Source organism: Nocardia neocaledoniensis (genome assembly GCF_003182135.1).
Taxonomy (GTDB): Bacteria; Actinomycetota; Actinomycetes; order Mycobacteriales; family Mycobacteriaceae; genus Nocardia; species Nocardia neocaledoniensis.
The window spans coordinates 173,015-230,685 of record NZ_QGTL01000005.1; the positions used below are offsets into that span (position 1 = coordinate 173,015).

General features: G+C 71.2%; 37 protein-coding genes (2 of these 37 running past the window's edge). 23 read left to right on the forward strand and 14 right to left on the reverse strand.

The features are described 5' to 3' along the window. Positions 1-7,346, forward strand: the 3' portion of a protein-coding gene (locus DFR69_RS35260) for a type I polyketide synthase (RefSeq protein WP_244198291.1). It extends 18,637 nt beyond the left edge of the window; only the last 7,346 of its 25,983 coding nucleotides appear in the window; its start codon lies beyond the left edge, outside the window; the stop codon is at positions 7,344-7,346. Positions 7,347-7,357: 11 nt separating this feature from the next. After that, entirely contained in the window at positions 7,358-23,560 is a 16,203-nt protein-coding gene (locus DFR69_RS16365; protein ID WP_110038429.1) for a type I polyketide synthase, read from the forward strand. A gap of 43 nt (positions 23,561-23,603) precedes the next feature. Here DFR69_RS16365 and DFR69_RS16370 read toward each other — a convergent pair whose 3' ends face one another. Next, positions 23,604-24,362: a thioesterase II family protein gene (locus DFR69_RS16370; protein ID WP_110038430.1), complete on the reverse strand. Its 759-nt coding sequence runs from the start codon at positions 24,360-24,362 to the stop codon at positions 23,604-23,606. A gap of 42 nt (positions 24,363-24,404) precedes the next feature. Further along, on the reverse strand, positions 24,405-25,274 hold the full coding sequence (locus DFR69_RS16375; RefSeq protein WP_110038431.1) for a class I SAM-dependent methyltransferase: 870 nt from the start codon (positions 25,272-25,274) through the stop codon (positions 24,405-24,407). A gap of 463 nt (positions 25,275-25,737) precedes the next feature. Between DFR69_RS16375 and DFR69_RS16380 the strand changes: the two genes are divergently transcribed. After that, a complete protein-coding gene (locus tag DFR69_RS16380) occupies positions 25,738-26,034 on the forward strand; it encodes a hypothetical protein (protein WP_110038432.1) in 297 nt (98 codons plus the stop codon). Between the two features lie 29 nt (positions 26,035-26,063). Here the strand turns inward: DFR69_RS16380 and DFR69_RS16385 are convergent, their stop codons facing one another. Next, a complete protein-coding gene (locus DFR69_RS16385) occupies positions 26,064-26,603 on the reverse strand; it encodes an OsmC family protein (protein WP_244198292.1) in 540 nt (179 codons plus the stop codon). Between the two features lie 160 nt (positions 26,604-26,763). On the opposite strand from DFR69_RS16385, the gene DFR69_RS16390 reads away from it, so the two are divergent. Then, positions 26,764-27,060: a DUF4242 domain-containing protein gene (locus DFR69_RS16390; RefSeq protein WP_110038434.1), complete on the forward strand. Its 297-nt coding sequence runs from the start codon at positions 26,764-26,766 to the stop codon at positions 27,058-27,060. On the opposite strand, the gene DFR69_RS35565 is transcribed toward DFR69_RS16390, so the two are convergent. Next, a complete protein-coding gene (locus DFR69_RS35565; RefSeq protein WP_167456291.1) occupies positions 27,057-29,939 on the reverse strand; it encodes an ATP-binding protein in 2,883 nt (960 codons plus the stop codon). The two genes, DFR69_RS16390 and DFR69_RS35565, sit on opposite strands and share 4 nt — an antisense overlap. A 154-nt stretch (positions 29,940-30,093) precedes the next feature. Here DFR69_RS35565 and DFR69_RS16400 point away from each other — a divergent pair, with 154 nt between their 5' ends. Together DFR69_RS16400 and DFR69_RS16405 are read left to right on the forward strand one after the other, a co-directional pair. Then, positions 30,094-31,470 carry an FAD-binding oxidoreductase gene (locus tag DFR69_RS16400; protein ID WP_110038639.1) on the forward strand — a complete coding sequence of 459 codons (1,377 nt, stop codon included), beginning with the start codon at positions 30,094-30,096 and terminating at the stop codon, positions 31,468-31,470. 216 nt (positions 31,471-31,686) lie between these two features. Continuing rightward, a complete protein-coding gene (locus DFR69_RS16405) occupies positions 31,687-32,064 on the forward strand; it encodes a hypothetical protein (RefSeq protein WP_167456292.1) in 378 nt (125 codons plus the stop codon). A 590-nt stretch (positions 32,065-32,654) separates the two neighbouring features. Here DFR69_RS16405 and DFR69_RS16410 read toward each other — a convergent pair. Together DFR69_RS16410 and DFR69_RS16415 are read right to left on the reverse strand one after the other, a co-directional pair. Continuing rightward, positions 32,655-33,038, reverse strand: a complete 384-nt coding sequence (locus tag DFR69_RS16410; protein WP_244198293.1) for a MarR family winged helix-turn-helix transcriptional regulator — start codon at positions 33,036-33,038, stop codon at positions 32,655-32,657. Between the two features lie 329 nt (positions 33,039-33,367). Continuing rightward, positions 33,368-33,598, reverse strand: coding sequence for a hypothetical protein (locus DFR69_RS16415; protein WP_244198294.1), 231 nt, complete (start codon positions 33,596-33,598; stop codon positions 33,368-33,370). Positions 33,599-33,614: 16 nt separating this feature from the next. Here DFR69_RS16415 and DFR69_RS34490 point away from each other — a divergent pair, with 16 nt between their 5' ends. Next, positions 33,615-34,019 (forward strand): hypothetical protein, encoded by a 405-nt coding sequence (locus tag DFR69_RS34490; RefSeq protein WP_167456282.1) that lies wholly within the window; start codon positions 33,615-33,617, stop codon positions 34,017-34,019. Between the two features lie 209 nt (positions 34,020-34,228). Here the strand turns inward: DFR69_RS34490 and DFR69_RS16420 are convergent, their stop codons facing one another. The 4 genes from DFR69_RS16420 to DFR69_RS16435 form a co-directional block, all read right to left on the reverse strand. After that, on the reverse strand, positions 34,229-34,885 hold the full coding sequence (locus tag DFR69_RS16420) for a cyclase family protein (protein ID WP_110038438.1): 657 nt from the start codon (positions 34,883-34,885) through the stop codon (positions 34,229-34,231). 45 nt (positions 34,886-34,930) lie between these two features. After that, entirely contained in the window at positions 34,931-35,872 is a 942-nt protein-coding gene (locus tag DFR69_RS16425) for a hypothetical protein (protein ID WP_146229299.1), read from the reverse strand. Positions 35,873-35,953: 81 nt separating this feature from the next. Then, the gene (locus DFR69_RS16430) at positions 35,954-36,694 is read right to left on the reverse strand and encodes a Crp/Fnr family transcriptional regulator (RefSeq protein WP_110038440.1); all 741 of its coding nucleotides are present in this window, start codon (positions 36,692-36,694) and stop codon (positions 35,954-35,956) included. A 218-nt stretch (positions 36,695-36,912) separates the two neighbouring features. Continuing rightward, on the reverse strand, positions 36,913-37,758 hold the full coding sequence (locus DFR69_RS16435) for an SGNH/GDSL hydrolase family protein (RefSeq protein WP_110038441.1): 846 nt from the start codon (positions 37,756-37,758) through the stop codon (positions 36,913-36,915). A 230-nt stretch (positions 37,759-37,988) separates the two neighbouring features. Between DFR69_RS16435 and DFR69_RS16440 the strand changes: the two genes are divergently transcribed. Together DFR69_RS16440 and DFR69_RS16445 are read left to right on the forward strand one after the other, a co-directional pair. Further along, positions 37,989-38,525, forward strand: coding sequence for a hypothetical protein (locus DFR69_RS16440; RefSeq protein ID WP_186817423.1), 537 nt, complete (start codon positions 37,989-37,991; stop codon positions 38,523-38,525). Positions 38,526-38,536: 11 nt separating this feature from the next. Then, on the forward strand, positions 38,537-39,160 hold the full coding sequence (locus tag DFR69_RS16445) for a TetR/AcrR family transcriptional regulator (RefSeq protein WP_110038442.1): 624 nt from the start codon (positions 38,537-38,539) through the stop codon (positions 39,158-39,160). A gap of 3 nt (positions 39,161-39,163) precedes the next feature. Here the strand turns inward: DFR69_RS16445 and DFR69_RS16450 are convergent, their stop codons facing one another. After that, positions 39,164-40,171, reverse strand: a complete 1,008-nt coding sequence (locus DFR69_RS16450; protein ID WP_110038443.1) for a LacI family DNA-binding transcriptional regulator — start codon at positions 40,169-40,171, stop codon at positions 39,164-39,166. A 123-nt stretch (positions 40,172-40,294) separates the two neighbouring features. Between DFR69_RS16450 and DFR69_RS16455 the strand changes: the two genes are divergently transcribed. After that, positions 40,295-41,467 (forward strand): acyl-CoA dehydrogenase family protein, encoded by a 1,173-nt coding sequence (locus tag DFR69_RS16455; protein ID WP_110038444.1) that lies wholly within the window; start codon positions 40,295-40,297, stop codon positions 41,465-41,467. After that, the gene (locus DFR69_RS16460) at positions 41,464-42,570 is read left to right on the forward strand and encodes a CaiB/BaiF CoA transferase family protein (RefSeq protein ID WP_110038445.1); all 1,107 of its coding nucleotides are present in this window, start codon (positions 41,464-41,466) and stop codon (positions 42,568-42,570) included. The genes DFR69_RS16455 and DFR69_RS16460 overlap by 4 nt, the downstream gene beginning before the upstream one ends. A 60-nt stretch (positions 42,571-42,630) precedes the next feature. Here DFR69_RS16460 and DFR69_RS16465 read toward each other — a convergent pair whose 3' ends face one another. Further along, positions 42,631-44,115, reverse strand: a complete 1,485-nt coding sequence (locus DFR69_RS16465) for an MFS transporter (protein WP_110038446.1) — start codon at positions 44,113-44,115, stop codon at positions 42,631-42,633. A 115-nt stretch (positions 44,116-44,230) separates the two neighbouring features. Here DFR69_RS16465 and DFR69_RS16470 point away from each other — a divergent pair, with 115 nt between their 5' ends. Then, complete coding sequence (locus DFR69_RS16470; protein ID WP_244198295.1) at positions 44,231-44,686, forward strand: MarR family winged helix-turn-helix transcriptional regulator; 456 nt, start codon at positions 44,231-44,233, stop codon at positions 44,684-44,686. Between the two features lie 42 nt (positions 44,687-44,728). Here DFR69_RS16470 and DFR69_RS16475 read toward each other — a convergent pair whose 3' ends face one another. Beyond that, complete coding sequence (locus DFR69_RS16475) at positions 44,729-45,811, reverse strand: alpha/beta fold hydrolase (RefSeq protein ID WP_110038448.1); 1,083 nt, start codon at positions 45,809-45,811, stop codon at positions 44,729-44,731. A 230-nt stretch (positions 45,812-46,041) separates the two neighbouring features. Between DFR69_RS16475 and DFR69_RS16480 the strand changes: the two genes are divergently transcribed. From DFR69_RS16480 to DFR69_RS16520, 9 genes are all read left to right on the forward strand, one after another. Further along, complete coding sequence (locus DFR69_RS16480; protein WP_110038449.1) at positions 46,042-47,232, forward strand: lipid-transfer protein; 1,191 nt, start codon at positions 46,042-46,044, stop codon at positions 47,230-47,232. A 38-nt stretch (positions 47,233-47,270) separates the two neighbouring features. Next, a complete protein-coding gene (locus DFR69_RS16485) occupies positions 47,271-47,711 on the forward strand; it encodes a type II toxin-antitoxin system Rv0910 family toxin (protein WP_110038450.1) in 441 nt (146 codons plus the stop codon). After that, positions 47,708-48,583 (forward strand): MaoC/PaaZ C-terminal domain-containing protein, encoded by an 876-nt coding sequence (locus DFR69_RS16490; protein WP_110038451.1) that lies wholly within the window; start codon positions 47,708-47,710, stop codon positions 48,581-48,583. The genes DFR69_RS16485 and DFR69_RS16490 overlap by 4 nt, the downstream gene beginning before the upstream one ends. 12 nt (positions 48,584-48,595) lie before the next feature. After that, complete coding sequence (locus tag DFR69_RS16495; RefSeq protein ID WP_110038452.1) at positions 48,596-49,474, forward strand: SDR family oxidoreductase; 879 nt, start codon at positions 48,596-48,598, stop codon at positions 49,472-49,474. 2 nt (positions 49,475-49,476) lie between these two features. Further along, a complete protein-coding gene (locus DFR69_RS16500; RefSeq protein ID WP_110038453.1) occupies positions 49,477-51,687 on the forward strand; it encodes an acyl-CoA dehydrogenase family protein in 2,211 nt (736 codons plus the stop codon). A gap of 110 nt (positions 51,688-51,797) precedes the next feature. Next, on the forward strand, positions 51,798-52,490 hold the full coding sequence (locus tag DFR69_RS16505; RefSeq protein ID WP_110038454.1) for a TetR/AcrR family transcriptional regulator: 693 nt from the start codon (positions 51,798-51,800) through the stop codon (positions 52,488-52,490). 56 nt (positions 52,491-52,546) lie between these two features. Beyond that, on the forward strand, positions 52,547-52,936 hold the full coding sequence (locus DFR69_RS16510; RefSeq protein WP_146229300.1) for a hypothetical protein: 390 nt from the start codon (positions 52,547-52,549) through the stop codon (positions 52,934-52,936). Between the two features lie 262 nt (positions 52,937-53,198). Then, a complete protein-coding gene (locus DFR69_RS16515; protein ID WP_110038456.1) occupies positions 53,199-54,119 on the forward strand; it encodes a hypothetical protein in 921 nt (306 codons plus the stop codon). Between the two features lie 82 nt (positions 54,120-54,201). Continuing rightward, positions 54,202-54,429 (forward strand): DUF6480 family protein, encoded by a 228-nt coding sequence (locus tag DFR69_RS16520; RefSeq protein WP_110038641.1) that lies wholly within the window; start codon positions 54,202-54,204, stop codon positions 54,427-54,429. 11 nt (positions 54,430-54,440) lie between these two features. Here DFR69_RS16520 and DFR69_RS16525 read toward each other — a convergent pair whose 3' ends face one another. Further along, the gene (locus DFR69_RS16525; RefSeq protein ID WP_244198296.1) at positions 54,441-55,550 is read right to left on the reverse strand and encodes an AI-2E family transporter; all 1,110 of its coding nucleotides are present in this window, start codon (positions 55,548-55,550) and stop codon (positions 54,441-54,443) included. A gap of 158 nt (positions 55,551-55,708) precedes the next feature. On the opposite strand from DFR69_RS16525, the gene DFR69_RS16530 reads away from it, so the two are divergent. Then, the gene (locus DFR69_RS16530) at positions 55,709-56,335 is read left to right on the forward strand and encodes a TetR/AcrR family transcriptional regulator (protein WP_167456293.1); all 627 of its coding nucleotides are present in this window, start codon (positions 55,709-55,711) and stop codon (positions 56,333-56,335) included. Beyond that, positions 56,332-57,671 carry the 5' portion of an MDR family MFS transporter gene (locus DFR69_RS16535; protein WP_110038459.1) on the forward strand. Its footprint extends 253 nt past the window's final position, so only the first 1,340 of its 1,593 coding nucleotides appear in the window; its start codon is at positions 56,332-56,334; its stop codon lies beyond the right edge, outside the window. Before DFR69_RS16530 ends, DFR69_RS16535 begins: the two co-directional genes overlap by 4 nt.

The following is a 57,671-nucleotide window of genomic DNA, read 5'->3' on the forward strand; positions in this document are numbered from 1 at the left end:
GCCCCTTCTTCCAGGGTCTGCAGACGGCCTGGCGGCGTGGCGACGAGCTGTTCGCCCAGGTCGCGCTGCCGGACCCCCGGGACGGCACCGATTTCGGCGTTCACCCGGCGCTGCTCGACGCCGCGCTGCACGTGGGGATCGTGCACGGTCTCCGCGACGGTGTCGGGGACTTCCCGGCACTGCCGTTCACCTGGAACCGCGTGGTGTCGCACGCCAAGGGCGCGAGCGCGGTGCGGGTGCGGATCGTGGTCGACGGCACCAGGTTCGCGGTACAACTCGCCGACGGCGAGGGGCGCCCGGTGCTGTCGGTCGGCGCGCTGGTGTCTCGGCCGGTCTCGGCCGATCGTCTCGGCGTCGACCACGGCCCGGAATCCCTCTTCCGGCTGTCCTGGAATCCCGTCGCCGCGCCCGCCACGACCGTGGCGCCCGACCGTGTGGCGACGCTGCGCTGGAGCGGCGACACCGACGCGGTGCGTCACTACGGTGATCTCGCGGCACTGGTCGCAGACCTCGACGCGAACCCGGACGCGGCCGTCCCCGAGATCGTGCTGCTCGCGAGCCCGAGCGACGACGCCGCGCCGCCGCAGGCGGCTCACGGGGTGCTGACCGAAGTCTTGGCGACCATCCAGGGCTGGCTGACCGAATCCCGTTTCGCCGGTTCTCGTTTGGTGGTGACGACCGGACACGGCATCGCCGCCACCGAGGCCGATCCGGTGCGGCTCGACCAGGCTCCCGTCTGGGGTCTGGTGCGGGCCGCGCAGGCCGAGCACCCCGGTCGCTTCCAGCTTCTCGACCTCGACGGCGCGCACGATCCGATCGCCGTCGCGGCCGCGGCCGCCGCCGCGGAACCCGAAGCGGCGCTGCGTGCCGGGACGTTGCTGGTACCGCGACTGGACCGCCACGTTCCCGGCGCGGCCACTCCGTCGCTCGCGGCGGGCACCGTGCTGGTGACCGGCGGCACCGGTGGGCTCGGCGCGGTGCTCGCCCGGCACCTGGTGACCGAACACGGTGTGCGCCACCTGCTCCTGACGTCGCGACGCGGCCTGGACGCGCCCGGTGCTCCCGCACTGCGCGACGAACTCGTCGCGCTCGGCGCGCGGGTCGACGTCGCCGCCTGTGACGTGGCGGATCGCAGCGCGCTGGCCACCCTGCTGGCCGGCATCGCGGACGAGCATCCGCTGGTGGGCGTCGTGCACGCGGCCGGCGTCGCGGACAACGGCGTCATCGAGGCGATGACGCCCGACCGGATCGGGAAGGTGTTCGGGCCCAAGGCCGATGCCGCGTGGCATCTGCACGAACTCACCCGCGATGCCACCCTGTCGCTGTTCGTCCTGGTGTCCTCGGCGGGCGGGCTGGTCCTGGCCGCCGGGCAGGCCAACTACGCGGCGGCGAACGTCTTCCTCGACGCCCTCGCGACGCACCGCCGCGCGCTCGGGCTGCCCGCCACCGCGATCGACTACGGCCTGTGGGCACGCGCGAGCGGTCTCGGCGTCGAGCTCTCCGACGACGACTTCGACCGGATGGCCCGGCTCGGCTTCCCGCCGCTGACCGAGGCCGAGGGCTTGGCCCTGTTCGACGCCGCGATCGCCACCGAGACCGCCCAGACCGTGGCGCTGCGGGTCGACCCGGCGGTCCTGCGCACCCGAGGCGAACAGATCCCCGCCCTGCTGCGGGCACTCGCGCCCGTTCCGGCGCGCCGGGCGACCCGGACCGCGGCCGGGCAGGCATTCGTTCAGCGGCTCGCCGGTCTGTCCGGGGACGAGCGGGGCGCCGCCCTGCTCGAACTCGTCCGCGACACCGCCGCGGAGGTGCTCGGGCACGGCTCCGGCGCCGCCATCGAACCGCAGCAGGCGTTCCAGCAACTCGGGTTCGACTCGTTGGGCGCCATCGACTTCCGCAACAGGCTCAATACCGCGACGGGTCTGCACCTGCCCGCCACGCTGATCTTCGATTTCCCCAACCCGCGACTCGTCGCCGAGCACATCGATGCCGAGTTCACCGGTACCAGCCGGGACGTGGGCGTCACCACGGGAACGGCGGTCGGCGACGACCGGATCGCCGTGGTGGCGATGGGGTGCCGCTACCCGGGCGGCATCACCTCACCGGAGGATCTGTGGCGGCTGGTCGCCGCCGGTGGGGAGACCACCGGCGCGCTGCCGGACGATCGAGGCTGGGACATCGAGGGCCTCTACGATCCCGAGCCGGGCAAGGCAGGCAAGACCTACACCCGTCACGGTGGATTCCTGTACTCCGCAGCCGATTTCGACGCGGACTTCTTCGGGATCAGTCCCAATGAAGCGCTGCAGATGGATCCGCAGCAGCGGGTACTGCTCGAGGTCTCGTGGGAGGCGCTGGAGCGGGCCGGTGTCGATCCGGGCGCGCTGCGGGGCAGCTCGACCGGCGTGTTCACCGGCGTGATGTACCACGACTACGCCCAGGGCGCCGGGACCGGCAACAACGCGGGCGGCAGTCTGGTCTCCGGCCGCATCGCCTACACGCTGGGCCTGGAAGGCCCCGCGGTATCGGTGGATACGGCCTGTTCGTCGTCGCTGGTCGCGGTGCATCTGGCCGCGCAGTCGCTGCGGACGGGGGAGTGCGACCTGGCGCTGGCAGGCGGCGTGGCCGTGATGTCCGCGCCGGACATGTTCCTCGAGTTCAGCCGCCAGCGCGGACTGTCCCCGGACGGTCGCTGCAAGTCCTTCGCCGACGCGGCCGACGGCGTCGCCTGGGCCGAGGGCGCGGGTGTGCTGGTGCTCGAGCGGTTGTCCGACGCCCGGCGCCACGGTCACGCGGTGCTGGCGGTGCTCGCGGGCTCGGCGGTGAACCAGGACGGCGCGTCGAACGGCTTCGCCGCCCCGAACGGGCCGTCGCAACAGCGGGTGATCCGCCAGGCGCTCGCGAACGCCGGGGTGCCCGCGATCGAGGTCGACGCGGTAGAGGCCCACGGCACCGGCACGACGCTGGGCGATCCGATCGAGGCGCAGGCGCTGATGGCCACCTACGGCCGGGATCGCGATGCCGCGCGGCCGCTGTGGCTGGGCTCGCTGAAATCCAACATCGGGCACGCGCAGGCCGCCGCCGGTGTCGGTGGCGTGATCAAGATGGTCATGGCCATGCGCCACGGCGAGCTGCCGCGCACCCTGCACGTGGATCAGCCGTCCACGAAGGTGGACTGGTCCGCGGGACAGGTCCGCCTGCTCACCGAGCCGGTGTCGTGGCCGGAGGTGGATCGGCCGCGTCGCGCGGCGGTGTCCTCGTTCGGGCTCAGCGGCACCAACGCGCACCTCATCATCGAACAGGCGCCCGCGGCGGACCCCGTGGACGGGCACCGGACCGATCCGGCGGGCGGCGTCCTCCCGTGGGTGCTCTCCGCCCGCGGCGCCGACGCGCTCGCCGAGCAGGCCGCCCGGCTGGCCGCGCGGGTGGCCGATCACCGGGACGATCCGATCGATGTGGGCTTCTCCCTGGTCGATTCGAGGATGCTGTTCGATCACCGGGCCGTGGTGCTCGCGACCGAACCGGCCGCGCTGGTGGCCGGGACCCAGGCACTGAGCCGGGGCGAGGCGCTGCCGGGCGTCGTGTCCGGCCGCGTGGTGCCGGGGTCGACGGGTGTGGTGTTCTCCGGGCAGGGGGCGCAGTGGGCCGGGATGGCCGTCGAGCTGCGTACGGCCTGTCCGGTGTTCGCCGAACATTTCGACGCGATCGTCACTCAGCTCGATCCGCTGCTGGGACAGCCGGTTTCGCTCGAAGCGGCGTTGGCGAGCGAGGAGCTGATAGACCGGACGGTCTTCACCCAGGCGGGGTTGTTCGCGTTCGAGGTGGCGCTGTTCCGCCTGCTCGAGTCGTGGGGTGTGCGTGCGGATGTCGTCGCGGGTCATTCGATCGGTGAGGTCGCGGCCGCGCACGTGGCCGGGGTGTTGTCTCTCGAGGACGCGTGTGTCCTGGTGGCCGCGCGCGGCAGGCTCATGCAGGCGCTGCCCGCCGGTGGCGCGATGCTCGCCGTGGGCGCCGCCGAGGCCGACGTGACGGCGTTGCTGTCCGGCGCGATCTCGATCGCGGCGGTCAACGGGCCAGCGTCGGTCGTCTTGTCCGGTAGCGAGGACGAGATCCGCACGATGGCGGCACTGTGCGCCGAACGTGGCTGGCGCACACACCGTTTGCGTGTGTCGCATGCGTTCCACTCGGCGTTGATGGAGCCGATGCTGGCCGAGTTCGCTTCGGCGATCGAGGGTTTGGTGTTCGGTCGGCCCTCGATCCCGTTGGTATCGACCGTGACCGGTGCCCGGGTCACCGAGGAGATGACCGATCCGGCGTACTGGGTGGGTCAGGTTCGCGACACGGTCCGGTTCGCCGATGCGGTCGCCGCGATGGCGGAGCTGGGCGTGTCTCGGTTCGCCGAAGTCGGGCCGGACGCCGTGCTGTTCCCGATGATCAACCAGATCGTCGAGGAGTTGACTGTGCCCGTGGTGCCGTCGGTGGTGGCGCCGGCGCGCCGGGGCCGGGCGGATGCCGCCGCCGTGCTCGCCGGGGTGGCGGGGTTGTTCGTCACCGGCGCCGAGGTCGACTGGGCCCGCCTGTACATCGGGACCGGAGCTCGGCGCGTCGACCTGCCGACCTACGCCTTCCAGCGTCAGCGCTACTGGCTCGCCCCCGGCGCCGCCGCCGCTGGTGACGCCAGGTCGATGGGTTTCGCCGCCACCGGGCACCCCCTGGTGTCGGCCGTGGCGTCGCAGCCGGAATCCGACACGATCGCGCTCAGCGGGCGACTGTCGGTCCGGACCCAGCCCTGGCTGGCCGACCACGCGGTCATGGACACCGTGCTGGTCCCCGGCACCGGACTGGTCGAACTCGCGATGCACGCGGGCGAACAGCTCGGCTGCCCCGCGCTGGACGAACTCGTCCTGCGGGCGCCGCTGGTGCTCCCGGACGCGGCCGGTGCGGCCGTGCGCGTGGTGGTCGACGCCGAGGACGCGGCCGGTCGTCGCCGCGTGCGGATCTTCTCCCGCACCGACGACGCCGTCGACACGCCCTGGACGGTGCACGCCGCGGGTGCGCTCGCGACCGAGAGCGACAGCACCGCCGTCGATCTGGTGGCCTGGCCGCCCGCGGACGCGGTGCCGGTGGATATCGACGGGGTCTATGACGCCCTCGACGAGCAGGGATACCACTACGGCCCGGTCTTCCAGGCCCTGCGCGCGGTCTGGCGCGGCGACGACGGGCTGTACGCCGAGGTCGCGTTGCCCGAGACCGCGCGCGCGGAGGCGAACCGGTTCGGTATCCATCCCGCGCTGCTCGACGCGGCGTTGCACGCCTTGCGTTTCGCCGACGGATCCGCCTCGGCGGACAGCGGTCTGGTGCTGCCGTTCGAGTGGTCCGGCGTCACCGTGCACGCGGCGGGAGCCGACGCGCTGCGAGTCCGGCTGACACGGATCGGTGAGCGCGGGGTCGCGCTGGACCTGGCGGATTCGACCGGTGCCGCGGTGGCGACGGTGCGGCATCTGGCCTCGCGGCCGATCGATCCCGCACAGCTCACCGCGGGTGCGCCCCTGGCCCGCACGGCTGTCTTCGATGTCGACTGGTCACCGATCACGGTGTCCGAGAACGAGATCGAGGCCGTCGCCTGGTCCGACCTCGGCGCGGCGGAGCAGGCGCCGCCGGTGGTGGTCCTGGACTGCCCGTCGGGCAATGATCCCGTCACCGTCCGCGCCGCCATCCATGCGGTGCTCGCGGTGCTGCAGGACTGGCTCGCCGAGCCACGGTTCGGCGAGTCCGTGCTGGTGGTCGCGACCACGGGCGCGGTGTCGGTGGCCGGCGAGGACATCACGAATCTCGCCGGTGCCGCGGTCGGCGGCCTGGTGCGGGCCGCGCAGTCGGAGCATCCCGGCCGGATCGTCCTGGTCGACAGCGATGCCGGCCTCGACGGTGTGCTCGGCGGGATCCTGGCCGCCGAAGAGCCTCAGGTGGCCGTCCGCGGCGGGCGCGTCCATGTCGCGCGACTCGCCCGCGTCGCGGCAACGGACGCGCACGCGCCCGCTTCGTTCGATCCCGACGAGACCGTCCTGATCACCGGCGCCGGTGGCTATCTCGGTGGGCTGTTCGCCCGGCACCTGGTGGCCGCGCGAGGTGTCCGGCGCCTGCTGCTGCTCAGCAGGCGCGGTGCGTCCGCGCCCGGCGCGACCGAGCTGCGCGAGGAACTGCGGCAGCTCGGCGCCGAGGTCGAGGTCGTCGCGTGCGATGTCGCCGACCGTGCCGCGCTGGCCGCGGTGCTGGCCGACGTGCCCGCCGAGCATCCGCTCACCGGCGTGTTCCACCTCGCCGGCGTGCTCGACGACGGCGCCGTCGCGTCGCTCACCCCGGCCCGCGTGGACGCGGTGTTCGGGCCCAAGGTCGACGCGGCCCTGCACCTGCACGAGCTGACCGCCGAGCTGCCGTTGCGCGCGTTCGTCGTGTTCAGTTCGGCGGCGGGCGTCTTCGGCAACGCGGGGCAGGGCAACTACGCCGCGGCCAACGCCTGCCTGGACGCGCTCGCGGCGCACCGCAGGGCGGCCGGGCTGCCCGGCACGTCGCTGGCCTGGGGCCTGTGGAACATGGACAGCGGGATGGCGGCGGAGCTCGGTGCCACCGAGCGGCGCCGGATGTCGCGGTCGGGCATGCTGCCGCTGTCGGCGGAGCAGGGACTGACCCTGTTCGACGCGGTGACCGAGCTGGCCGTGGCGGCGCCCGTGCTGGCCCGCCTGGATCTCGACGCCCTGCGCGGCGCGGGATCCGCGGTGCCGGCGCTGCTGTCCGGGCTGGTCCCGCAGCGGCGGAAGGCGGCCTCGGGGGCGTCGGCGGCGCTGCGGGCGCGGTTGACGAGCACGCCCGAGGGCGAACGCCTCGACGTGTTGGTGGAGATCGTGCGCGGTCAGGTCGCGACGATTCTGGGGCACGGCAACGCGAACGCCATCGCGCCGGATCGGCCCTTCAGTGAGCTGGGCTTCGACTCGATCTCCGCCGTCGAGTTCCGCAACGCCCTCGTGGCGGCGACGGGGCTGCGGTTGCCCGCGACCGCCGTGTTCGACTACCCGTCACCGCGGGCGCTGGCCGACTACCTGCTCGGCGAGCTGGGCGGCCAGCCGGCGCCGGAACCGGCGACGGAGCTGTCGGAGAACAGCATTCGCGACGCGCTGCGGACCATTCCGCTCGCCCGCCTGCGCGAGGCGGGCCTGCTGGACGCACTCATGAAGTTGACGAACGGGCAGGACAGCCAGGACGACGTCGAGGAGACCGTCACCGAGGAGTCGATCGACGACCTCGACATCGACGGCTTGATCGACCTGGCCTACAACAACGCCTCCGAGGACTGAAGGACCGATTGATGACCAAGCCCGATGACAACACTCAGAAGCTGGCTCAGGCCCTCCGTGTCTCGCTGAAGGAGACCGAGCGGTTGCGCGCGCGCAACCGCAAGCTCGAATCGTCGCTGCGTGAGCCGATCGCGATCGTGGGCATGGCGTGCCGGTACCCGGGCGGCATCGGGTCGCCCGAGGACCTGTGGAACCTCGTCTCGGCGGGGGCCGACGCGACGTCGGAATTCCCGGTGAACCGCGGCTGGGACACCGAACGCCTCTACGACCTGACCGGCGAGACGCCGAACACCGCGTACACCCGCGAGGGCGGATTCCTCCACGCGGCAGGCGAATTCGATCCGGCGTTCTTCAACATCAGCCCCAACGAGGCCGCGCTGATGGACCCGCAGCAGTTCCTGCTGCTCGAGACCTCCTGGGAGGCGTTCGAGCGCGCGGGTGTCGATCCCGGTTCGCTGAAAGGCAGCCGGACCGGCGTCTGGGTCGGCATGATGTACCACGACTATCCCGCCAACGCGAACACGGGGTCGATTGCCTCCGGGCGTGTCTCGTATGTGTTCGGGCTGGAGGGTCCCTCGGTCACGGTCGACACCGCCTGCTCGTCGTCGCTGGTGGCCATGCATTCCGCCGCGGCTTCGCTGCGGTCGGGGGAGTGCGACCTGGCGCTGGCCGGCGGTGTGGCCGTGATGGCCACGCCGGAGACGCTGGTGGAGTTCAGCAGGCAGCGGGGTCTGTCGCCGGACGGCCGGTGCAAATCCTTCGCCGACGCGGCCGACGGTGTCGGCTGGTCCGAGGGCGCGGGCATGCTGGTGCTGGAGCGGCTGTCCGACGCGCAGCGCAACGGTCATCAGGTACTCGCCGTGCTGACCGGGTCGGCGGTCAACCAGGACGGCGCGTCGAACGGGCTGACCGCGCCGAACGGACCGTCGCAGCGGCGGGTCATTCGGCAGGCGTTGGCCAACGCGGGGGTGTCGCCGGGTGATGTCGATGTGGTGGAAGCCCACGGCACCGGGACGACGTTGGGCGATCCCATCGAGGCCCAGGCCCTGCTCGCCACGTATGGGCAAGAGCGCCAGGCGGATCGGCCGCTGTGGCTGGGGTCGCTGAAGTCCAACATCGGTCACGCGCAGGCGGCGGCCGGTGTCGGCGGGGTGATCAAGATGGTCATGGCGATGCGCCACGGCATGCTGCCCCGGACGTTGCACGTCGATCGGCCGAGCACCAAGGTGGACTGGTCCGAGGGCCAGGTGCGGCTGCTGACCGAGCCGGTGGTGTGGCCGGAGGTGGATCGGCCGCGGCGTGCGGGGGTGTCCTCGTTCGGGATCAGCGGCACGAACGCGCACGTCATCATCGAGCAGGCACCGGCGGTCGAAGCGGCGCAGGTGCCCGAGCCCGTGGCGGCTGGATTGCTGCCCTGGGTGGTGTCGGCGCGGAGCGCCGAGGCGCTGGCCGGGCAGGCCGAGCGCCTGGCTTCGCAAGTGGCCGAGCGGGATCTCCATCCGGTGGACGTCGGCTTCTCGCTGGCTTCCACACGTGCGGTGTTCGACCACCGCGCGGTCGTCCTTGGCGAGGATGCGGCCGGGCTGCTGGCGGGGGCACGGGCACTGAGCCGCACCGAATCCGCGCCGGGCGTGCTGACCGGACGGGTGGTTCCGGGGACGACGGGCCTGGTGTTCTCGGGTCAGGGCGCGCAGTGGGCCGGGATGGCGCTCGCGCTGCGCGCGGCCTGTCCCGTGTTCGCCGAGCACTTCGATGCGATCATCGCCGAGCTGGAACCGCTACTGGGGCAACCGGTTCCGCTGACCGCCGCCTTGTCGGACGCTGATCTGGTCGATCGCACGGTGTTCGCGCAGGCGGGGTTGTTCGCGTTCGAGGTGGCGCTGTTCCGGTTGCTCGAGTCGTGGGGTGTGCGGGCGGATGTCGTGGCCGGTCATTCGATCGGTGAGGTCGCGGCCGCGCATGTCGCCGGGGTGTTGTCGTTGCCGGATGCGTGTGTGCTGGTGGCGGCCCGTGGGCGGTTGATGCAGGCACTGCCCACGGGTGGGGCGATGGTGGCCGTCGGTGCTGCCGAAGCCGACGTTGTGCCGCTGCTGTCCGAAGGCGTCGCGATCGCGGCGGTGAACGGACCTGCCTCGGTGGTGCTGTCGGGTGTCGAAGGCGCGGTCCTCGCGGTGGTCGAGGCGTGCGTCGAGCGCGGCTGGCGGACCCATCGTTTGCGGGTGTCGCATGCCTTCCATTCGGCGTCGATGGAACCCATGCTGGCCGAGTTCGCTTCGGCCATCGAGGGTTTGACCTTCGGGCGGCCCGAGATTCCGTTGGTGTCGACGGTGACCGGCGCGCGTGTCGCGGCGGAGATGGCCGATCCTGCGTATTGGGTGAGGCAGGTTCGCGACACGGTCCGGTTCGCCGATGCCGTCGCCGCGATGGCGGAGCTGGGTGTGTCCCGATTCGCCGAGGTCGGCCCCGACGCGGTGCTTGCCCCGATGGTCGCCCAGACCGTCGGGGACGGGACGGCCGTCGCGGTGCCGGTGGCGCGTCGTGACCGGGCCGACGCGTCCAGCGTTCTCGTCGGCGTGGCCGAGCTGTTCGTGGCGGGCGCCGAGGTGAACTGGGCCGCCCTCCACGCCGGCGGCCGATGTGTCGACCTGCCCACCTACGCCTTCCAGCACCAGCGCTTCTGGCTGGACCCGAAGGACGCGCTGGCCATGTCGTGGCTGGGCGCCGAACTCGGCGGCGTCAGCTCGGTCGGGCTGGACATCGTGCGGCATCCGCTGCTCGGCGCGCTGGTGCCGCACCCCGACTCGGGCGGTGTGAGTTTCACCGGCCGGTGGACCACCGACTCCGTCGAATGGCTGGCCGACCACAGCGTGCTCGGCACGGTCCTGCTGCCTGGCACCGGCTTCGTCGAGCTGGCGAGCTACGTCGGCGGCGTGCTCGGCTGCGCCGTGGTGGACGAGCTCGTCCTGCAGGCCCCGCTGATCCTGCCCGCCGAGGGCGGCGTCGCGGTCCAGGTCGTGGTGACCGCGGCCGACGAGGCGGGCCGCAGGCGGTTGAGCGTGCATTCGCGGCAGACCACGGAGAGCCCGTGGCTGCTGCACGCCGAAGGCGTCCTCGCGCCCGAGGACGTGATGGCGGACTTCGATCTCGCCGCGTGGCCACCCGCCGGCGCCGAGATCGTGCCCATCGACGGCGTCTACGACGAACTTCTCGACATCGGCTATGGCTACGGCCCGTTCTTCCAGGGCCTGCGGGCGGCGTGGCGGCGCGGTGACGAGTTGTTCGCCGAGGTCACGCTCCCGGACCCCGAGGACGGCAAGGGCTTCGGCATCCATCCGGCGCTGTTCGACGCGGCACTGCACGCCGGGATCGTGCACGGACTGCGCGGTGGCGTCGAGGGATTCCCGGCGCTGCCGTTCACCTGGAACCGGGTGGTCCTGCACGCGGCGGGCGTGAGCGCCGTGCGGGTGCGCATCGCGGTCGACGGCACCCGGTTCGCGCTCCAGCTGGCGGACGAGCAGGGCAGCCCCGTGTTGTCGGTGGGCGCCTTGGTGTCTCGGCCGGTGTCCGCCGATCGCCTGCGATCGGAGCAGGCCGCCGACGCCCTCTTCGGGGTGGAGTGGATCGCCGCCCCGGTGGCGGAGACCGGCGCGCCGGGCGGCGTCGCCGTGCTGAACGATGGTCTCGCGGCGCTGATCACCGAGCTGGACGCGGCCGAGGACGCCGCCGTTCCCGAGACAGTGCTGTGGGAGATCCCTACGCACGAGGGCGCGCCGCCGACGGCGGCCCGCCGCACCGCGATCGAGGTGCTCGACGCGCTGCGCGGCTGGCTGGCCGAACCTCGTTTCGCCGGTTCGCGTTTGGTGGTTGTGACGCGCCGTGCGGTGGCCGTCGCCGACGAGGAGTCGGTGGATTTGGCCCAGGCGCCGGTGTGGGGTCTGCTGCGCGCCGCGCAGGCCGAACATCCGGGCCGGTTCCAGCTTCTCGATGTGGACCGGGATCACGAGCGTGACGCCGTCGCGGCCGTGGCCGCGGGCACCGCGCCGGAACCCGAAGCCGCGCTGCGCGACGGCACCGTGCTGGTGCCGCGGTTGAGCAGGCACGCGCCGGGCACGAACCAGCTGCTGACCGAGCCGGGCACCGTGCTCGTCACCGGTGGAACGGGTGGACTCGGCGCGGTGATCGCCCGGCACCTGGTGGCCGAACACGGTGTCCGGCGGCTGCTGCTGACCTCGCGCCGTGGCATGGACGCCCCCGGCGCGGCCGAGCTGCGCGAGGAACTGGCCGAGCTCGGCGCGCACGTGACCATCGCCGCGTGCGATGTCTCGGATCGCTCCGCGCTGGTGGCACTGCTCGACGGGATCTCGGCCGACCATCCGCTGGTCGGTGTGGTGCACGCGGCGGGGACCGCGGACAACGGCCTGGTGGAATCGATCACGGCCGAGCGTCTCGATCGCGTGTTCGCGCCCAAGGTGGACGCGGCGTGGCATCTGCACGAGCTGACCAGGGATGCGCCGCTGTCGTTGTTCGTGTTGATCTCCTCCGCGGGTGGTTTGGTGCTGGCGGCGGGTCAGGCGAACTACGCCGCGGCGAATGTCTTCCTCGACGCGCTCGCCGCACACCGGCGGAACCTGGGACTCCCGGCGACCGCCATCGACTACGGGTTGTGGGCACGATCGTCCGGTCTGGGCTTCGACCTGTCGGAGGCCGAATTCGAACTGCTGCGCCGACAGGGCTTCCCACCGATCTCCGAGGCCGACGGCCTGGCGCTGTTCGACGCGGCGACGGCGACCGATTCGGCCCAGCTGGTGGCACTACGCGTCGACCGCGCGGTGCTCCGGACGCGCGGCGAGCTGGTCCCGGCGCTGGTCCGGGCGCTCGTGCCGAACCCGGTGCGCCGCGCCCAGCGCGGCGCGGCGGGTCAGGCTTTCGCCCGGACGCTGGCCGGGCTGTCGGAGTCCGACCGCGCCCGCGCGCTGCTCGACCTCGTGCGGTCGGTGGCCGCCGCGACCCTCGGACACGCATCGGCCGAGGCCGTCGAACCGAACCAGGCGTTCCAGCAGCTCGGCTTCGATTCACTGGGCGCGGTCGAGTTCCGCAACAAGCTGAACGCCGCCACGGGTCTGCAACTGCCCGCCACACTCGTCTTCGACCATCCCAACCCGCAGGCCGTCGCGGAGCTCATCGATGCCCAGCTCGCCGGCACGGTCCAGGATGTCGCGGTCACGGCCACCAGGGCGGCCGGCGACGACCCGATCGCGGTGGTCGCCATGAGCTGCCGCTACCCCGGTGGCGTCGCCTCGCCGGAGGACCTGTGGCGCCTGGTCGCCGAGGGCCGCGACAGCACGGGTGACCTGCCGTCGGACCGTGGCTGGGACATCGAGGGCATCTACGATCCGGAACCCGGCAAGGTGGGCAAGACCTACGCCAGGCGCGGCGGATTCCTGTACTCCGCCGCCGATTTCGACGCGGACTTCTTCGGGATCAGCCCGAACGAGGCACTGGTGATGGATCCGCAGCAGCGCACCCTGCTGGAGATCGCCTGGGAGGCGCTGGAACGCGCCGGTGTCGATCCCGCGGTGTTGCGCGGTAGTCCGACCGGTGTCTTCACCGGCGTGATGTACCACGACTACGCGATGGGGGCCGGCACCGGCAACAGCGTCGCGGGCAGCCTCGTGTCCGGCCGCATCGCCTACACACTGGGCCTGGAAGGCCCTGCGGTGTCGGTGGATACGGCGTGCTCGTCGTCGCTGGTGGCCCTGCATCTGGCGGCGCAGTCGCTGCGGTCGGGCGAGTGCGATCTGGCGCTGGCCGGTGGCGTCGCGGTGATGTCCACCCCGGAGATGCTCGTCGAGTTCAGCCGCCAGCGGGGCTTGTCACCGGACGGCCGGTGTAAGTCGTTCTCCGACACCGCCGATGGCGTCGGCTGGTCCGAGGGCGCGGGCATGCTGGTGCTGGAACGGCTCTCCGACGCCCGACGCCACGGCCACGAGGTGCTCGCGGTGCTCGCGGGCTCGGCGGTGAACCAGGACGGCGCGTCGAACGGTTTCGCCGCGCCGAACGGGCCCTCGCAACAGCGGGTGATCCGGCAGGCCCTGGCCAACGCCCACGTGTCGCCGACCGAGGTCGACGTGGTGGAGGCCCACGGCACGGGAACGACGCTGGGCGATCCGATCGAGGCGCAGGCGCTGCTGGCGACCTACGGTCAGGGGCGTGCCGAGGACCGGCCGCTGTGGCTGGGCTCGCTGAAATCCAATATCGGTCACGCGCAGGCGGCGGCCGGTGTCGGTGGCGTGATCAAGATGATCATGGCGATGCGGCACGGGGTGCTGCCCAAGACGCTGCACGCGGATCAGCCGAGCACGAAGGTCGATTGGTCCGAGGGGCATGCCCGCCTGCTCACCGAGCCGGTGGCGTGGCCGGAGGTGGATCGGCCGCGGCGGGCGGGGGTGTCCTCCTTCGGTCTCAGCGGCACCAACGCGCACGTGATTCTCGAACAGGCGCCCGCGGCGGACCCGGCTCCGGCGAGCACGACCCCGCCCGCGGGCGGGGTGCTGTCCTGGGTGGTCTCGGCGCGGAACGACGAGGCACTGGCCGGGCAGGCCCGGCGGCTGGCCGCCCACCTGGGCGACCACGACGCCGCCGACATCGGCTACTCCCTCGCGGCCTCCCGCGTCGTGTTCGAGCATCGGGCCGTGGTCTTCGGCACGGAAAGCGAGCCCCTGCGGGCCGGAATCCAGGCGCTCGGGCGCGGCGAGACGACGCCGGGCGTGGTGTCCGGGCGCGTCGTGTCGGGGTCGACGGGCGTGGTGTTCTCGGGTCAGGGCGCGCAGTGGGCCGGCATGGCCGACCGGCTCCGCGCCGAGCACCCAGTGTTCGCCGAGGTGTTCGACGGTATCGTCGCCCAACTGGATCCGATGCTCGGGCAACCGGATTCGTTGGCCGATGCCTTGGTGGACGGTGATCTGGTCGATCGGACCGGGTTCGCGCAGGCGGGGTTGTTCGCTTTCGAGGTGGCCATGTTCCGGTTGCTCGAATCGTGGGGTGTGCGGGCGGATGTCGTGGCCGGTCATTCGATCGGTGAGGTCGCCGCCGCCCACGTCGCGGGAGTGTTGTCCCTGCCGGACGCGTGTGTGCTGGTGGCTGCGCGCGGCCGGTTGATGCAGGCGCTGCCTGCTGGTGGGGCGATGGTGGCCGTCGGTGCCGCCGAGGCCGATGTCGTTCCGCTGCTGTCCGGGGAGGTGTCGATCGCGGCGGTGAACGGACCCACCTCGGTGGTGCTGTCGGGTGTCGAGAGCGCGGTTCTCGCGATGGTCGAGGCATGCGCTGAACGGGGCTGGCGGACCCATCGTTTGCGGGTGTCGCATGCCTTCCACTCGGCATTGATGGAACCGATGCTCACCGAATTCGCCTCGGCGATCGAAGGAATGACTTTCGGGCGGCCCACCATTCCACTGGTGTCGACGGTGACCGGTCGTCCGATCACCGACGAGATGACCGATCCGGCGTACTGGGTGGGTCAGGTCCGCGACACGGTGCGCTTCGCCGACGCCGTCGCGGCGATGGCCGACCGGGGCGTTTCCCGGTTCGCCGAAGTCGGCCCGGACGCGGTGCTGACCCCGATGATCGCCCAGACCGTCGACGACGCGGCCGCGATCGCGGTGCCGTTGGCGCGTCGCGACCGTGCCGACGCGTCCTCCGTCCTGGGTGGCGTGGCCGGGCTGTTCGTAGCGGGCGCCGAGGTGAACTGGGCCGGGTTCTACGCCGGGACCGGGGCGCGGCGCGTCGACCTGCCCACCTACGCCTTCCAGCACCGGCGCTACTGGATTCCCGGCGGCGGAGCGGGCAGCACCGATGCCCGTTCGCTGGGGCTCGTCGCGACCGGACACCCGCTGGTGTCGGCGGTGGTGGCCCAGCCGGAATCCGACGTGGTCGCCGTCAGCGGCAGGCTGTCGGTGCAGACACAGTCGTGGCTGGCCGACCATCGCGTCATGGACACCGTGGTGTTCCCCGGCACCGGTCTCCTCGAACTCGCCCTGCACGCCGGCGAGCGGGTGGGCTGCCCGAGCCTGGACGAGCTGATTCTGCGTGCCCCGCTGGTGCTTCCGGAGACCGGCGGCGTCGCCGTGCGGATCGTCCTCGGCGGTGCGGACGAGGGCCGCCGTGGGGTGCGGATCTTCTCCCGTCCCGACGACGAGGCCGCGGCGGCGGCGCCCTGGACCCTGCACGCCGAAGGCGTCCTCGTTCCGGAACCGGCGGGCGCACCGGTCGATCTGACGCGGTGGCCGCCGGCCGGCGCCACCGCCGTCCCCGTCGAGGACCTCTACGACTCCCTCGACGGGCAGGGCTACCACTACGGTCCGGTGTTCCAGGCGCTGCGCGCGGTGTGGCGCGGAGCCGACGGGATCTATGCCGAGGTCGCGCTGCCCGAGCAGGTACGTGACGACGCGATCGGTTTCGGTGTGCATCCGGCGCTGCTGGACGCGGCACTGCACGCGCTGCGCGCCACCGAAGACGCGCCGCCGGACGCCGGGTTGGCCTTGCCGTTCGAATGGTCGGGTGTCACGGTGCACGCGGCGGGAGCCGATGCGCTGCGAGTCCGGCTGACGCGGATCGGGGAGCGTGGCGTCGCGCTGGATCTGGCGGATTCGACCGGCGCCGCGGTGGCGACGGTGCGTCATCTGGCCTCCCGGCCGATCGATCCCGCCCAGCTCACCGCAGCGACCGCGCACTCGCGCATGTCCGCCTTCGAGGTCGGCTGGGCGCCGATGACGCTGCCCGACAACGAAATCGGCACGCCGGTGGCGTGGGCGGACCTCGACCCCACGCGCCAGCAGGTTCCGCCGGTAGTGGTCCTGGACTGCCCGTCGGGCAATGATCCCGCCGCCGTCCGCGCCGCGACCCACACCGTGCTCGCGGCACTGCAGACCTGGAGCGCCGAGCCGGCATTCGGCGATACGGTCCTGGTCGTCCGGACCGTCGGCGCCGTGTCGGTGGCCGGCGAGGACATCGCGAATCTGGCAGGGGCCGCGGTGGGCGGCCTGGTGCGTGCCGCGCAGACAGAGGGCGTGGGCCGAATCGTCTTGGTGGACACCGATTCCCCGCTCGACGAACGCCTCGGCGGCATTCTGGCGTCGGCGGAACCTCAGGTCGCGGTGCGCGACGGACAGGTGTACCGCGCCCGGCTCGGGCGAGTCGACGCCACTGGCGACCAGGCGTCCCCGGCCTTCGCACCGGACGACACCGTTCTGATCACCGGCGCGGGCGGCTACCTCGGCGGGCTGTTCGCCCGGCACCTGGTGACCGCCCACGGCGCGCGCCGCCTGCTCCTGCTCAGCAGGCGCGGCGCCGCGGGGCCCGGCGCCACCGAGCTGAGCGAAGAGCTGCGGCAGCTCGGCGCCGAGGTCGAGTTCGCCGGTTGCGATGTCGCCGACCGCGCCGCGCTCGCCCAGACCTTGGCCGCCGTCCCCGTCACGCACCCGATCACGGGTGTCTTCCATCTCGCCGGTGTGCTCGACGACGGTGCGATCGGGTCGCTGAACCCCGAGCGGATGGACGCGGTCCTGGCGCCGAAGGTCGACGCCGCGCTGCACTTGCACGAGCTGACCGCCGATCTGCCGGTGCGGGCATTCGTGCTGTTCAGCTCCGTCGCCGGCGTGTTCGGCGGACCCGGCCAGGGCAACTACGCCGCCGCCAACGCCTGCCTCGACGCGCTGGCCGCCCACCGCAGAGCCGCCGGGCTGCCCGGCACGTCGCTGGCCTGGGGTCTGTGGAGCACGGACGGAGGCATGGCCGCCGAACTCGACGACGTCGACCGGCGCCGGATGTCCCGGTCGGGCCTGCTGCCGCTGTCGGCGGAGCAAGGGCTCGCCCTGTTCGACACCGCGATCGGACTGGACACGGCGGCGCCGGTGCTGGCCCGCCTGGACCTGGACGCCCTGCGCGCCACGGGCGCCGACGCCCCCGCGTTGTTCGCCGCCCTTGTGCCGCAACGACGCCGAGCGGCCTCCGGCGCGTCCGCTGCCCTGCGTGCTCGCCTGGCTAGCGGATCCGACAGCGAGCGCGTCGACGTGCTGCTCGAGCTCGTGCGCGGCCAGATCGCCGCCGTGCTCGGGCACGAGAACACCAGCGCGGTGACCGCGGACCGGGCCTTCACCGAGCTCGGCTTCGACTCGATCTCCGCCGTCGAATTCCGCAACGCGCTCAAGGCCGCCACCGGACTCGCCCTGCCCGCGACCCTGGTGTTCGACTACCCGACGCCGCAGGCCCTGGCGCGGTACCTGGCCGACGAGTTCGCCGGGACGAGTCACGACGCCGAGGTCACCGCCGTCCGCGCGGTCGACGGCGACCCGATCGCCGTGGTCGGCATGGCCTGCCGCTATCCCGGCGGAGTGAGGTCACCGGAAGATCTCTGGGAACTCGTCCACGCGGGCCGCGACGCGGTCTCGACGTTCCCGGCCGACCGTGGCTGGGACCTGGACGGTCTCTACGATCCGGAGCCCGGCCGCGCGGGCAAGTCCTACACCCGCGAGGGCGGATTCCTGCACACGGCCGCCGAATTCGACGCGGACTTCTTCGGAATCGGTCCCAACGAAGCCGTGATGACCGATCCGCAGCAGCGGCAACTGCTCGAAACCACCTGGGAGGCGCTCGAGCGCGCCGGGGTCGACCCGGCGGTGCTGCGCGGAACCTCGACCGGTGTCTTCACCGGCGTCATGTACCACGATTACGCCCAGGGGACCGGCAACAGCGCGGCGGGCAGCCTCGTCTCCGGTCGCATCGCCTACACCCTCGGCCTGGAAGGCCCCGCGGTGTCGGTGGATACGGCATGCTCGTCCTCGCTGGTGACGATGCATCTGGCGGCCCAATCGCTGCGGTCGGGGGAATGCGACCTCGCGCTGGCCGGCGGCGTGACGGTGATGGCCACACCGGAGACGCTGGTGGAATTCAGCAGGCAGCGGGGTCTGTCGCCGGACGGCCGGTGCAAGTCCTTCGCGGATGCCGCCGACGGTGTCGGCTGGTCCGAGGGCGCGGGCATGCTGGTCCTGGAGCGACTCTCCGACGCGCGTCGCCACGGCCACGAGGTCCTCGCGGTGCTCGCCGGGTCGGCGGTGAACCAGGACGGCGCGTCGAACGGCTTGACCGCGCCGAACGGACCGTCGCAACGACGCGTGATCCGGCAGGCCCTCGCGAACGCGGGGGTGTCGCCCGCCGAGGTCGATGTGGTCGAAGCCCACGGCACGGGAACGACGCTGGGCGATCCGATCGAGGCCCAGGCCCTGCTCGCGACCTACGGGCAAGGACGCGCCGTGGACCGGCCGTTGTGGCTGGGCTCGCTGAAGTCCAACATCGGTCACGCGCAGGCGGCGGCCGGTGTCGGTGGGGTGATCAAGATGGTCATGGCGATGCGCCACGGACTGTTGCCGAGGACGCTGCACGTCGACGCGCCGAGCACCAAGGTCGATTGGTCCGAAGGCCACCTCCGCTTGCTGACCGAGCCCGTGGCGTGGCCGGTGGTGGATCGGCCGCGGCGGGCGGGGGTGTCCTCGTTCGGGATCAGCGGCACCAACGCGCACGTCATCATCGAGCAGGCCCCGAGCACGGACCGGGCGCAGGCACCGCTGACCCGGAACGTGCCCGAGGTACTGCCGTGGGTGATCTCGGCGCGCGGCGGCGAAGCTCTCGCCGGCCAGGCGGAACGTCTCGCGGCGCGAGTGGGCGACCGGGATCCGCTCGATGTCGGCTACTCGCTCGCGGCGACCCGGAGCGCGTTCGAGCACCGGGCGGTGGTCGTGGCCGAGGATCGCGACAGCTTGCTCGCAGCCGTGCGGGCACTGGCCGGGGGAGTGCCGGACCCCCGCGTGGTGTCCGGGCGCGCGACCCCCGGCGCGACGGGCGTGGTGTTCTCGGGGCAGGGCGCGCAGTGGGCCGGGATGGCCGACGAGCTGCGCTCCGCCTACCCGGTGTTCGCCGAGCACTTCGACGCGATCGTGGCGACGCTGGATCCGGCACTGGGACAGCGGGTTTCGCTGACCGAGGCGTTGGCCGGTGATCCGGTCGACCAGACGGTCTTCGCGCAGGCCGGTCTGTTCGCGTACGAGGTGGCCCTGTTCCGGCTGCTCGAATCCTGGGGCGTGCGTGCGGATGTCGTCGCCGGCCATTCGATCGGTGAGGTCGCCGCCGCGCATGTGGCCGGGGTGTTGTCGCTGGCGGACGCGTGTGTGCTGGTGGCGGCGCGTGGCCGGTTGATGCAGGCGCTGCCCGCTGGTGGTGCGATGGTGGCCGTCGGTGCGCCGGAGGCCGAGGTACTCCCGCTGCTGTCCGGAGCACTGTCGGTCGCGGCGGTGAACGGGCCGTCGTCGGTGGTGCTGTCCGGCGTCGAGGACGCGGTGGACGCCGTCACCGAGATGTGTGCCGAACGTGGTTGGCGGACACACCGATTGCGGGTGTCGCACGCTTTCCATTCCGCGTCGATGGCACCCATGCTCGCCGAGTTCGCTTCGGCCATCGAGGGGGTGACCTTCGGGCGCCCCACGATTCCGCTGGTGTCGACCGCGACGGGCGCCCGGGTCACCGAGGAGATGACGGACCCCGCGTACTGGGTACGCCAGGTCCGCGACACCGTGCGCTTCGCCGACGCGGTCGCCGCGATGGCCGACACGGGCGTGTCCCGGTTCGTCGAGGTCGGCCCCGACGCGGTGCTGACCCCGATGATCGCCCAGACGCTCGACACCGCCAACGCCGTCGCGCTGAGCAGGAGGAACAGCGCGGACCCGGCGACCCTGCTGACCGGCCTGGCCCGTGCCTACGTCACGGGGGCGACGGTGAACTGGTCCAGCTACTACGCGGGCACCGGAGCCGAGAAGGTCGATCTGCCGACCTACAGCTTCCAGCACCGCCACTTCTGGACGACCGGCCCGCGCCACACCGGCGAGCCCACCGCGCTCGGGCTGCGGTCCAGCGAGCACCCCATGCTGGGCGCCTGGGTAACGCAACCGGAGAGCGGCGGCGTCCGGTTCACCGGTCGCCTGTCCGCGGCCACCCACCCCTGGCTGACCGAGCACGACGTACTCGGCACCGTCCTGCTGCCGGGCACCGGATTCGTCGAACTTGCCCTGCACGCCGGAAACCAGGTCGACTGCCCGGAACTGGCGGAACTCACGCTGCTGGCGCCGCTGGTGTTCCAGGGGCACGGCGGGGTGCACATCCAGGTGGTCGTCGGCGACGGTGACGAGACCGGTCGCCGACGGCTCGACGTCTACTCGCGCACCGACGCCGACGATCCGGCGGACCCGTGGCACCACCACGCGACCGGCGCTGTCGGTCCGCCCGGCGGCACGACCGAACCGCAGGACTGGAACGACTTCGCCCACTGGCCACCGGCCGGTGCGACGGAGGTGACCGTGGACGGCGCGTACGACGCGCTCGCCGGCAACGGATACCACTACGGCCCCGCGTTCCAAGGGCTGGTCGCGCTGTGGCGGCGCGGCGAGGACCTCTTCGCCGAGGTCGCGCTCCCCGAGGACACCGCCACCCAGGGCTACGGCGTCCATCCGGCGCTGCTCGACGCGGCCATGCACGCGCTGCCCCTCGGGCTCGCAGCGAACGCGGACGAGGAGGACCGGCCGACCCTCGTTCCGTTCGCCTGGTCGTCGGTGCGGCTGCACGCCGACGGCGCCCGCCGCGTACGGGTCCGGCTGACCGTGCCGAACTCGGAGACGATCACCCTGACCATGGCGGATTCCGTGGGCGCACCGTTGCTTTCGGTCCAGTCTCTGGCCCTGCGGCCGCTGTCGCGCGAACTGCTCGCGACCGCGGCCCGGACGCGGGACGGCCTCTACGAGCTCACCTGGCACCCCGGCCCGGCACCGCGCTCGGACACGGAGATCTCCTGGGCCGAATGGGGCGCGGCCGAGCCGGCCGCGGTGCTCCTGTTCCGGCCGCCGGTCGACGGTGCGCAGATGCCCACCCGGTTGCGCACCGCTCTGCATCGCACGCTCGCTGCCCTCCAGCAGTTCACGAGCGATGATCGGTACGCCGCAAGCACTTTGGCCGTCGTCACCGACAGTGCCGACGATCCGGCCGCGGCCGCCGTGTGGGGTCTGGTCCGTGCGGCGCAGGCCGAGCACCCGGGGCGGATCGTGCTCGTCGAAGCCGCAGCGGCGACCGTGCCCGAGCACCTGGCGGCCGTAGCGCTCACGGGGGAACCGGAACTGGCAGTCCACGGCGAGGGGACGCGGGTGCCGCGGCTCGTCCGGGCTGCGGCACCCGCCGCGGAGCAGCCGGCCCCCTGGGACCCCGAACGGACGGTGTTGGTCACCGGCGGCACCGGGGGAATCGGCCGGCGCCTCGTCGAGCACCTGGTGCGCGAGCACGGGGTACGGCATCTGCTGGTGGCGGGCCGACGTGGCCCGGACGCCGCGGCGGATCTCCTCGCGGAACTCGGCGCGCTCGACGTCGAGATCCGGGTCGCGGCCTGCGATGTCGGCGACCGCGCCGCCCTGCGCGAGCTGCTGGACTCCATCCCGGCGAGTCATCCGCTGGGCGCGGTCGTCCATGTGGCGGGCGTCGCCCACAACGGGCTCGTCGACACCTTGACCCCGGACCAGGTCGACTACTCCCTCGGAGCGAAGGCCGATGCCGCCTGGCATCTGCACGAACTCACCAGGGACGCCGGGCTGTCCGCCTTCGTACTGATCTCCTCGGCGGCGGGCTCGATCCTGCCCGCCGGTCAGGGCGGTTACGCGGCGGCCAACCAGTTCCTCGACGCGCTGGCGATCCACCGGCACGCCGAAGGGCTGCCCGCGACCTCGCTCGCTTATGGACTCTGGGACATCGCCACCGGGCTCTCGCAGTGGCTCAGCCAGGCCGACCGGCAGCGCATGCGCCGCCAGGGGCTGCCGCCGCTGACCGCGGACAAGGCGCTCGAATTGTTCGACGCGGCAGTGTCTTCGGGGCGTCCGGTACAGGTGCCGGTCGAGATCGACCTGGCCGCGCTGCGCACCAGGGAGACCGTGCCCGCGCTGCTGCGCGAGCTGGCCGGCCGGACCGGACGGCGCCAGCGTGCCCGAGCACAGGACGCGGGGGCGGTGCGCAGGCGACTGGCACAGCTCTCGGAGACCGAGCAGGAACAGTGGCTGCGAACGCACATCCTCGAGACCGCCGCCGGACTGCTCGGGCACGAGAGCGCCGACGCGCTGGACCCCGAGCGGGACTTCCTCGAATCGGGATTCGACTCCCTGGCCGCCATGGAGTTGCGGACCACCCTCAACGCCACCACGGGGCTGACCCTGCCGACGGCCGCGGTCTTCGACCACAAGACGCCGGCGGCCCTGGCCCGGTATCTGCGGCTGGAACTCGCCGGCGCCGCCGGTGACGGCGGGGCGACCAGCGGGGAGGACGACTCCCTGTACGGGATGTTCCGTGGCGCGGTGGCCTCCGGTAAGGCGGACAAGGGCTTCGCGGTGTTGCGGGCGGCGGCCGAGCTGCGTGAGCAGTTCTCCTCGGCCGACGAGCTGGACCGGTTGCCGGCGCCCACCCGGCTCACCACCGGCGCGGGCCTACCGCGCGTCATCTGCCTGGCGCCGCCGCTGGCCACCGGCGGCGCGCACCAGTACGCGCGCATCGCCTCGCACCTGCGTGCCGACCGTGAGGTCGTGGCCCTGGCACCGATCGGGTGTCGCACGGGCGAGCCCCTGCCCGCGACGCCGGCGGCCGCCGCGGCCGCGGTGGCGCGCTCCGTCGTCGCGGCGGCCCAGGGCGAACCGTTCGTCCTGGCCGGATACTCCTCGGGCGGCCTGCTGGCCTACCTCGTCACCGAGCATCTGGAAGCAGCCGGCGGACCGACGCCCGAGGCGGTGGTCATGATCGACACCTACACGGTGAACGACGACGCCGAATGGCTGCTCCGGGCGATGTTCGAACACATGGTCTCGGCCGAGGCCACGTTCGGGCGCTTCGACCAGGCGCGGCTGACCGGCATGGGCCGCTACGTCCAGTTGCTGAAGGAGAGGGTGCCCGGCTCCGTCGCCACGCCCACGTTGTTCCTCCAGTGCGCCCAGAACTTCCTGGGCGGCGCGTCGGATCGCGGGGCCTGGCAGGCCCGACCGTGGGATCCGGCGCACACCGTGGTGCCGGTCCAGGCCGACCACATCACTGTCCTGGAGGAGGGCTCGGCCGACGTCGCCGCCGCGATCGAGGAGTGGCTCGGGCGCTAGCGGCAGCGACCGGGTGGGCACCGCGCCCACCCGGTCGTGCCCGCTAGACCGACAGCGCCCGTGCGCAGTGCTCGCGGATCAGCTGCGCGACGGCCTCGCCGTTCGCGTCGATGAAGAAGTGGCCGCCGGGAAACGTTGTCGTGGAGAAGCTTCCGGAGGTGTGCGCGCCCCAGCCCGTGAGCTGGGCGGAACTCACATCCGGATCGCGATCGCCGGCCAGCGCGACGAGCGGGCTGTCGACCCGCGCGTCCGGCTCGCACTCGTAGGTCTCGATGGCGCGGTAGTCGTTGCGGACCACAGCCAGGATCAGCTCCCGGAATTCGGGCTCGGCCAACAGCGCTGCCGGCGTCCCGCCGAACTGCAGCAGGTGATCACACAGCGCTCGATCGCTGAGCTGATGCATGCGCAGCGCGGGGAGCGCCGCCGAGGGCGCGCGCCGGCCGGAGGCGAACAGAACCCGCGCGCTCACTCCCAGGTCGCGCTCGAGCCGCCTGCACGCCTCGAAGGCGACGACAGAGCCCATGCTGTGCCCGAACACCGAGAAATCCCCCGCGCTCGCGGCGGCATCCTTCAGATCGGGGAGAAGGCCGTCGACGAGGTCGGGAATGGTGCCCACCAGCGGCTCCTGCCGCCGGTCCTGGCGCCCCGGATACTGGACGGCGAGGACGTCGTAGTCGGCGCCGAGAGACTTGGCCAGGGGGCCGAAGGAGAGTGCGGAGCCACCGGCGTGCGGAAAACAGAACACCGTGTGGGCCCCGTCGCGCGGGGTGGGGGACAGGCGACGTAGCCAGCTGTTGCCCATGGGGCGCAAAGCCTTTCGTTGGAAGAGAACAGAGCTCGTGAATCAGCGGCTGGCCGCGGCGTGGCTGAGCCGCACCACCGAACTCCACGGCTTCCACGTGCTGCGCAGCGGCTTGCGGGGATCCGGCTGCGGGAACAGCGTCACCGGCTTCATGAACCAGGGCAGCCGGTGGAACCGGTGCGCGGCCGCGACCAGCACCTCCACGTCGTCGGCGGCCCAGCCCAGGTCGGCGAAGAAGCGCAGCGGATCGACCGGACCGAAATGCCACGGCGCGTTGGCGAGCAGGTCGGAGGTGGCCTTGTTCATCCGCCGCACCAGCGCCTGGTTGTTGACATCGAGTGTCCACCAGCCGATTTCGGGGCGAGCCAAGGCGGCGGCCAAGCCGCTGACATTGTCTTCGGTGAGGTAGTAGACCAGGCCCTCGGTGAGCACGAGCGCGCGCTGCGCCCCGGCGAGCGCTTCGTCGAGAAACGCGTCGCGGGCCGCGGGATCGGCCAGATCCACGGCCGTGCGGGTCAGTGCGCAGCGGGGCGACTCCCCGGCCAGCAGTTCGTTCTTCTCCGCGACCAAGGCCGGGAGATCGCCTTCCACCCAGGGGAATTCGGCGGGCAGATCCAGCCGGTACGGTCGGGTGTCCATGCCGGCGGCCAGGTTGAGCACCCGGTCGCAGCCCTGCTCGACGGACTTCGTGATCAGGTCGTCGATGAGTTTGGTGCGGGTGACCAGATTCCAGCCGTTGTGCATCAGGCGAGGCGTACCGGCGGCGATGGCGCGGCCCCGCTCGCCGGCGACCCGGTCGGCGAGCGGATCGTGGAAAAGTGCGTCGGGACGGGCAGATTCGACCGCGCGGAAGGCAGCCACCCAGCGGGCGGTGTCGGAAACGTTCGAAACAAGATCAACGGTCTCGGCCATCAGTGCAGTCTCGCACAGCGTGGGAAACGATGCCCGTCGGTCCGGTTCGGCGCGGTCCGAGTGCGGGCGGGAGACCGGCTGCGTCTCGAAAGCTGCTGTGGCAGAGCCTGTGCCGACGTGCCGAAAGGAGTCGCCGGTCCTGACGGTGTCCGGCGATCTCGCATGGCTGCGTTTGCTGACGCGGTATCGACGACGACAGCAAACCGGCGGCGGCGCGGCGCAGCGAGATCGCCTGGCGACCGATCCGGGCCGACGTCGTGCCGTCGAACGATGGTCGCGGCCACCCCTTGTCGGGCTCGGCAAACATTGCCGGAGGTTTGCGGATATCGAGATTTTCGGAGTGCGGGCAGATCCGGGCGGCGGGTCGGCGCCGAACACGAGACGAGCGGAACAGCTCCGGCCGCGTACGCACCCGGAGTCGTCACCGTCCGGACAGCTGGACACCGAAACCTCGAGGATTCCGATGGTCACCGACGCGCACCCCGTCACCGCCGCTACGACCGACGCTCCGTCCGCGGAACCGCAGGGTGAGGAGCGCGACGAACCCCCACCCTGGACCGCGCCCGCCCTGTTGCTGTCGATCCTGATGCTCGGGGCCGACCTGGTCGCCCTGATCCCCCTCGGCGAATGGATGACCGACTACGGCATCATCCCCGTCTGCACCGCGTACCTGCTGCACGTGCTGTTCACCATCGCACTGGCGGCGTGGACGGTGATCCGGCTGCCCGCCCGGTACCTCGACATCGACGTCGCCGACTGAGCGAGGCCGATCTCGTGCCGGATCCCGGCCTACTCGTCACCCGCGGGAGACAGCTGTTCGGCGCGCACCACGCGGATCACCGGAGCGTGGCGCAGGCTGCGGCCGACGACGCAGTACCGCTCGGTGAGCTCGGCGAGTTTCGTGAAGGCCGCGGGGTCCACGTCGGTCGAGGTGGTGACGGTGATCGTCACCGTGATCGGCGAGACGCCGACCTCGGCCGTGCGGTCGATGCCGAGGGTGCCGGTGGCGTCGAAGGACCCGAGCGCCACCACCTCGGCGCCGGTGATCGGCAGCGCCATCGCGGTGGCGACGCTGCGGCAGGTCACGCCGGCGCAGGCCGCCAGCGCCTCGAGCAACATGTCGCCCGAGCAGGCGGCGGAACCGTCGCCGCCGGTGGCCGGATGCAGACCCGCGCGCACCGGACCGGCGAACGTGCGCACCGTGCAGGTGATGCCGGGATCGGCGAAGGAGCCCACCCCGCGCAGCGGCGTGATCGCGGCGGCCGGATCGTCCCGGTAACGCTGCTTCACCGAAGCCTGCTGAGCTCTCAACTCCGCCGCAGTGGTCACCTCTGCAGCGTAGGCCGCCGCGCGGGTCCCGCACAGTCCCGTGCGCGTCGCCGACCGTTGAACACCGAGGGCACGCCTTGGTACCGTGAGATCGAGGTCGGGACCACCGTTCGGGCCGGTGCACCACACGGCCGCCCGAGCACGATCAAAGGGCGTTGCGATGCCGGTATTCATGGTGGAGCGGCAGTTCGCCGAACAGCTCGAGGTGGCCCCGGAGACCGCCGCGGAGATCAACCGGATCAACGACGAGTTCGGCGTGCGCTGGCTCAGTTCCTTCCTGTCCCTGGACAAACGCAAGACGTTCTGTCTCTACGAGGCCGACAACGTCGACGCGATCCGCGCCGCCGCGGTCCGGGCCGGCATCCCGGCCGACGCCATCATGGAACTGTCCGGCACGATCTCGCCGGACGGCGCCTTCGCGCCCGTGTCGGCGGCGGACGGGCTGGCCGCCGGCTAGAGCAGTCCGTGCTCGGCCGCGAAGATCGCGGCCCTGGTGCGATTGGGGGCGGCGGTCTTGATCAGGATGCTGCGCACATGATTGGCGGCGGTGTTGGCGCTGATGAACAAGCGCTCGCCGATCTCGCGGTTGGACAGCCCGTCGGCGACCAGCCGGAGCACCTCCACCTCACGATCGGTCAGGCCGTTCGGTAGACAGGAGCGCTCCACGCGCGGCGCCGGGTCCGCGTCCAGCTCCCGCAGGATGCGGCGATGCCCGATCCGCCGTGCCAGCGCGCGGGCCTCGGTGGCCAGGTCGACGGCGGCGGGGCCGGGCCCGGCGTCCGAGCGGCGGACCCGGTGCCGGTACCAGGCCGCCAAGGTCTCGGCCTGGTGGGTCACCGCGCCCATCCGGCGGTCCATCGCGAGCGCGCGTTCGAAATGCGTGTCGGCGCTCGGCAGACCGAGCACGGAGTCGAGCTCGGCGACATAGCGATCCGCGCTGCCGAACACCGCGACGCTGGCACCCGCCATCAGATTGGCCCCGGTGTACTCGGCCACCAGCGGGCGCAGGGTCGCCGCCACCGCGGTGTCGTCGAGCCGGACCGCGGCCTCCGCGGCGAAGGCCAGCACCCCCGCCCATTGCGCGCCGAACCGGTGATCGCCGAGCCGATCGCACAGGTGGGTCAGCAGCCGCTCGGCGGGCTGCCACATCTGCAGTTCCGTGTACAGGGCCAACAGGCCCGGCAGCCAGTGCTCGTCGAAGCTCTCCTGCCCGGTGATGAGCGAGCGAATCTGGTCGAGCCCGCCGGTGACCCGCCGGAGCATGAACTGCTGCACCCCCCACGAGCCCTCGGTGGCGCCGCCGAACTCGTGGGTGAACTGGTCGTCGAGCCAGTCGCTGATCCGCTCGGCGCCCGCGAAGTCACCGACCGCGAACCGGTGCGCGCAGCGCGAGCATCCGGAGACGTACCGGAAGAACGGCTGCCCCCTGGTCAGCGCCAGTTCGGTCAGATCGCGCTGCGCGCTGGTCCAGGTCGGCTCGTCACCGAGCAGGTAGGCGAACACCGCGCGGTGAAAGGCGGCCGGACCCCGGTAGTCGTCGTCGCCGAGGCGCGAGCCGAGTGCGTTGAGCTCGATGGCCCTGGCCAGCAGCTCGGGTGCCAGGTCGGGGCGGATGCCCTGCCACAGCGTGGTGCACAGGGCGTGCGCGAGCAGCTCGGGATCGCCGAGCGCCCTGGCCCGTGCCAGCGCGTCGTCCCCGATCCGGCGTGCCCGGGCGGCGTCGCCGGTGAACGACGCCGCCCGCCCCATGCTCGCGTGCGCGCGTACCGACAGTGGATCGTCGAGGTCGAGCGCCGCGGCCCGCAGCGCCTCGCTCAGCAGGGCCAGCGTGCGCCTGCCGCTCGCCGAGGGCCGCCACGAGGCGTTCTCGTGCCCGATCGCGGCGGTCAGCCGGACACGCGGGTCGCTGTCGGTGGCGAGTTCCTCGTAGAGCCGACGGGCGGTCGGGAAGTCGCCGCCGTGGAGGTGGCAGCGCGCCGCCGCCGAGAGGAGCTCCACCCTGGTCGGTCCGTGTCCGGCGTGCGCCTGCGCGGCGCGTTCGTAGAGCGCCGCCGCTTCGCGGTGGGCGATGCCCCGCTCGGCCTGACGAGCGGCGAGCACGAGGTAGTGGACCGCCTTGTCCGCGTAGCCGAGGGCACGGGCCCGGAAGAAGTGATGCGCCAGCGCCGCCACCCGCGTGGGATCGCGCTGTTCGATCGCCAGCGCCACCCGCGCGTGGGCGGCCGCGAGCTCACCCGCCGACATCCGGTCGAGCACGGCCTGGCGCGCCAGCGCGTGCGCGAAGCGGTACTCGCCGTCCGCGGCGCCGGTGACGAGCAGTCCGGCGCGCACGCCGAAGTCGATGCCCGCCAGGACCGTGGCCGAGTCGCGGCCGTCGGCGAGCAGTTCGGGGTCGACGGAATCCCCGGCGACCGCGGCCAATTCGATCACCCGCGCGTGCTCGACCTCGAAGGCCGCGAGCCGCCGGGCCAGCGCGTCCTGCACCGATCGCGGTGCGGCGCCACCGGATCGCACCGCGTCCAGGCCGCCGCGGGTCGCCAGGTCGTGCCAGTACTCCCGGAGGAAGAACGGATTGCCGCCGGTGTGATCACGTAGCACCGGCGCCGCCGAGCGCGCCGCCCCTGGCGGCACCCCGGCCGCCCGGACCAGGTACTCGGCCACCTCCTCGGTACTGAGCCCGACCAGGTCGATCCGAGCGACACCGTCGAGCCGGTGCAGATCGGCGAGGGCGAAGCCGACCGCGTCCGTGCGGTCGGGCGCGGTGGTCCGCAGGGTCGCCAGCACGAGCAGCCGCTCGCCGGCCGTGGACTCGACCAGGTGGGTCAGCATCGCCAGCGTCGGCTCCGACGCCCAGTGCAGATCCTCGAGCACCAGCACCAGGGCGGAGCGCTCGGCGATCGCCAGCAACACCCGCAGGAGGGCGTCGAAGAGGGCGGGCCGGGAGTCCCGGTCGTCCGGAACCGGTTGGGCCGACGGCCAATACCGCGACACATCGGGCGTGAGCCGCAGCAGCGGCGCGGCCGCCGCCGGCGCGATCGCGCGCAGCACGTCCGGCGGGGTCTGCTCGATCGCCTGCTCGAGGATCGCGACGAAGGGCCGGTAGGGGATGTCGAGATCCTGGCGGCACGCGCCGCCGAGCACCGTGGCGCCGTGCGCGCGCAGTGCGGCGGCCGCCTCGGTCACCAACCGGGTCTTGCCGACCCCCGGCTCGCCGCCCACGAACACGACCTGCCGCCGGTCGCCCTCGACCGCGGCCCAGACGGCCTCGAGCCGCGCGACCTCCGCACGGCGGCCGACGAAGGTCGTGCCGCTGCTCGGCGTCGCCGATGTCGTCACTTCTCGACCATAGCCGGATTCGTCGACCACCGAGATAGTCCGATCTGACCCCCTGTCACCTGCGCCGATTCGATCAGAACAGGTCAGGCGCGCGGCGCCGGCGCTCCGTAGCGTCCCAGGTGACGCAGCCAGACGAGGACACCAGGGAGCAGAGATGAACGGCACACCGGCACTGACCATGCTCGAAGCGGTCCGCGGGGAGGTGATCACGGCGCGCTCACCCGGCTACGACCAGGCCCGCGCGGTCTACAACGGGATGATCGACCGCACCCCGCTCGCCGTCGTCGGCGCGGTCGACGTCGCCGACGTGCGCACCGCCGTCGGCGCCGCCAGGGAGAGCGGACTCGACCTCGCCGTCCGCGCCGGCGCGCACAGCGTGCCCGGCTTCGGCACCGTCGACGACGGCATCGTTCTGGACCTCGGCGCGATGAAAGGCATCCGCATCGATCCCGAGCGACGGATCGCCCGCGTCCAGGGCGGCTGCACCTGGGGCGACTTCGACCACGCCGCGCACACCTTCGGCCTCGCCACCACCGGCGGCATCATCTCGACCACGGGCGTGACCGGCCTGACCCTCGGCGGCGGCATCGGCTACCTCGCCCGCGCCCACGGGCTCTCCATCGACAACCTCCGTTCCGCCGACGTGGTCCTGGCCGACGGCACCTTCGTGACCGCGAGCGCGACCGAACACCCCGAACTGTTCTGGGCCCTGCGCGGAGGCGGCGGCAATTTCGGGGTGGTCACCGAGATGGAGTTCGACCTGCACCCGGTGGACACCATCTACGGCGGACCCCTGTTCTTCGAACTCGACGCCGCCGAAGAGCTGCTGCGGACCTACCGCGACTGGATCGCCGCGGCCCCCCGCGCCATGGGCGCCTTCCCTGCCTTCCAGATCGCCCCACCGCTGCCGTTCATCCCCGAGGACCGGGTCGGTGAGCCCTTCCTGCTCGTCGTCTCGTGCTTCAACGGCAGCGACGAGGAGGGCGAAGCGCTGCTCGCGCAGTTGCGCGCGGTCGCGGCGCCGGTCGCCGAGCACGTCGGCCGGATGCCCTACCCGGCCCTGAACAGCGCGTTCGACGGGCTGCTTCCCGCCGGCCTGCAGCACTACTGGAAGGCGGCGTTCCAGCCCGAGCTCACCGACGGCGCCCTCGCCGCCCATCTCGCGTTCGGTCCCCGGGTCCCCACCGTGCAGTCCACCATGCACCTCTATCCGATCGACGGCGCCGTGCACGACGTCGCGGTGGACGCCACCGCGTTCGCCTACCGCACCGCGAACTTCGCCCCCGTCATCGCCGGCATGTGGCCGGATCCACTCGACAACGAATCCCACACCAAGTGGGTGCGCGACTACTACGCGGCGCTCGAACCGCACACCGCCGACGGCGGCTACATCAACTTCATGGCCGCCGACGACCAGAACCGCATCCGCGCCAACTACGGCCCGAACTACGACCGCGTCGCGGCGATCAAGAAGACCTACGACCCCGCCAACCTCTTCCACCTCAACCAGAACATCGTCCCCGCCGGGTAGGCCCCCGTCGGGGAGGAGGCTGCCGGCGGTTGTCGCCGAAGCCGTCGCCTGCGCGTACCGGCAACCGCGGACGATCACGATCCGGGAGATCGTTGCTCGCGATCACCCGGCAGGAAGCCTGACAGGGGCTAGCGCAGGGGCGTTCTCTGCCGTGACGAGGTCGGGGGGTGCGCGATCGACGGTGTTGGACGGGACGGCGGTGTCGCTCGCGGGGGCGTGGTCGTCCGGGTCGGGGACGCGGTGGTGGTCGTGGTGGGGAGCGCGGTCGTCGTCGGTGACGGTGTGGTCGTCGTGGGGGTCGGGGACGCGGTCGTTGTGGTGGGGCGCGCGGTTCTCGTCGGCGGTGTGGTCGTCGTCGGAACCGAGGGAGAGGTCGTCGGCGGCCGGGGTGTCGTGGTCGACCGCGGTGTGGTCGTCGTGGTGTTCGGTGGCGGAGTCGTCGGGTCGGCGGACGGGACGGTGCTGGTCGACGGGGGCGCCGACGCTGTAACCGTGCTCGGATCGGCGGTCACCGTGGCTGTCGGTGGCACCGTGACGGACACCGTCGAGGTCGGGCCCGGGGGATCCGGGGCCTGCGCGGTGGGTGGGCTCTGAATCGAAAGGCTCGCCGTGGCAGAGAAACTCGCGCTGATCGACATGCCCGTGGAGGTCTCCGTGGGGCTCTCCGTCGGGACGGGGGTCGTCTCGTCCGTCGCGGTCGCCGTGTTCGTCGGCTCGACAGTCGACTGGGACGTTTCGGTGCTCGCCATTTCGCTCGAAGCCGGTGCCTCGGCTGGATCGGTCGCGTCGCCCGGCGACGGGCCCTCGGCGGGAACGGGTGCCCCGACCGGTGGCGGTTCTTCTCCGGGAGCGGCCACTTCACCCGGCGGGAACTCAGCCCCCGGATCGTCAGCGGGCGCGGTCGGGTCCGCCGCTGCGGGCTCGACGGGAGCAGTGGGGAATTCGGAATCATGGACGGGGGCGCCGGAGAACGTCTCGGTGCCGTTCGCCCGCGACGGCGGGCTCGTATCCGCCCCGACCAGGATCGCCAGCCCGATCGCCGTGGTCACCAGGGCGGCGGTGACACCCGCGCGCGACAGCTGTCGCGGGAAACGTCCGGACGCTTGTTCTTCGCTGTTGTCGACGGTGCGCATCCAAACTCCTGCTTTCTCCCGGGAATTGTGGCGACCGTGGGCAGGCCGGTCTCACGGTCTCGGATAGGGATCCACGTCGCGTAGTCGTTCGCGATGGATTTTTTGCAGTTCGCCCGCGCGAGTGAGAAAGTCGGCGATTATTTCGAGTTCGGCGGCGTCGTAATAGGTGAGCAACATCTTGTAGCTCTCGACGATCATGGGCACGACGAGTTCCTGAATACGATGGGCCGCGAGTTCGGTGGCCATCACGATCACCCGGCGGCGATCCGTCGGGTGCAGCGAGCGGGTGATGTAGCCCTGCTTCTCCAGCCGGTTGAGCATGACCGTGACGCCCGCCGCGGTGAGGTCGAGCCGTTCGGCCAGCCTTCCCGGCGTCGTCGGCTGCTCGTTCTCGAGCAGGACGATCTCCAGTGCGCGGCGATCGGTTTCGTTCACGCCGAGCACTCTGATCATTTCGCGGGACAGATCTTCGACGGTTCCGTGATAGAACTCCAGCGCTCGCTTGAGCTGCACCGAGATCCGGGCGGGTTCGCTTGTCGTCGGGCACACAGGCTTTCCCATCGATCACTTGAAACCTGAAGGACATGCACTGTACGACACGTGGTCGGCGCGATGCTGCGCATTTCGGGCTCAAACCTCAAGTGGGGCAACCATTGTCGGAATGATGGTCGCCCGGGCGGCGAGCGGACCGGGCCGCCGGAGCGACCCGGTCCGATCCACCGCGGACGGTCGGCGATCAGCGCGCCGCGCCGCTCACGGCGGACCTAGGTGACCGTCGTCGTGGTGAGCGTCGGCGACGGGTTCGGGTAACACGAGGTCGCGACATTGCCGACGAAGGAGACGTTGGTCGTCATCGTCATGCCGGGACTGGTGTAGCTCGTGCCCGCGTACTTGCTGGTGATCGACGTGCCCGCGGCGCCTGCGGTGACATTGATGGTCACCGCGGGCGGGGTGAAGCTGGTGCCGCCCGCGATCGGACCCGGCACGGTCAGCACGACGTTCCCACCCGAGGTGGAGACGCTGCCCGCGACGGTGCCGCCCGATGCCGTCGCCGAGACCAGCGTCGAATTCGCCGGCGTCGGAATGGTCATCTTCAGATTGCTGATGTTGTTCACGGTGAAACCCGAGGCGGAACTGGGCACCGACGAGGCGCCGGGCGTGATGGTGATGGCCACCGCGGAACCCGAGGCCGCCGACGCCGGCGCGGTGCCGGTGACGGTGGTGTTCATGCTCGAGGTCTGGCCGATGCCGAGGACGGTGCCCCGACAGCTCCAGTTCACGCTGACGGGCGCGGCATTCACCGGCGCGGCCAGACAGAAGACGGTAGCGACGGCCACCGGCGCGAGAAAGCCGGCGCGGAACAGGGAAGAGGTCGATCTCATGGCGATCTCCAGAAATTATCGAGCAGCGGTGTGACGGGTTGTCGAACCGCAAAATGGGGTGTTCAGAAAATATAGCGTGCCTGTATCTTTCCGTGGTCGAAATCGTAAATTGTGCAGGGTGAAAATATCACTAGTCACTATTAATTATCTACGACGAATAGTTAATTCCGGAAAGACTTTTCCGATGACATCAGGACCGCGAAATCGGTGGACGGTGACCGGCGGGTGTCATCGAGCGCCGGCTCAGCGTGGCCCGATCCGGGCCACCGCCCGGATCGGCGCGCCGTCCCCGCCGCGCAACGGCAGCGGGAACAGGGACACCTCGATCGGTTCGCCCGCCGCCTGCGCGGCCACCAATTCGTCGAGTGCGGTGAGGTTCTCGGCGATCACCGCGTGCGCACCGCACAGGATCCGGTGTGCGGGCAGGCCGAGATCGTCGGCCTCGGACGGGTCGATGCTCGCAGCGTCGATGCCGATGGTCCGAATACCGTTGTCCACCAGCAGTTGCGCGGCATCCGGGTGCAGGTAGGGGTGGGCGAGGTGGTCCGCCGTCGCCCACTTCGACGACCATCCGGTGGCGATCAGCACGATCGTGCCGGGTGTCAGGTCGATGTCGAACAGCCCGGGCCCGATCGCGGCGCGCGCGGGCACCGAGCGGGCGTCCACGATCCGCGCGGGCCCGACGAAGCGATCGAGCGGCAGTTCGTCGATGGCGGGCAGGCTGTCGTCGAGGTGGGCCGGGGCGTCGACATGGGTCCCGGATTGCGAACCGAGATGCAGGCGCAGCACGTTCACGCCGTCCACCGCGACCCGCAGCGCCGGTTCCAGCCGCACCTCGGGATCACCCGGGAACACGGGCATGCCGGTGTGGATCGGCCGGGTCAGATCAATCAGGCGCACTCCGTCAGGATATGAGGCGCCGCCCGTGGGCTGTGTTCACGGGGATCACGCGCGCGGGCCGAAGAACTCGGCGCGGGCGGCATCGACGCGGGCCTGGGCCTGCGCTGCGCCCTGGAAACTGACCGCCGCCGATCCGCCCCCGGCGAGGCCGAGCGCGAGCAGACCGCCGATCACCGACAGCAGCTTCGGCTCGGGGAGGAGGCCGGTGTCGCTGGTGGGCGCGACATCGTGCGAGGGCGCCGGTGCCCCGCCCGCGGGTGCCGGCGCGGGTGCGGCCGGTGGAGCGCCCGGCGCGCCGGGCGCGGGTGCCCCAGGAGAGTCTGCGGGAGCGGACCCGGGGGACGGGGCGAAGCCGCCACCACCGGGCGCGCCGTCACCCGGTCCGCCGCCGGGCCCTGCGGTGTCCGGCTGAGTGGTCTCCGGCTCGGGTCGGGCGGGCGCTTCTGGCGCGGGTTGCGGGGCAGGGGCCGTGCCGGGGTTCGGATTGTCGCCAGGATTTCCAGGGGTGCCTTGGTTGCCGCCGCCGTTGCCTTGGTTGCCGTTTCCGCTGCCGGGGTTCTGGTTGCCGTTGTTGCCTTGGTTGCCGCCGTCGTTGCCTTGGTTGCCGTTTCCGCTGCCGGGGTTCTGGTTGCCCTGGTTGCCGTTGCCGCCGCCGTTGCCTTGGTTGCCGTTTCCGCTGCCCGGGTTCTGGTTGCCCTGGTTGCCGTTGCCGCCGCCGTTGCCCTGGTTGCCGTTCCCGCTGCCCGGGTCCGAATTCCCGTTGTTCCCGCCGTTGCCGTGATCTCCCGGCGCCGCGACGAACCGCGCGGCACCGCCGAACCCGGCGTGACCGGGCACCTCGGTGGCACTGTCCGCGCCGGCGACGGCGATCTTTTCGCCGGTTACGGTGCTGGGCTGCGCGGCCGCGAACCCGCCGTAGCCGAGGAGCCCGAGGACCCCCGTGGCCCCGGCGACCACGGCGGTTCGTCTGATCCGACCGGCTCTCACGCGCCCTCCGTCCCGTCCTCGACAGCCCAGCTCACACCATTGCGGTCGGATCCGGCGCCGCCCGCGTTACGCCGCGGGAAGTCAGCGGCTGAGCGCCTTCGCGGTGAGCTGCCGCAGCCCGTCGGCGTCCGTGATCGCGATGCTGTCGGCATCGGCCCTGATCAGGCCGTGTCGTTCGAACTCCTCGAGCACCTTGTGCAGCTCCGGGCGCCGCGCGCCGAGCATGGCCGCGAGCGTACGCGGGGTCGGCCGCACCGATCCGTCGACGGCCTCGTCGAGCAGCAGCTGAGCCACCCGCACCGGCAGCGGGCTGCCGAGGCCGGCGATCAGCCGGTCCCGCCCGAGGGAGAGCCGCTGGGTCACGCTGGTGAGCCAGCGGCGCGCGACAGCCGGGTGGCTGGTCATGAGCGTGTCGAAGTCACGCGGCGACAGGAACAGGCACTCCGCGTCGGTGCGGGTGCGCGCGGTGTAGGGCGGCGGCGTCGCCAGCAGCAGCGCGATGTCGCCGTCCACGTCTCCAGGGCACAGCACCCCGACCACGGCGCGCTCGCTGTCGGACCCGACGGAGAGTTCGAGCTGTCCCCGGCGCACGATCCAGACCCCGTTGGCCGGCGTCTCCGCGGCGAACACGACGGTTCCGGCGGGCAGCACGTGCGGGGTGAGCCACTCGGACAGCGCGGTGAGGTCACCGGGCCCCAGCGGAGCGGTGGCGCCGCGACCGACGCACCGCGCGACCCAGGCCGCGTGCCGCACGCGGTCGTCGTCGAAGGACTCCTCGCCCATCGCCTGCAGCAAGTGTGAGAACGTGCGGTGACTGTGCATGTCGCCTGCTCCTCGTGGTGCGCGCGATCCGCCCTCCCGATGCCGATTATCCTCCGTTCGGCCAGCCCCTCGGGCCGGCAGGCGGCCGAGGTCGGTCCGGTTCGGCCGGATGATGATCGCGCGGTGGGGCAGTCGAGCCAGGGGCGATCCGGGCCGGTGGACGACGGTGCCGCCCGCGTCGTGTGGTTCGCCGCGACGCGGACGGGTGGCCGGTCGGCTCAGGGGGCCGGCGCGGCCTCGGCGGGGACGACCGGCGTCAACTGTGGTCGTTTGGCGACCCGGCCGTCGCCGGAGGACCTGCCGGTGAGGCGGCGAAGCAGCCACGGCCCGAGAAACCCTCGCGCCCAACGCCATTCCGTGGCGACAGCGGTCATCGGACCCGGTGCGGGCGTGCGCGCGGGCAGCTCCGTGGCCCAGGAGCTGTCCGATCCGGGAAGCCCCAGCACTTCGGCGAGCGCAGCGGCGATGCGTTGGTGCCCCAACGGGCCGCAGTGCAGACGATCCCGGGCCCACAGCCGGGGATCGGTGGCCACCGGATGGTCACCGACGCGAGCGACCAGCACTCCGTGGCGCTCCGCCTGCTGACAGATCACCTCGTTGAGCGCGGCGATGCGCCCGCTCAGCGGGCGAGCCACCGGGATCACCCGGCTCAGGTCGGGGACGGTCACCGTCGCCACGACGGCGCCCTGACCGGTCAGCGCCGCGAACATCGCGTCGAGGTGGGCGCCCACCGAAGCCGGGTCGAACCGGGGGCGCAGGAGGTCGTTGACCCCGGCGATCACCGTGGCGACATCGGGTCGCAGCGTCAGTGCGGCCGCGAGCTGTTCTTCGCGCACCTGCCCGGCGAGTTTGCCGCGCACCGCCAGGTTCGCGTACAGCAGCCCGGGACGGGTCCTGGCCATGGTTTCGGCGAGGCGATCGGCCAGCCCGACCACTCCGGTGCTGTCGTCGCCGTCCCCGACGCCCTCGGTCTGGCTGTCGCCGAGGGCGACGTAGCGGGAGAACCGTGCGCTCGAGGCGTCGACACCGCTGGGCTCCGCTGCGGTCGAAAACGGATGACGCACCCTGCCTCCTAGACAACTAATTGAATATGAAGACCGAGGTTAACCCGTCGTCATCAGCAATGTCCAGGCGGGATTCACTGGTGAACTTGACTAGGTAGCGTCTCGACGATGCCCGCGAGGGGTGCATGACCGGTGCGCCCGGTTCCCGAGCGCGCGGCGGATCACTGGACGAACGGCGTGCCGCACTGGGCGCCTTGAAAGCCCAACTGGGACATGCGGGAACGTATGCCATGCTCAAACGCGAGCTGGCGGTGTCGGAGCGCATGACCCGCCTCGGGGTGACCGTGAGTCGGGGCCGGGTCGCTTTCGCGGTCACCCGGCTCCATGTCCCCGGCCTGTCCGCGGAGCGGTTCGCCGAGTGGTTCGGCAACCTCGTCGTCGTCGACGACGAGGTCGAGATGAACGCCGCGTGTCCGGACCACTACCTGCTGCGCGGCCTGCCGGACGGACGCCAGGAAGTCGTCGAGACCACCGGCGGCTCCCCGGCCGCCTCCCGGTTCCTCGTCGACTACACGCGGACCGACCACGTCCGGGTGCCCGTCGATCCCGGCTACCCGGTCCAGATCGCCGGAACCGCGCTGCTCGACGACGGACTGGCCATCGGCGGCGTCCGCCACCAGTTCCGCGACCGTGACGGCGCGCTCGAAGCCCTGCTGACAGTGCAGTTCCCCGCATCGGTACCCCGCCGCAACATCCGTCAGCACCAGTGGCACCTCGCGTGCGAATTCAGCAACTGGCTGATCGCGTCCGCGGGGGCCGTCGAGTAGAAACTGGAACCATGGGTCAGCGTGGCGGCGACGACAGTGAGCCGGCCCTCGAGCCGCGCAAGCGGACCGGGGGACGGTCGGCGCGCGTGCGGACGGCGGTCCTGGCGGCCACCCTCGAGCAGGTGACCGAGCACGGAATCGAGGGTTTGACGATCGGTGACGTGGCCGCGCGGGCCGGCGTCGCGGAGACGACGATCTACCGGCGATGGGGCACCAGGACGGCGCTGATCGCCGAGGCGATCACCGACCTGGCCGCGGCGGGGAACCCCGTACCCGACACGGGCGCTCTCCGGTCCGATCTGCGGGTGCTCGCCGAACAGATCTCGCGGTTGATCTCGACCCCGGGCATCGCCCGGCTGGTCGGCACGACGCTCGCGCTCTCGGCCGACCCCGAAGTGGACGCCGCCCGCCGCGGGTTCTGGCAGCACCGGTTCGAGGTGAGTGCGCCGATCATCACCGCGGCGATCGAGCGCGGCGAGCTGCCCGCGCACGTCGACCCGCGCGAGGTCCTCGAAACCCTGTCCGCACCTTTGTATTTCCGATTGTTGGTCGGTGAAGAGCCGATCGATGACGCGTTCGTCACGCGTTGCCTCGACAACACCCACGCGCTGCACGAGCGACCTCGAACCCGATAGACCTCAGGTGGTCACCCGGACGACGAGTTCGACCGGCAGACGCACGGATTCGGCCTCGCGACCGTTCACCAGCTCGAGCAGGTGACGCACCGCGGTCGCGCCGATGTCGCGGGCGGGGGAGGCGACGGTGGTCAGGGCGACGGGCAGCTGCGCGGCGACGGGGATGTCGTTGTAGCCGATGAGGGCCACCTCGTCGGGGACGGACAGGCCGAGATCCCGTGCCACACCGAGAACGCCGATCGCGAGGGTGTCGCTCACCGCGAACAGCGCTCGGGGCCGATCGGGCCGGTCGAGCAGTGTGCGCGCCGCCTGGACACCGCCGTCGACCTCGAAGCTCGACGCCACCACGCGCTCCGGCGCGATCGGCGCGCCGGCCGCCGCCAGCGCGTCGAGGAACCCGCGCACGCGGTCCCCGGCCGTGGTGGCGTGCGCGGGCCCGGCGATCACCGCGAGATCGGTGTACCCGCGTTCGAGCAGGTGCCGCGCCGCCAGCGCGCCGCCGAGCCGGTCGTCGCCGACGACGAAGGGGAGTCCGGCCTCGGCGTGCCGGGTGACGGTGAGGACCGGAACCCCGCCGAGGGGAAGGGAATCGACGAACGCCCGCCCCGGCGTGTGCAGGCTGCTCAGCAGCAGGCCGTCGACCTGCCTGCCGAGGAGCAGCTCCGCGGCCCGGCGCTGCGCGTCCGGATCATCGGGCGGGCTCGACAGCAGGACCGAGTAGCCTGCCCGGGTCGCCGCCTCCTCGATGCCCTGATAGGTCATGGCCACCACGCCGTCGATCAGGCGCGGCATCACGACGCCGAGGGTCGTGGTCTTGCGCGTGCGCAGACTCGCCGCCCAGACATTGCGCTGATAGCCCAGCTCCGTGGCCACCGCCAGCACGCGCCGCGCCGACTCCGACCAGCCGTCCACGGGTTCGTCCTGGCGCAGCACCCGCGAGGCGGTCGAGATGTGGACCCCGGCGCGCTCGGCGATCTCCTTGAGCGTCGGAGCACGGGCGGGTCGGGGCACGGTGTCGTCCTTTCGGCTTGACGCCCCGGCGGGGCGCCACCTAGCGTAGTCGACGCAATCGATAGTGCAAACGTTTGCGCAAACGTTCTTGCACAGCGCGGCACCGCGATTCCCGGAGGTACCATGACTCGGCCCCAGGCCCTGAGCACGCTGTTCGCGCTCGACTCCCTGCTGTCCCCGGACGAGATCGAGATCCGCGACACCGTCCGGAAATTCGCCGCAACGCGGCTGCGCCCGCACATCGCGCAGTGGTTCGAATCGGCCCGGATTCCCGTGCGCGAACTGGCTCGGGAACTGGGCGAGCTGGGTGTACTCGGCATGCACCTCGACGGTCACGGCTGCGCGGGCACCAGCGCGACCGCCTACGGCCTGGCCTGCCTCGAACTCGAGGCCGTCGATTCGGGTATCCGCAGCCTGGTCTCGGTGCAGGGCTCGCTGGCGATGTTCTCGATTCACCACTGGGGCAGTGAGGAGCAGAAGCGGCAGTGGCTGCCACGCATGGCCGCGGGCACAGCGATCGGGTGCTTCGGGCTCACCGAACCCGACTTCGGGTCCAACCCCGGCGGCATGCGGACCAGGGCCAGGCGTGACGGCGGTGACTGGATCCTCGACGGCACCAAGATGTGGATCACCAACGGCTCCGTCGCCGATGTCGCGGTGGTGTGGGCGCGGACCGACGAGGGCATTCGCGGGTTCGTGGTCCCCACCGACACTCCGGGATTCTCGGCGCCGGAGATCCACGGCAAGCTGTCGCTGCGCGCCTCGGTGACCTCCGAACTCGTCCTCGACGGAGTCAGGCTGCCGGCCTCGGCGATGCTGCCCGAGGCCGAGGGATTGCGCGGACCGCTGGCCGCCCTCGGCGAAGCGCGCTTCGGCATCGCCTTCGGTGCCATGGGCGCCGCCAGGGACTGCTTCGAGACCGCGGTGGACTACGCGCGCTCGCGCACCGTGTTCGACAAGCCGCTGGCGGGCTACCAGCTCACCCAGGCCAAGCTCGCCGACATGGCGCTGGAACTGGGCAAGGGGCACCTGCTCGCCTACCATCTCGGCCGCCTCAAAGACGGTGGGGAGATCACTCCCGAGCAGATCAGCACCGGCAAACTGAACAGCGTGCGCGAGGCCGTCGCCATCGCGCGCGAATGCCGAACCATCTTGGGCGCCAACGGCATCACGCTCGAGTACCCGGTGCTGCGGCACGCCAACAACCTCGAATCCGTGCTCACCTACGAGGGCACGTCCGAGGTGCATCAGCTCACCCTCGGCAAGGCGCTGACCGGGGAAGCGGCGTTCCGGTGACCGGGGCGCTCGACGGACTGCTCATCGCGGACTTCGGCCGCGTCCTGGCGGGCCCGTACGCGACGATGCTGCTGGCCGACCTCGGGGCGGAGGTGGTCAAGATCGAACGTCCCGGCGCCGGTGACGACACCCGCCGCTGGGGACCGCCGTGGGGTGTCACCGACTCCACCTATTTCCAGAGCGTCAACCGCAACAAGCGTTCCGTCGCACTGGATCTCACCGACGCCGAGGATCTGGCCGCCGCGCGGCGCCTGGTCGCCCGCGCCGACGTGGTCGTGGAGAACTTCCTGCCCGGCGGCATGGACAAGCTCGGGCTCGGCTACGACCAGGTGGTCGCGGCCAACCCGGACCTCGTCTACTGCTCCATCACCGGCTTCGGTCGCGACAACGACCTGCCCGGCTACGACCTGCTGATCCAGGCCGTGGGTGGCTTGATGAGCGTGACCGGGCCGGATCCGGCAACGCCGACCAAGGTCGGCGTCGCGATGGTCGACGTCGTCACCGGATTGCACGCGGCCCTGGGCATTCTCGCCGCACTACGGCACCGTGACCGCACCGGTGAGGGCCAGCGGGTGGAGGTGAACCTGCTCTCCTCGCTGCTGTCGGCACTGACGAATCAGAGCGCGGCCTACGTCGGCGCCGGTGTGGTCCCCCGGGCGATGGGCAATGCGCACCCGAGCATCGCCCCGTACGACGTGTTCGGTGCCAAGGACCGGCCGCTGGTGCTCGCGGTGGGCAACGACCGCCAGTTCGCCCGTCTCGCCGAGGTTCTCGGCCTGCCCGCGCTGGCGACCGACAGCCGATTCGCCACCAACAGCGCCAGGGTCGCGCACCGCGACGACTTGCGAGCGATCCTCGAGCCGGCGCTGCGCGCCGACACCGCCGCGGCATGGTGCGCCGCGCTCACCGCCGCGAAAGTGCCCTGCGGCCCGGTCAACGACCTCGCCCAAGCGATCTCACTGGCCGAAAGCCTCGGCCTGGCACCGGTTGTCGCGGTCGGCGATCCCCCGCAGGCGAGCGTCGCCAACCCTATCGCCCTCAGCGCGACACCGCCCACCTACCGCACCGCACCACCGCGGCTGGGTCAGCACACCCCCGAATGATCGAGACGGTGCGCCCACCGTTCTCGGGCACGACGCTGAGCCCGGACGGCGACGACGGCCTCAGTGCTGTTCGGCGGGCGGTGGCGGAGCCAGATCCGCCGGCTTCAGGAAGAGGGCGATCAACCAGGCGCCGAGCAGGACGACGGCGGCGTCGACGAGAATCGCGAAGCGGATGCCACCCAGAATGGTGTCGACCGAGCTCACGTCGCCGAGGTGGCCCATCCAGGCGACCGCGACGGCGCTGAGAACCGGAACACCGAGGGTGAACCCGATCTGCTGCGTCATCGAGGTGAGCGCGGTGGCCAGGCCCTGCTCGCTGTCGGGCAGCGCGGACGTGGCGGTGATCGTGTAGGCGACGACCGCCCAGACGTGGCCGACACCGCCGACCGCCGACCCGACGAGCAGAATCGCCATGCCGACGCCGACCTGTTCGCCGATCGCGAGCAGGACGCCGGTCGCGACGGCCTGCACGACCAGGCCGAGCAGCAACGCGCTGCGGGTGCCGACTCCGGCGATGATCTTCGGCGCGATGATCCCGCCCAGGAAGACGCCGATGCCCAACAGGGTGAACGCGAGACCGGTCGCGAGAACCGACAGGCCGAGGACCTGCTGCATGTAGATGGTCAGCAGGAACGAGAGCCCGCTTTCCATCGACAAGGTGAGCAACCCGGCGAGGATGCCCCATTTCACCGTCTTGCGGGACAGGACGCGCAGGGGTGCCAGTGGTTCGGGCGCGCGGAGTTCGATCAGGATGAACCCGGCCAGCAGCACGAGCGCCAGTACCAGCGAGATCAGCGTGGTGGCACTGGTCCAGCCGTTGTGCTGTGCGCCGGTGAGGCCGTAGATGAGCGCGAGCAGGCCCGCGGTGACCGTCAGCGCGCCGGGCAGATCGAGGCGCTTGGCGTACTCGGCGCGGCTCTGCCGCAACACCACCGGCGCGCAGATCAGGATCAGCAGGCCGAACGGCACGTTGACGAAGAAGTTCCACCGCCAGCTCAGCAGGTCGGCGAGGACGCCGCCCATCAGCGCGCCCGCGGCGAACCCGAGCGAAAGAAGGGCGCCGTTGAAGCTGATGGCCTTGTTCCGCAGGGGGCCTTCGGGAAACGACGTGGTGAGCAGCGCCAGCGCCGCGGGCATCACCGCCGCCGTCGCGAGACCCTGCGCGACGCGGGCGGCCAGGAGGATCGCGGGACTGTCGGCGAGGCCACCGACGAGCGAGCCGACGACGAGCAGCGCCATTCCGGCGAGGAAGATGCGCCTGCGGCCGATCCGGTCGCCGATCCGGGAGAACAGCAGCATGAACCCGGCCGAGGCCAGGGCGAACGCCGTGGTGATCCATTGCAGGTCGGCGAGGGAGAAGCCGAGACTGTCGCCGATGATCGGCAGCGCGACGGTCAGGATCGAAAAGTCGACGGCGACCATGAACTGGGCACCGAGCAGGACGGCCAGGGTGAGCCGTTGGCCGCCCGTCATCCGTCCGGAGCCCGGTGGTTCGTCGCCGGGAGGCTTCGTGAGTTCCACTGCGGTGTCGGTGATTTCGCTCATCGGGCGCTACCTCTCGAAACGTGAACGACAGTCGGTGCGAACCCCTGAAGCTTAAAGTAGAAACAATTCAAGCTGCAAGCATTAAGGCTTGATGCATCGGCGCTACACTGGATTCGTGGACGCCGACTCGCCTGACCAGGACCTCCTGCCCGCCGCCGACCTGTGCGCCCTCGTCAACCGGCTCGCGCGGCAGATCCAGGACCATGTGCACGAGTGCGCCGCCACCGTCGGTCTCACCGCGACGCAGGCCATCGCGCTGCACGAACTGGGCGAACCGCTGACCATGCGGCAGTTGGCCGGCCGGATGTCGTGTGAGCCGTCGAACGTCACGTTCGTCATCGACAAACTGGAGAACCGTGGTCTGGTCAGCAGGCAGCCGCACCCGAGTGATCGACGTGCCAAACAGCTGGTGCTCAGTCCCCGTGGGGCCGAGCTGCGCCAGGAACTGAAGCGCGTGATGACGCTGGAATCGCCACTCGGCGAGCTGACCGACGATGATCGGACCCACCTGCGCGACCTGCTCCAGCGTGCGGTGCGCGCGCCCGGCGCCGACGTTCGGACCCCCGCCTAGCCCGCAACCTGCGACTTCAGCGCTTCTTTGGCGGTGTCGTCGTCAGCGGATGGCCAGGCTGTGGGGCCGGAGGTCGTCGTTGCCGTTCGGGATGGGGGATCGGTCGAGGAACTCGGCGATCGCGGCCCAGCTGCCGGTGCGGGCGCCGGGGCCGGCGATGATGCCGAGGTGGCTGCCCTCGACCTCGACGAAGGTGGTCGGCGCGTCGGTGAGGACCTCGGTGCCCGCCGCGACCGAGGCGGCAGAGGCCAGGGTGTCGCGGGTGCCGCCGACGAGGAGGACGGGGGCGGTGATCGCGGTCAGGTCGATGGCGTGGTCGGGGTTGAGATGGACTGTGCCCGTCCACATCTCGTTGCGGATGATCAGCTGCCGGTAGACCTGGCGGTAGAACCGGCCGGGGTAGCCGGGCATCTGGTCCATGAAGCGGTCGACGGCCTGCATCCTGGCGAGGGACTCGGCGTCGCCCGCGTGGCGCGCGATGTACCACGGCTTGGTCAGCTCGCGGTCCAGCGACTGCGCCCGGAATCCCAGGCGCACGGCCTGTTTCGGGATGCCGCCGAGGAGGCGGACCGGCTCGGTGACGATCCGGGTGGGCGCGAGCCTGCCGAGTGATCTGGCCAGCGACATCGGTCCGTTGCGTCGTTGATCGAACGGCGACCCGACCGCGGTCACCGACGCCACCGGCAGCGCCGGGTCGGCCGCTGTGGTCAGCAGGCTGATGGTGCCGCCGAACGACCAGCCGATCACGTCGACGGGCGCGTAGGCGTGCTCGGCGCTGACCCGGCGGACCGCGTCGGGCACGATGTCGTCGACCCACTCCTCGAAACCGAGGTTGCGGTCGGCGTACCCGATCTCGCCGTAGTCGATGACATACACCTCCCGGCCCAGCGCGAGGAGGAACTCGACCAGGCTCTGCCCGGGTCGCAGGTCGTAGCACGAGATGGTGACGGCCAGCGGCGGCACCAGCAGGATCGGATTGCCGCGCCCCGGCGTCGCTCGGCGGTAGTGCCGCAGCCGTCGGTGCGGATGGTCGTACACGTCGACCGACGGCGTCGGTGCGTACGGTTCGATGCCCTCCCCGAACAACGCGCCGATATTGCGCACGGCGGTGTCCCACCTGACCATCACTTTCCTCCATCGCACCGTGGGCACATCGTGGCCTGGACAACGTGTCCCACTTAGTTTAAGCGCTCCCGTTGCTGGAAGTCGCTGTGGGTCGGAAACGGCCCACTGCGCGGTCGACCGGTCGCGGAACTTCTTCGGACCGACCATTGACTTGGACGCCGTGTCCCACATACATTACCGGTTACACGGTGTCTCACATAATCGGGCACGCGGCACACAGGAGTGCGTACATGACACAGAAGGTGTTCGTCGTCGGCGTCGGCATGACGAAGTTCGAGAAGCCGGGCGCGCTGGAATGGGACTATCCCGACATGGCCAGGGAGGCTGGCACCAAGGCGCTCGCCGATGCCGGCATCGACTACGACCGCGTGGAGCAGGCCTACGTCGGCTATGTGTACGGCGAGTCGACCTCGGGTCAGCGCGCGGTCTACGAGCTGGGCATGACCGGCATCCCGGTCGTCAACGTCAACAACAACTGTTCGACCGGCTCGACCGCGCTCTATCTCGCGGCCCAGGCGATCCGGGGCGGGCTGGCCGAGTGCACGCTGGCGCTGGGCTTCGAGAAGATGCAGAAGGGCTCGCTGGGCTCGACCTTCGACGACCGCGAGCAGCCGATGATGCGGCACCTGCTCGCGCTGGCCGAACTGCAGGAGTTCGCCATGCCGCCCGCGCCGTACATGTTCGGCGCCGCGGGCAAGGAGCACATGGAGCGCTACGGCACCACCGCCGAGCAGTTCGCCGAGATCGGCGTGAAGAACCACAAGCATTCGGTGAACAACCCGTACGCGCAGTTCCAGAAGGAATACAGCCTCGAGGAAGTGCTGGCCGCCAAGCAGATCTACGGCCCCCTCACCAAGCTGCAGTGCTCGCCGACCTCCGACGGCGCGGGCGCGGTGATCCTGGCCGGTGAGGCGTTCGTCGATCGGCACGGGCTGGCCGATCGCGCGGTCGAGATGGTCGGGCAGGCGATGGTCACCGACCTGTCGTCCACCTTCACCGACCCGACCGCGATCAACCTCGTCGGCTCCGACATGTCGCGCACGGCCGCGCTGAAGGTCTACGAGCAGGCCGGGATCGGACCCGAGGACCTCGACGTCATCGAACTGCACGACTGCTTCTCGACCAACGAGCTGCTGACCTACGAGGCGCTCGGCCTGTGCGCGCCCGGCGAGGGCGGCCGCCTGGTCGACGACAACGCCACCACCTACGGCGGCACCTGGGTCGTCAACCCCTCGGGCGGACTGATCTCGAAGGGTCATCCGCTCGGCGCGACCGGCCTGGCCCAGTGCAGCGAACTCACCTGGCAGCTGCGCGGCACCGCCGACGCCCGCCAGGTCGAGGGCGCGCGAATCGCCCTGCAGCACAACATCGGACTGGGCGGCGCGGTCGTGGTGACCGCCTACCGTCCCGCGAACCGCTGACTTCCCTTCCCCCCCACATCTCTACGAGGAGTACTCCCATGGCATCCGTGACCGTCTCCACCGACCTGCCCGTGACCCCCGAGGCCGCCTGGGCGCGCCTGAGTGATCTGGCGAACTGGGAGGACTGGCTGACCATCCACCAGGGCTGGCGTTCGGAACTGCCCGCCGAACTGGCAGCGGGCTCGCGCTTCATCGAGGTCGTCTCGGTGATGAACATGGCCAACAAGATCGAGTGGACCGTGGCCGAGGTCGATCCCACCAGGTACCTCAAGATCACCGGCACCGGCATGGCCGGTGTCACCGTCGAATTCGTGCTGAAGGTGGAGCCCACCGCCACCGGGTCCTCGGCCGCCTTCGACGCCTCCTTCAAGGGGACCATGATCGTCGGCCCGATCGGCAAGGCCGTCGCCAAGCACGCCGAGGCCGACCTGAAGGAGTCGATGGCCAAGTTCACCGAGCTCGTCGGGTCCGCCGCGTGACCAGCGACGTCACCTCGGCCGGAGTCGTGTTCGACGGCTCCGGCCTGGGGGAGTGGACCGAGGCGGAGCACTTCTCGGTCACCGCCGAGCGCATCGCCGAATACGCTGCCGCGACCAATGATCCGATCGCGGCTCATCGCGCCGGCGACGTGGCGCCGCCGGTGTTCGCGGTGGTGCCGGTGTTCACCTCGATGGCGCCCGCCGCACTGTCGGTGGCCCCGGTGGAACTGCTGATGAAGCTGGTCCACGGGGAACAGGACTTCGTGTTCCACCGGCCGATCCGGCCCGGCGACGACCTGGTCGTGCGGGCCAAGCCGATCGGCTACGCGGGCAAGCCCAACGGGTCGACCGTGGTCGTCTACGCCGAAACCCGCGACGCGGACGGCGAACTCGTCAACGAGCAGTGGATGACGGCGTTCTTCCGCAAGGTCGACGCGGGACCGGGCGAAGGCGAGGCCGCCCCGGAGCATCGCCTCACCGACGCCGATCGGGCGGGGGAGCAGGCCGCGCGGGTCGTGGCCCGCGTCGACGAGGACCAGACCTTCCGCTACTCGCCTGCCTCCGGTGATCCGATGCCGATCCACCTCGACGACGAGATCGCCAGGATGGCCGGACTGCCCGGCATCATCAACCACGGTCTGTGCACCATGGCGTTCACCTCCTGGGCCGCGCTGACCGAACTCGCCGACAGCGAGACCGCGCGCCTGCGCAGACTGGCGGTGCGCTTCGCCAAGCCGGTCCTGCCGGGGCAGCGGATCACCACTACCTTCTGGCCGACCGGGTCCGCCGACCCCGATGTGCGCGCCTTCGCCTTCGAGACCGAGGCCGCGGGACAGATCGCCATCACCGACGGCCGCGCCGAATTCAACTAGGAGACAACACTCATGGGAAAACTCGACGGTCGCGTCGCGGTGATCACCGGCGCCGGTCGCGGTATCGGTCGTGAACACGCGCTGCTGTTCGCCGCTGAGGGAGCCAAGGTCGTGGTCAACGATCTCGGCGGCGCCAACGACGGCACCGGCACCGACGCCGGACCGGCCCAGCAGGTGGTCGACGAGATCGTCGCGGCCGGCGGGCAGGCCGTGGCCAACACCGACGACATCGCCACCTGGGACGGCGCGAAAGCCCTTGTCGAGCAAGCCGTCAGCGAGTACGGCTCGCTCGATGTGCTGGTGAACAACGCGGGGATCCTGCGCGACGCGTTCATCGCGGGCATGGCGGAATCCCAGTGGGACGCGGTGATCGCCGTGCACCTCAAGGGCCACGCCGCCACCCTGCACCACGCCGCCGCCTACTGGAAGGCGCGGACCAAGGCCGGTCAGCCGGTCGCGGCGTCGGTGATCAACACCGCGTCGGCCTCCGGCACGTTCATGCCCAATGCCGGACAGGGCAACTACGGTGCTGCCAAGGCGGGCATCGCCGCGCTCACCCTGGTCGCCGCCGACGAGCTGGAGCGCTATGGCGTGCGCGTCAACGCGATCGCCCCGATCGCCCGCACCCGTCTGACCCTGGCCACCCCCGGCATGGGCGCGCTGTTCGCCGCCGAGGTGCCCGAGGGCGAGTTCGACCCGTTCTCCCCGGCCAACATCTCCCCGCTGGTCGCCCACCTGGCCGAAGCCGACTGCGCGCTCACCGGCAAGGTGTTCGCGGTGCAGGGCGGGGCCATCATCGAACTCGCCGGCTGGCACGACGTGCGCACGGTCGAGACCGACGGCCCGTGGACCATCGACGGCGTCGCCGCCCAGCTGAAGGAGACCAGCTAGCCATGGCACGCACCAGCTACGCACTCGGCGTCGGCGTCAGCGAGGACCACGCGGCCCTCGCCCAGGCGGTGAGCGGCTTCGTCGAGCGCACCATCACCAGCGAAACCGTCCGCGCGGCAGTGGAATCCGGTGACGCGGGCAAGCTGCCCCACTGGGACGCCCTCGTCGCCCAGGAGCTGCTGAGCGTGCACGTCGCCGAGGACCTGGGCGGACAGGGCGCGGGCCTGCTCACGCTGGCCGTGGCCCTCGAACCACTCGGACGCGGCCTGCACACCGGACCGTTCGTGCCGACGGCACTGGCGAGCGCGGTGCTCGCGCAGGCGGGCGGAACGTGGGCGCGGGCGCAGCTGCCCGGGCTCACCGACGGCTCGCGGACCGGCGCGGTCGCGCTGTCGTCGGCGCTGACCGGGGTGCGCCGGGACGGTGTGCTGGTCGTCGACGGCCACGCCGACGGCGTGATCGGCGCGCTGGGCGCGGACATCGTCCTCGCACCCGTCGAGATCGACGGGGACCGGCGGTGGGTGGCGTTCGAGAACGCCGAGCTGACGGTCACAGCCCAGGACAATGTCGACGTGCTGCGGGGAACCGCACGCCTGCACGCGGATTCGGTGTCGGTGCCCGCCGACCGGGTGCTCGACACCAGCCCGACCCGGGTGCGTTCGCTCGCGGCGGTGATCTTCGGCGCCGAGGCCGTCGGTGTGATGTCGTGGTGTGTCTCGACCGCCGCCGAATACGCCAAGACCCGCGTGCAGTTCGGTCGCCCGATCGGGCAGTTCCAGGGCGTGAAGCACAAGTGCGCGCACATGGGCATCGCCCTCGAGAAGGCGCGCGCCGTGCTGTGGGACGCGGCCTATGCCCTCGATCGCGACGACGACACCGCCGACTACGCGGCCGCGATCGCCGCGCTGATCGTCCCCGACGCCGCGGTCGAGGTGGCCCAGGACTGCATCCAGGTCCACGGCGGCATCGGCTTCACCTGGGAACACGACGCCCACCTGTACTACCGCCGCGCGCTCGCGCTGCGCGGTCAGCTCGGCGGGCGTGACGAGCGGGCCGAGGCCGTCGCGGGGTACGCGCTGTCCGGGGTCACCCTCTCCACCGAACTGGAACTGCCCGGCGAGGCCGAGCGGATCCGGGCGGACATCCGGGCCGAACTGGCCGAGATCGCGGCGATCGACGACGAGGACGACCAGCTCGTCGCCCTCGGCGACGGCGGCTGGAACCTGCCGCATCTGCCCCGCCCGTACGGCCGCTCGGCCTCCCCGCTCGAGCAGGTGGTGATCTCGCAGGAGGTCAAGGCCTCCGGCATCCCGATGCCGCAGCTGCTGATGGGCACCTGGGCGGTCGGCGCGCTCGTCCCGCACGGCGACGAACGGCAGAAACGGGAACTGGTCGTGCCGACACTGCGCGGCGAGGTCGTGTGGTGTCAGCTGTTCAGCGAGCCGGGCGCCGGCTCGGACCTGGCGAGCCTGACCACCAAGGCCGTCAAGGTCGACGGCGGCTGGCGGGTGACCGGACAGAAGATCTGGACGACGGTCGCGCAGTTCGCGCAGTGGGCGATGCTGATCGCGCGCACGAACCCCGACAAGCCCAAGCACGAGGGCATCACCTACTTCGTGCTGGACATGGCGAGCCCGGGCATCACGGTGCGTCCGCTGCGCGAGATGACCGGGTCGGCGCTGTTCAACGAGGTGTTCCTCGACGAGGTGTTCATCCCCGACGAGAACGTGGTCGGTGCCGTCGACGACGGGTGGCACGTGGCCAGGACCACGCTGGCCGGCGAGCGGGTGGCGCTGAGCCAGAAGATGGAGGCCTACGCCACCGACACCGATCTGCTGCGGTTCGCGATCGGCCGCGAGCTGTCCCCGGTGGCCCGCCACCGGATCGGCGAGCTGATGGCCGAGAGCCGGGCGGTGGACGTGATCGGTTCCCGGGTGGTGCTCAAGCAGCTGTCCGGCATCGATGTCTCCACCACCTCGAGCGTCGGCAAGCTGCTCGGTATGGCGCTGGGACAGGCGATCTCGGAGTTCATCGTCGCCGAACTCGGCGTCGCGGGTGTGGTCTCGGTGCCGGGCGAGCGCAGCGATCACGCGATGGAACAGCTGATCGCCGGCCGCGCCACCACCATCTACGGCGGCACGACCGAGGTTCAGCTCAATGTCATCGGTGAGCGCATGCTCGGGCTGCCGCGCGACGCGGCCGCGGGCACGTGAGCACCGCCGGCGGCTCTGCCTCGACCTCGCGCCTCGGGGGTGCCGGTGACCGGCCGGCGCCGCCGGTCGGCGCGGGGCCGAGGAATGATTCGTCGGTGTAGGGTCCGAACGTGTCGAACCCCGAACCCGCCGCCCCCGGAACCACCGACGGTCGATCGCAGCGGTGGAGCGGGCACAAGGCCGAACGCCGCGACCAGATCCTGGCCGCGGCGATCGCGGCCATCCGGCAGCACGGCGTCGAGGTGGGCGTCAAGGACATCGCCGAGCGGGCCGGCGTTCCCCGATCGGTCGTGTACCGGCTCTTCGGTGATCGCGACGACCTCGACGAACAGGTGCGCGACCGCATCATCGCCGAGCTGATGACCCGGCTGTCGCCCGCGCTCAACCCCGAGGGCACGGTCGGCGACGCGATCACCCGGGCGGTCGACACCTACATCGGCTGGATCGTCACCAATCCCCACCTGCATCACTTCCTGGCCGCCGGTTCCGCCAAGCGGTCCCCGGGCGGTTCGCAATCCGTCACGGGCGCGCGCACGGCGGTCGCGGTGCAGGTGACGCGGCTGTTCGCCGCCGCCCTGGCGCGCCGGGAGCAGCCGGCCGAGGTCGCGGAATCGCTGGCGTTCGCGCTCGTCGGCATGGTCGACAACGCGGTGAATCGCTGGCTCAGCCGCGGCATGCAGCCCCTGACGGCCGACGAGCTGTCCGACCTGTTGCAACGGCTGATCCTCAACGCCATCGCCGTGACGCTGGCGTCGGCCGATCTCGTCATCCGCGCGGATACTCCGGTATCCGAGCTGTTCTGACATAGAGTGGTCGCCCGGCAGGTTTTTCCGTGTGGAAGCAAAGGCGGAGGTCCGACATGGCAACCATGACATGGCGCGTTCTCGGTACGTCGACGCTGATCGCGAGCGCGGCGCTGTTGTCGACGATCACGGCGGGCTCCGCCCAGGCGGAGCCGCAGGGGTGCGCACTGGACCGACGGTGGGACGGCGCGTCCGCGCACTGCGGTGGGGACGGCACCTACATTCTGGAGGTCGACTGCTTCGGCGTGAGTGTGTCGGGTGGGCAGCCGTTCGGGCCGTACTACAAGTCGGTCACCGGGCACACCGATCCGACGATGGACCCGATCTTCACCCACCCGCAGCGCAACTGCATGAACCCGCTCACGCTGGGGCAGATCGGGATCGCGACCGACGCGCGCATCACGCTGGTGCCCACCCGGCCCGCCCCGTCGAACGCCTACGAGTAGCGGCGAAGAGGTCGCCTGCGCGGCGCAGGCCCGGCCGTGACTGTGTTCAGGCCGCGGCGAGCAGCGCGATGCCCGCCACGAGCAGCGCGATGTAGACGTAGTGGCCGTGCGAGCGGGGCGCGTCGAGTCCGGCGAGTGCGGAGGATACGGGTCGCCACCTATCGTCGGCGTATCGAAAATCGCATACGTTCCGGCAACATCGCGTAGCTTTCGCTGGGGGGAGGAGCTACAGCTCGGAGGGCGAGCTGTCGGAGGGGGACAGATGAGGACACCCGGCATCGCGCTGACCGTGCCGCCGCATCCCACCGTGGTGAACGCGCTGCGGCAGGCGCGCTCCGCTGCGGGCGCGCGCCCGGTCGACACCAGGGACCTGCTCGTCGCGCTGATGCGGGTCGACACCTCGGGCAGCTGGGACCGGATCTCGCTGCACTGCGGCGACGACGTGGGAATCGCCGGCAAGATCGTCCTGGATCCGGCCACCGGCGGGGCGTCGCAGTGGGAGGGGATCCGGCTCACCGACAGCTGTGCCGCGGCGCTGGAAACCGCTGCCCGCCTGGCGCATCGGTACAACATGCACGCCATCCCCACCGGCATGCTCGCACTGGGACTGGTCGCCGACCCCGACACCGCCGCGGCGCGGGCGCTGAGCGACGGCCTGAGCCGCGAGCAGCTGCTCGCCGCCGTCCAAGCCGATGTCCTGGGCGTGACGCTGTCCGGGTTGTCGCGGGAGCTGCGACGGCCGCAGGCCGAACCGCCCCGAGCGGCCGTGCCGGTCCCGGTGCCGACCGCGCGGGCGACCTACTGCAGGCACTGCGGCGCGACGCCCGCGGCGGCCGTGGACATCCGGAGCCATCGGGGACTGCTGCTGTGGATGCAGTTCGTCCGGATGCCGGGCCCGTTCTGTCGCGACTGCGGCCTGGCCACCCTGCGCCGGATGACGCTGCAGAGTGTCTGGCTCGGCTGGTGGGGGCCGTTGTCGCTGATGATCAACCCGATCACGCTGCTGGCCAACGCGTCGGCGCATTCCCGGATCAGGGCGCTCGGCCCGCCGATCCCCGGCATGCCCGGCCGGCCGATGGACCCCGGCAAACCCCTGTTTCGCAGGCCCGCCGCCCTCGGGTTCCTCATCCCGGTCGCCTTCCTGCTGTGGTTCTGGATCGCCCTGCCGCTGCTGTCGGGGTGATTGAGGGACCGGCGCGGGGGTAGAGCGTCGATAGGGCCGCCGTGGGCGGTCGAACCGATCGTTCGCCGAGGAGGTGTGGACCATGGCTTCCATGGACCCTGATCCCACGCGCATTCCCGACCTGGAGCCGGGCGGCGGGGTGCCGCCGGGGTCGACGCCGCCCGAGTCGGGGCAGATGTCCGGGCTGTCCGCGCCCGAACCGCGGACCCGTCGGCGTTTTCCCCCGACCGGGATCGCCGCGGTCGCGGTCACGGCGGTGATCGTGGCGGTGTTCCTCGTCGTGGCGGTGGCACTGCTGCTGAGCTTGTAGCGGCGCGCGCCTCAGTCGGGGTTCGGTGGCTCCGGCCGGGCGGGGGCGGTGCGTCCGCGGCGCGGCGTCGTCTGCTCGATGCGCGGATCCTCCACCACCGCATAGTGTTTCAGATACTCCGACAGGAACGCCTGCACGGTGGCGGTGGCGGGGATGGCCAGCAGGGCGCCGACCGGGCCCAGCAGCGCGCCACCGGCGAGAACCGCCAGCAGCGCGATCGCGGCGTTGACGTCGACGGTGCGCGCGGTGATGCGGGGTTGCAGCAGATAGTCCTGGAACCACTGGTAGATCACGGCGAACACGATGATCCACAGCGCGTCCATCGGATCGACCGTCAAGGCGACGAACACCGGAACGATCGCGGCGATGTAGGTGCCGACGGTCGGGATGAACGCGGAGATCACCCCGAACCAGACGCCGAGGGCGATCGGGTCGGGCAGGTGCAGGATCGCCAGGAACCCCGCGTGCACGACCGCGGAGACGATCGCCAGCAGCACCCGCGAGAACAGATAGCCGCCGGTCTTGTCGATGGCCAGGTCCCAGGCGTGCAGGAACGTCCGCTGACGGGCGGGCGGCAGCAGGGCGCACACGGTGCGGCGGACCCGCGGACCGCCCGCGGTGAGATAGACACTGAACAGCGCGATGGTCAGGACCTGGGCCAGCCCGCCCAGCACCGTCGTCGACACGCCCCACACGTTGTCGGCGGCCGCGCGGGCGTAGCCCTCGAGCAGGTCGGATTCGCGCAGCAACCGCTGACTCAGATCGTGGGTCGTGAAGTGCTGGCCGAAGGTGCGATTGACCCGGTCGACGCCCTCGTCCAGCAGCCGGGGTGATTCGTGGGCCAGGTTCGTGGCGGTCTCCACCAGCAGTGTCACCAGCGCGGCGAGGAAGGCCAGCACACAGGCGAAGGCGCCGACGAAGACGAGCCCGGTCGCGAGCCCGCGGGGCACGCCCCGCCGCACCAGGGCCGCGACGGCCGGCTCCATCGCGAGCGAGATGAAGAACGCCACGAACAGGATGATCAGGATCCCGGTGAGCCGGTGAAAAGCCCAGTCGGCGAGCAGGAACAGCCCGAAGAACACCAGTGCCAGCACCATTGCCCTGGGCAGCCATGTCGGCATCCTGGAACGTTCCTTCGGGACACGGTCCGCGGAGTCGGTATCCACGGGTCCCAGTGTCGCCCCGCGACTCCCCGTTTCCCGGCACCCACGCGGCAGCGAACATCCACCATGAAGGTTGCAGTTTCTGAAATATTGCAGTTTGTGCTAATTTATCGACCGTGCCTCGGGAGCCGGTCGGACTGCGCGAACAGAAGAAACAACGAACCCTGCTCGACCTGTGCCTCGCCGCACGGCGATTGGCGGTCGAGCGCGGGCTGGACGCGACGAACGTCGACGACATCGCCAAGGCGGTCGGCGTCTCCTCGCGCACCTTCTTCAACTACTACGACACCAAGCTCGACGCGGTGGTCGGTCCGGTCGGGGAGATCGGAACACCGGAGGCGCGCCGGGAATTCGTCGCGGGCGGGCCGACGGGCGTGCTCATCGAGGACCTCACCTGGCTGCACGCCGCCGGCTTCCAGCCGGAGAACGAAGTGCGCGAAGGGATCTCGCTCGTCACCGAACTGGTGATGGCCGAGCCCCGCGTGCTCTCCGCATTCATCGCCTCCGGCGCCAGGATGGAGTCGGCCACCGCCGAACTCCTCTCGGCCCGGCTCGGGGCCGAGGTCGCCCCCGAATTCGCCTCGCTCACCGCGGGAATCATGACCACCATCACCACGCGGGCGGCGATGTCGCTGGCCGCGGACCCGAACGGGTCGCTGGCCGCAGCGCTGCACGAGCAGTGCGCCATGGCCGCCCGGCTGTTCGATCGGCCGGACGACAGCACGAGGGAGACGCTCCGATGACCACGACGGCCGACTCGCCGCCCACCCCGATCGTCCTGACCCAGAAGCGGATCTGGCTGATCTTCTCCGCGCTGATCGCGGGCATGTTCCTGGCCAGCCTCGATCAGATGATCGTCGGCACCGCGATGCCGACGATCGTCGGCGAACTCGGCGGCGTCTCGCACATGGCCTGGACCGCCACCTCCTACCTGCTCGCCACCACGATCGTGATGCCGATCTACGGCAAGCTCGGCGACATGTTCGGCAGGCGCCGGCTGTTCCTGTTCGCGATCACCGTCTTCACCGCCGCCTCGGTCGGGGCCGCCGCCTCGACCGGCTTCTGGGAGTTCATCGCCTTCCGCGGGCTGCAGGGCGTCGGCGGCGGCGGCCTGATGATCCTGGCGCAGGCCATCATCGCCGACGTGGTGCCCGCCAAGGATCGGGGCAAGTACATGGCGCCGATGGGCGCGGTCTTCGGCATCACCTCGGTGGCCGGGCCGCTGCTCGGCGGGTTGTTCGCCGATCACCTCGACTGGCGCTGGTGCTTCTGGATCAACGTGCCGATCGGTATCGCCGCGCTGTTCATCGCCTTCCGCTACTTGAGCATTCCCAGCCATCGGCCCAAGACCCGCCCCGATTACCTCGGCATCGTGCTCATGTCGAGTGCGACCACCCTGCTGATCCTGATCACCGACTGGGGTGGCAAGCAGTACGCGTGGGGCTCGACGACGATGCTGGCGATGATCGCCGCGCTGGTCCTCGTGGTCGCCGCGTTCGTGTTCGTGGAGTCGCGGGCGCGGGAACCGATGCTGCCGCTGTGGCTGTTCCGCAATCGCACGTTCGTGCTCACCTCGCTGATCGGCTTCCTCGTCGGCCTGGTGATGTTCGCGGCGATCGGGTTCATCCCGACCTACCTGCAGATGGCTACCGGAACCTCGGCGTCGGTGTCGGGCCTGCTGCTGATCCCGATGATGATCGGCATGATGCTCACGTTGATCACCTCGATGAACGTCATCACCAAGACCGGGCGCTACCGGGTGTATCCGCCGATCGGCGCCGCGCTCATCGGGATCGACATGCTGTGGCTGACGCGCCTGGACGCCCACACCTCGATGTGGCTGGTCTCGGCCATGCTGTTCGTCATGGGCGCGGGCCTCGGCCTGATCATGCAGATCATCGTGCTCGTGGTGCAGAACGCGGTGGCGCCCGACCAGATCGGCACGGCGACCAGCGCGAACAACTACTTCCGGGAGATGGGCGGCGCGCTCGGCATCGCGATCTTCGGCTCCATCTTCACCGGCAGGCTGACCGAGAACCTCACGGTCGCGTTCCAGGCGAACTGGCAGGAGGTGGCGGC

What these genes read in the sequence shown, in the direction of transcription:
- DFR69_RS16365 (WP_110038429.1), top strand. Translation starts at nt 7,358, where the DNA reads ATGACCAAGCCCGATGACAACACTCAGAAGCTGGCTCAGGCCCTCCGT.
- DFR69_RS16370 (WP_110038430.1), bottom strand. Translation starts at nt 24,362, where the DNA reads ATGGGCAACAGCTGGCTACGTCGCCTGTCCCCCACCCCGCGCGACGGG.
- DFR69_RS16375 (WP_110038431.1), bottom strand. Translation starts at nt 25,274, where the DNA reads ATGGCCGAGACCGTTGATCTTGTTTCGAACGTTTCCGACACCGCCCGC.
- DFR69_RS16380 (WP_110038432.1), top strand. Translation starts at nt 25,738, where the DNA reads ATGGTCACCGACGCGCACCCCGTCACCGCCGCTACGACCGACGCTCCG.
- DFR69_RS16390 (WP_110038434.1), top strand. Translation starts at nt 26,764, where the DNA reads ATGCCGGTATTCATGGTGGAGCGGCAGTTCGCCGAACAGCTCGAGGTG.
- DFR69_RS16400 (WP_110038639.1), top strand. Translation starts at nt 30,094, where the DNA reads ATGAACGGCACACCGGCACTGACCATGCTCGAAGCGGTCCGCGGGGAG.
- DFR69_RS16430 (WP_110038440.1), bottom strand. Translation starts at nt 36,694, where the DNA reads ATGCACAGTCACCGCACGTTCTCACACTTGCTGCAGGCGATGGGCGAG.
- DFR69_RS16440 (WP_186817423.1), top strand. Translation starts at nt 37,989, where the DNA reads ATGCTCAAACGCGAGCTGGCGGTGTCGGAGCGCATGACCCGCCTCGGG.
- DFR69_RS16445 (WP_110038442.1), top strand. Translation starts at nt 38,537, where the DNA reads ATGGGTCAGCGTGGCGGCGACGACAGTGAGCCGGCCCTCGAGCCGCGC.
- DFR69_RS16455 (WP_110038444.1), top strand. Translation starts at nt 40,295, where the DNA reads ATGACTCGGCCCCAGGCCCTGAGCACGCTGTTCGCGCTCGACTCCCTG.
- DFR69_RS16465 (WP_110038446.1), bottom strand. Translation starts at nt 44,115, where the DNA reads ATGAGCGAAATCACCGACACCGCAGTGGAACTCACGAAGCCTCCCGGC.
- DFR69_RS16475 (WP_110038448.1), bottom strand. Translation starts at nt 45,811, where the DNA reads ATGGTCAGGTGGGACACCGCCGTGCGCAATATCGGCGCGTTGTTCGGG.
- DFR69_RS16480 (WP_110038449.1), top strand. Translation starts at nt 46,042, where the DNA reads ATGACACAGAAGGTGTTCGTCGTCGGCGTCGGCATGACGAAGTTCGAG.
- DFR69_RS16485 (WP_110038450.1), top strand. Translation starts at nt 47,271, where the DNA reads ATGGCATCCGTGACCGTCTCCACCGACCTGCCCGTGACCCCCGAGGCC.
- DFR69_RS16495 (WP_110038452.1), top strand. Translation starts at nt 48,596, where the DNA reads ATGGGAAAACTCGACGGTCGCGTCGCGGTGATCACCGGCGCCGGTCGC.
- DFR69_RS16500 (WP_110038453.1), top strand. Translation starts at nt 49,477, where the DNA reads ATGGCACGCACCAGCTACGCACTCGGCGTCGGCGTCAGCGAGGACCAC.
- DFR69_RS16510 (WP_146229300.1), top strand. Translation starts at nt 52,547, where the DNA reads ATGGCAACCATGACATGGCGCGTTCTCGGTACGTCGACGCTGATCGCG.
- DFR69_RS16515 (WP_110038456.1), top strand. Translation starts at nt 53,199, where the DNA reads ATGAGGACACCCGGCATCGCGCTGACCGTGCCGCCGCATCCCACCGTG.
- DFR69_RS16520 (WP_110038641.1), top strand. Translation starts at nt 54,202, where the DNA reads ATGGCTTCCATGGACCCTGATCCCACGCGCATTCCCGACCTGGAGCCG.
- DFR69_RS16525 (WP_244198296.1), bottom strand. Translation starts at nt 55,550, where the DNA reads ATGCCGACATGGCTGCCCAGGGCAATGGTGCTGGCACTGGTGTTCTTC.